We start from the raw sequence: 56,356 nt of genomic DNA, 5'->3' as shown, positions 1-56,356 counted from the left end.
CACTATTCTGCAAGTAAAGCGACGTCCTGCTTTAACTTGCCATCGGACCCGAAAACCAAAATGCGGTTGTCATGGGTGACAACGGCCACCCATCCTGCCCCGAAGGTTATGGCTTGCGGTTTGGCCCCATCGGGCAAATGAATGGTGTCGGGCAGGGTCGGCAGGGTCGTTTGTGTACTAAACCCGTGCTGCATACGGGTGACAAGCACCGCAACGACGGTTATGACCCCGATAATCATGGTGAGTGTCAGCACAATCACCAACCCTTTTAGAAACCTGAGGCTGGGCGGAAGCCCTTCCGGTGCCGGAGCCTGATCCATGGCCAATTCTTCCTTGCCGTTGTTGCATGTCACAATCGGCGACTACCCGCCTGACCGCCTTGATAAGGCGCTTGCCCGCGATGTGCCAGAAGAAGCGTCGCTCTCGCGCTCGCGTCTGATGAAAATGATCGCCGACGGGATGGTGAGCCTTGACGGCGTGTCTGTCACCAACCCCAAGGCCAAGGTTGAAGAAGGCCAAACCTATGCGCTGACGCTGGAACCCGCCGTCGATGTTGATACCGTGGCCGAGGATATCCCGCTGGAGGTCCTGTGGGAAGATGATGATCTGATCGTTGTCAACAAACCTGCGGGTATGGTGGTGCATCCTGCACCCGGCTCGTGGACGGGTACTTTGGTCAACGCGTTGCTGTATCATTTCGGCGGCAATCTGTCAGGGATTGGCGGCGAAAAGCGGCCCGGCATTGTGCACCGGATTGATAAGGAAACCAGCGGCTTGCTGGTCGTCGCGAAATCCGACCGCGCCCATCACGGATTGGCGGCGCAGTTTGAGGCGCATACCGTGCATCGCCGTTACCTCGCCATCGTCAACGGGGCGCCGGATGCCGCCGACCCGCGTCTGCGCGGGATCAATGGGGCCACCTTTGAGGCCAGCAATATCTTGCGTATCGCCACCAATCTGGCCCGCCACAAAACCGATCGCCAACGCCAAGCCGTTTTCTTTGAACGGGTCGGCCGCCACGCCGTAACCCGTGCGCGCACGCTGGAAACATTCGGCACGCCGCCTGTCGCGTCATTGGTTGAATGCTGGCTGGAAACGGGGCGCACCCACCAGATTCGCGTCCATATGGCGCATGCAGGCCACGGGCTGATCGGCGACCCCACCTATGGCGGCAAGCGCAAACTTAGCGAAAAGGCCGTAGGCGCCGCTGCCGTGGCCGCCGTTGCGGCCTTTCCACGCCAAGCCCTGCACGCCGCCACTTTGGGCTTTGAGCACCCCGTAACCGGCGAAATGTTGGAGTTTTCATCGCCCTTGCCCCAAGATATGGCCGATCTACTGGCCGCATTGGGCCCTGTCAGCTAACATATTTGTGATCTTTCTGACACATCTCTGGAAATTCGACAGAATAGAGCACATCTTACGTTTAACGCAGTAGATCGGGCGAAAAAGTTTGCCCGAAAATCTGATGAAAGCTGCCAATCCCGGGCACAGCAATGTCTGAAAACGGGACGGAGGACAAAAGATGAGTACCTATGCAAATCTGCCAGCACCAAGCCCGGAACAAGGGCTGAACCGCTATATGCAGGAAATCCGCAAGTTCCCGATGCTGGAGCCGGAAGAAGAATATATGTTGGCCAAGCGCTGGGTCGATCACCAAGACAGCCCAGCCGCCCATAAAATGGTCACCTCGCACCTGCGTTTGGCTGCGAAAATCGCCATGGGCTATCGCGGTTACGGCTTGCCGCAGGCCGAGGTGATTTCCGAGGCGAACGTGGGCCTGATGCAGGCCGTAAAACGCTTTGACCCCGAAAAAGGCTTTCGCCTTGCGACCTATGCGATGTGGTGGATCCGCGCCAGCATTCAGGAATACATCCTGCGCTCGTGGTCTTTGGTTAAACTTGGCACCACTGCCGCGCAGAAAAAGTTGTTCTTTAATCTGCGCAAAGCCAAGTCGAAACTTGGCGCGTTGGAAGAGGGCGATCTGCGCCCTGAAAACGTCGCTAAAATCGCGCGGGATTTGAACGTGACCGAGGATGAGGTCATCTCGATGAACCGCCGTTTGGCGGGCAGTGATGCGTCATTGAACGTGACCGTTGGCGCCGAGGGCGAAGGCACTGCCCAATGGCAGGATTGGTTAGAGGATGAAGACAGCGACCAAGCCGGCGATTATGCCGAAAAAGATGAGTTGGATATCCGCCGCGAAATGATGGTGCAGGCGATGACTGTGCTGAATGATCGTGAAAAAGACATCCTCGTGCAGCGCCGCCTGAACGATGTGCCTGTCACGCTTGAGGAGCTGTCCGAGACCTATAGCGTGTCGCGCGAGCGCATTCGCCAGATCGAGGTGCGGGCGTTTGAAAAGCTGCAAGAAAAAATGCGCGAGCTGGCCCGTGATAAGGGCATGGCAATGCCTGCATAAACCAAAAATGGCCCCGGTTCGGGGCCATTTTTTGCGTTTCAGGCTGCCAGCACTTCAGAGTTTATAGGTACCTTGGGGCGTTAACCTATACACTTTCGTTGCCAGCTTATTGTCCTGCATAAACCGTGCAATAGACCCAAAGGTTGCCGTTGCCACCATCGCACCATGATCCGAGGTTGTCAGCGCTTGGCTTGCAGCAGGGGCCAGTGCGCGCTTTAACCCCGAAATCGGAATGACTTGCGGCTTGAAATAGGCTGCCTCATTCGCTTTGATCTGCCCTATATCACGGGTGCCATAAAGCGCGGCCATCAGCACATCCAGCGTATGTTCGGTGCAGTTTTGAAACTGCACTGTGTTGGGGTTGGCCAGCACTGAATAGCGTGGGTTGTGCAGCTTGGCATAGGTCGGGCTGGTAATCACGGCCAGCAGCTTTTTTTGCAGCCGCTTATCGGGAATAATAATGCCTGCATCAAACTGGTAGGCACCAGCAAAGAAATCGGCAGGGCTGTCTTGGACAAGCTTGCTGCGTGTGCTGTTCTGCCCTTCTTGGTACAGGTTATAGACGCGGTAACCGGTGCCGGTTTTGCCGTTTGCCGTCTTTATCTGTGACAACACCCAAAAGCTGACATGCGTATAGTGGACCCCTTTGGGCAGCATGTTGGGGTTGCGGCCCATCCGCGCCACAATCGCCACATGTGCGCCACGGGCCGCCAAATCTAGCTGCACACGGTTTGAAAAGGCGGCCACCTCGGCTGCGGGTAGCGTAGGTTTCCCCGCATCCGAACTGCCGGCATGAAGGGGCAGGGCCATGCAAATGGCCAAAAATGCCAAGATAATCCAACGGTACATAATGCTCTCCTAATCTATGGGTTAATCGAGGCAGGTTAATCTAGGCGTGGGGCGCCATTGGGTTTCACGCGGTGCGTAGGTATGTCTGCGCCGCGTGCCAGCGCGCTGCCTGCGGCCAGTGAGCCTGTGCCAACCTCGGCGAGTGCCGCGCCAGAAATCGCGATGCTTGCGCCGAAAATCACCAGCGGTACGGCCACAACTGCGGCCCCGCCAGAGGCAATCGCCTGCGACGACTGGCTGGACGCTTGGCCCGAATGATACCCCGCCTGCGCCGTGTATTCCGAACTGCCGCCTGCATGGGCAGCGGCTGCAAGCAGGCCCATCCCGAGGGCTGCGCTAAGGGTTGTAAGGTGCTTTGACATGGTTGCCTCCAAGATATGAACGTTGTTCACTGAACATTGTTCATATCTTGCAGCAGGTCAATATAATTTATGAACATAGTTCACCTACCTAACGTCACAGGCAGGGCGAACGACGTCTTTCCCAATCGAACGGGGCAGGGTAGGCTGCTGACAAATGCAAATAGGGGGAAGCGATGACAAAACCGATCCGCTGGGGAATCTTGGGGGCTGCGAAATTCGCGCGGGAACATATGGCACCCGCCATTCATACCGCAAAAGGCGCCGAGCTGGCCGCGATTGCCAGCTCTTCACCTGATAAAGTGGCGGGGTTTGCGGCCTTTGCACCCGGTCTGAAAACCCATGCCAGCTACGACGCGCTGTTGGCCGATCCGACAATCGACGCGGTCTACATCCCGCTGCCAAACCACCTGCATGTGGACTGGACGCTAAAGGCGCTGGCCGCTGGTAAACATGTGCTGACCGAAAAGCCGATCTGCCTGCATGCGGATGAGATTGCCAAACTCATCGCCGCCCGTGATGCCAGCGGTCTGCTTGCAGCCGAGGCCTATATGATCGTCCATCACCCGCAATGGCACCGCGCCCGTGAGCTGGTGCAATCGGGGGCGATTGGTGCTTTGACCCATGTTGATGGCGTTTTTAGCTATGACAACCGCACAGACCCTGGCAACATCCGCAACAAAGCCGATACAGGCGGTGGCGGGATTTATGATATCGGCGTCTACACTTACGGCTCGACCCGCTTTGTCACAGGGGCCGAGCCTGAGGCCTTGACCTGCCAGATGCGGCAAGAAAACGGCGTGGATGTTTGGGCGCAGGTGACGGGGATTATGGCGGGGCCGACTGGCCGCTATACCTATTCCGCGATCACCTCGATGCGGCTACACAACCGTCAGGAAATGACCTTTCACGGCGACAAGGGCGTGATCCGAATGACGGCCCCGTTCAACCCCAACAGCTTTGGCGAGGCGCAGCTAGAGCTGCGGCAAGGCATGTCGGTGACCACCGAACGCTGGCCCGGCGTGAACCAATATGTGCTGCAAGTGCAGAACTTTGGCGACAGCATCCGCAATGGCACGCCTTATGGCTGCCCGCTGGAATTCACCCACGGCACCGCCGCCATGATCGACATGGCCTTCGCCAACGCCACGGTGATTTCGCTAACGTGAGCGGCTTTACTTTCCATCTTCCCGGCTCGGTCCTGCGGGACCGGGCCGAGATGAAGCCCTATTACATCAAACTGACCGAAGGGCTGGCGGCACGTGGCCACCGCGTTACCCTTGCGCTGCATGATCGTGTGACCCTGCTGTCCGAGGTTGCAAGCAGCGATGATTTTCACATCGTTGATCACGGCAGTCAGCGGCACGCGCGGGTGCTGAACACGGGCATCGCCTATATCTATCCGTTTTGGAACCTCGACCCTTGGGGCATTCGCGCGCTGTCGTCGATCGCGAAAAAATCTTTTGATCCCAAGGTAGTGGAGGCCGATCTTGCCACGCTTTTTACCAACCGTTTGCGCAAGCGGTGGGTTGCGGCCCGCAAGTCACGCTATGAACAACCGCAGAACCGCACGGATATTCCAGCGGGTTGCATCGCCGTCTTTCTGCAATCCGAAGGCCACCGCGATGTGATGGAGACCTGCCACCTTGATCTGCGCCAAATGGTTAAGGCCCTGATGGCCCGCGACGATCCGCGCCCGATTGTTATCAAACCCCACCCGCGCGACCATGACCCAACCACCCGCCGTTTTCTGAACCGGATTGCAGGGCGCGACCCGCGCATCCAGATACATGACGCCAATATCCACGATATTCTGGCGCAGGCGGCGGTCTGTGTGACGATCAATTCCGCCGTGGGGATTGAGGCGATGATGCAGGGCGTGCCGGTGGTTTTGTGTGGCCAAACCGATTTTCACCATTGTGCGGTGACGGTGAAAACTGCCGCCGATATGGATGCCGCGATCACGCAGGCGACGCAAACCGAATGGCCGCATGACGCGTTTCTGTATTGGTATTTCGGTATGAATTGCATGAACGCGGGCAAAGACACGCTGATTGATGATTTTCTGGCGCGGGTTGCCGCAACGGGGTACAGGCTAAGCCCTTAGTTCCGCCTGCTTTTTCTTGGTCAGCCCTGCGAAAACCATATCATAAGACGCAACCAAATGCTCGCGCAATGCCGCATCTGACAGCCCCTCTGGCCCGTAATTTTTTAGCCATTTCAGGCCTCGCGACGCCATATAAGGGGCAGGGCCAATGCCCGGCCCATCCAGCAAAATCTCAAACGCCATGTCAGACGCCTTGAACGTCACGCCATCGCCTCTGTTGATGGCAAACACCTTGCTGCCCACCTTCCACACATCGGCGCCGCCCCATTGCACCACATGGAGAGCCGCGCGAAGAGAGCCACAAAAGGTGTTGATCTCTTCGCGCGTCATGGTCAGTCTTCCATCGCTTCCAGCTCATCAATAAAGCCGGAAATCATGTCGAGGCCTTTATCCCAGAACGCAGGGTCGCTGGCATCAAGCCCGAACGGCGCCAGAAGTTCTTTGTGATGCTTGGACCCGCCCGCCTTTAGCATGTCAAAATACTTTTCTTCAAACCCCGGAAGGCCGTCGGCATAGGCGGCATAAAGCGCATTCACGAGGCCATCGCCAAAGGCATAGGCGTAAACGTAGAACGGCGAATGCACGAAATGCGGGATATAGGCCCAGAAGGTTTCATACCCGTCCATGAAATCAAACACGGGGCCAAGGCTTTGCGCCTGCACCGACATCCACAGCGCGTTGATATCATCGGGTGTCAGCTCTCCATCCGCGCGTGCGGCGTGGAGTTTGCATTCGAAATCATAAAACGCGATCTGGCGGACCACGGTGTTGATCATATCTTCAACTTTGCCCGCCAGCAGGGTCTTGCGTTCGGCCTTGGTTTTGGCCCCGTCCAGCAGCTTGCGGAAGGTCAGCATTTCACCAAACACGCTTGCCGTTTCGGCCAGGGTCAACGGGGTTGAGGACAGCAATTCGCCCTGATCGGCCGCCAGAACTTGATGCACGCCGTGCCCAAGTTCATGCGCCAAGGTCATGACATCACGGGGTTTTCCCATATAGTTCAACATAACATAGGGGTGCACTGTTGTGACCGTCGGGTGCGCAAATGCGCCCGGCGCTTTGCCCGGCTTTACGCCCGCATCAATCCAGCCTTTGGTGAAAAACGGCTCGGCAAGTTCGGCCATTTTCGGGGAAAACGCGGCATAAGCCTCGGTCACGGTTTTGCGGGCTTGGTCCCAATCGACCAGCTTTGGGGTTTCTTGCGGCAGGGGCGCGTTTCGGTCCCAGACCTGCAAGGTTTCCAGCCCCATCCACTTGGCTTTCAGCGCGTAATAGCGGTGCGACAGTTTCGGATATGCGGCCACAACGGCATTGCGCAGCGCCTCGACCACCTCAGGCTCTACATGGTTGGCCAAGTGGCGACCGGTCTGCGGGGTCGGCATTTTGCGCCAGCGATCTTCGACCTCTTTCTCTTTACACAGCGTATTATGAACACGCGCGAAGAGCTTGATATTCTTATCAAATAGCGCTGCAAGCGCGCGCGCCGCGGCCTCACGTTTTGCGCGGTCGGTATCGGTCAGCAGGTTCAGTGTGGCCTCAAGGTTCAGCGGTTCTTCTTCGCCAGCTACCTCAAACATTAGCCCTGCCATGGTCTCATCAAACAGACGGTTCCACGCGGCGGCACCGACGGTGGATTGGTCGTGCAAAAACTTTTCCATCTCATCCGACAGTTGGTGCGGGCGCATCGCGCGCATGCGGTCAAACACCGGCTTATACCGGGCAAGATCGGCATTGGCGGCCAACAGGCCGGTCAAATGCGCCTCATCCAGACGGTTGAATTCAAGGCTGTAAAACACCAAAGGCGTGGTGAAGGTGGTGATTTCATCCTGCGCATCGGCCATAAACTTGGCGCGCTCCGAATCCATCGTGTTTTGGTAATAGCGCAGGCCAGCATAGGACATCACGCGCCCCGCCGTCACGTCAATAGCCTCGTATTCGTGCACGCATGTCAGCATCGCGGCGGCATCTAAATCCGCCAGCTTGCCTTCATATTTGGCCGCGAAATCGGCGCAGGCCTTTTCCAGCCAGTCCATATCGCGGTCAAACTCGGGCGCGTCGGGGGCGGCATAGAGGTCGGTCAAATCCCAATCGGGCAGCTTGCCCAAACCACCCGAAGAACCAGTTGCATTGGCATCAAACACAGGGCGGTGGTCAAACAGCATTTTGGTAAACAGCGTCATGGGCAAACCTCATTTTCATTTGTACCTATCTAGGGTCGCCGCCCCGCCTTGTGCAACCCCGCCCGCCAAAATCCGCCCTCTGGGGTATTGCTTAAATTTTAGGCAAGCGCCTAGGTGTCGCAGTTAAAAACAGCGCATCACTCTTTCCTTTCCCCGCATCCCCTGTCTTACTAGGCAAAACGCAAGGCCCCAAATCGCCTGGCCTGACAGGGGGACATCACGAACATGACCAACTATTTCAATGAGATGTACGACGGCGGCCAAGTCCGTGCGCCCTATGCCCAGCTTGATGACTGGATGCGCAATATGCCCGCCGAGCTGCAACAGATGAAACAAGCCGAGGCCGAGGCGTTGTTTCGCCGCATCGGCATCACTTTTGCTGTGTATGGCGAAGGTGGCGACCCTGATCGGCTGATCCCGTTCGATATGTTTCCCCGCGTGTTTTCGGCCCATGAATGGGGTAAACTGGAACGCGGCGTCAAGCAACGCGCCCGTGCGCTGAACGCATTTCTGGCCGATGTATACGGGCGGGGCGAGATTGTGCGTGCAGGCCGCATTCCCGCCAATCTGGTCTATCAAAACGCGGCGTATGAAAAATCGGTCGTCGGATTTTTGCCGCCCAAAGGCGTCTACTCGCATATCGTTGGCGTTGATCTGGTACGCACCGGCCCCGAAGACTTTTTCGTGCTAGAGGACAATTGCCGCACCCCATCGGGCGTGTCTTATATGCTGGAAAACCGCGAGATTATGATGCGGATGTTCCCCGCGCTGTTCCGCGAAAACCGCATTGAGCCTGTCGATGTGTACCCCGACCTGCTGCGCCGCACTTTGGCCTCGGTAGCCCCGTCAAAATGCAAGGGCGAGCCGGTGATTGTTATTCTCACCCCCGGCCATTTCAACTCGGCCTACTATGAGCACAGCTTCCTTGCCGATCTGATGGGGGTCGAGCTGGTCGAAGGGCAGGATTTGTTCGTTGAGGGCGAGTTTGTGTATATGCGCACGACCGAAGGCCCGCGCCGCGTTGATGTGATTTACCGCCGGATTGACGATGATTTCATCGACCCGCTGTGTTTCCGCCCCGACTCGATGTTGGGCGTGCCGGGATTGATGGATGTGTACCGGTCGGGCGGGGTGTCAATTTGCTCGGCGCCCGGCGCTGGCGTGGCAGATGATAAGGCTGTCTATACCTTTGTGCCCGAAATGATCCGCTTTTATCTGGGCGAGGAACCTATCCTGAACAACGTGCCGACGTGGCAATGCGCCAAGGCGGATGATTGCAAATATGTGCTGGAAAACCTTGGGGAACTGGTCGTCAAAGAGGTGCATGGATCGGGTGGTTATGGCATGCTGGTCGGCCCCAAATCCACCAAGGCCGAGATCGAAGATTTCGCCAAACGCATCAAGGCGCGGCCCCATAATTACATCGCGCAGCCCACGCTGGCGCTATCGACCACGCCGACATTTGTCGACCAAGGCATCGCGCCGCGCCATGTTGATTTGCGGCCCTATTGCCTTGTCGGTGAACGGGCGGAACTGGTGCCGGGGGGGCTAACACGTGTGGCCCTGACCGAAGGGTCGCTGGTTGTGAATTCGTCACAAGGTGGCGGTGTAAAAGACACTTGGGTATTGGCGGGGTAATGACATGCTAAGTAGAACCGCTGACAATCTGTTCTGGATCGCGCGCTATATGGAACGCGCCGAAACCGCCGCCCGTTTGATGGAAGTGGGGGCGCGCAACTCGCTTATCCCGTCGTCGCAGGGCCATCGCAGTGAGTGGGACAGCCTGCTGCATGCCAACGGCACTGCCGCTGCGTTCAAGGCCAAATACGGCGAACCGGTGCAGCGCAACATCGAAAGCCACTTGTTTTTCGATCGCGACAACCCGTCCTCGGTGGCGTCTTGCATCACCGGTGCGCGTGAAAACGCCCGTATCGTGCGCACGGCGCTGACGAGCCAAGTCTGGGATGCCATCAACGCCGCGTTTCAAGAGCTGCGGCAAATGGAACGCCAGCCAAGGTCTGAGCTGAGCCTAAGCCAGTTGACCGAATGGACCATGCGCCAAACCGCCATGATGCGCGGCTCGATTGAGGCGACGCAGCTGCGCGGCGATGGCTATGATTTTATGAACCTTGGCTATTATCTGGAACGGGCCGATAGCACGGCCCGTCTGCTGGATGTGAAATATTATGTCCTGTTGCCGCGCGTCGATTTTGTTGGCTCGGGGTTGGATAACTATCAGTGGACCACGCTTTTGCGCGCCATGTCGTCGCACCGCGCCTTTCATTGGGCCTATGGCGGGGATGTAACTGCCCGCAAAATCGGCCATTTCCTGATTTTGAATCCGCAATGCCCGCGCTCTTTGTTGACCTGCGTTGACGGGATGGTCACGCATTTGGAACGGCTTGACCGTGGCTACCGGCGCCAAGGCTCGGCCCGTACGCAAGCGCGGTCTTTGCTGTCCGAACTGGCCGAGGCGAAGGTCGAAGACATCTTTGACGAAGGCCTGCACGAGTTCCTCTCGCGTTTCATCCAGCAAACCGGCAAGCTGGCGCATGAAATCCATGAAAGCTATCTGAACGGGGATATTCGTTGATGCTGCTGACTGTCGATCACGTCACTCTTTACCGCTACAGCCAACCCGTGCGCGGGGTGGTGCAAAGCCACCGCCTGACGCCGTCTAAATTTGATGGACAACGCACCCTGAAATGGGAGGTGAGCGTCAGCGATGGCCTGCGCGGTGGCAGCTTTATCGATGGGGCGGGCGATCAAATTCACGCGTGGTCCATTCGGGGGCCGGTGTCGGAAATCACGGTGACTGTGCGTGGCACAGTGGAAACCAGCGATCTGATAGGCGTGTTGCGCGGCCATAAGGAAAAGGTGCCACCGCAGTGCTACCTTGCCTCGACCACGGCCACGACGGCCGATCTGGCGCTGGCCGATCTGTCGGATTCGGTTGAAACTTCGGGTAATGGTTTGGCTATTGCGCATGACCTGTCGGCGCTGGTGTCGGACAGCATCCTCTATTGCACGGGCACAACCCATGCGATGACAACCGCCGCCGAGGCGCTGGCCCAAGGCCAAGGCGTTTGCCAAGATCAGACCCACGCGCTTTTGGCGCTGGCGCGGCGCAAGAATATCCCCGCGCGCTATATCTCTGGCTATCTACATTCGACCCAAGACGGGGCTTCGCATGAGGCGGCCCATGCATGGGCCGAGCTGTGGTTGCCCGATTTGGGCTGGGTTGGCTTTGACCCCGCGAATCGATGCTCGCCAGATGAGAATTATATCCGCCTTGGGTCGGGCCTTGATGCGATGGATGCGGCCCCGATTAAGGGCACTGCGCGCGGCCAAGGCGCCGAGTCGCTTGATGTAAGGCTTGAAGTTCAGCAAAGCGAGCAGTAGCACTAACGCTTAGCGTCTTTGCGTGGAGCTTTTATGACCTATTGTGTTGGCCTTTTGCTGGATGCAGGTATCGTGTTGTTGTCTGATACGCGTACCAACGCGGGGTTGGATAACATTGCCACCTATCGCAAGATGTTCGTGTTCGAAGAACCGGGCGACCGGGTTATCACGATCTTGACTGCGGGCAGCCTGTCGGTGACGCAAACCACCATGGCCCGCCTGCGCGAAATCGCCGATGATCCTGATTCCACACCGGAAACGTCGATTATGAAGGCCGAGACCATGCTAAAGGTGGCCGATATCGTTGGCGCCAAGCTGGCCGAGGTGCGCAAAGATGTCGGGCAAAAGCTGTCGATGCTGCAAGGGGCCTCGGCCTCGATGATCGTAGCGGGGCAGCGCAAAGGCGGGGCGATGCGGATGTTTCTGGTCTATCCCGAAGGCAATTATATCGAGGCGACCGAAGACACCCCGTTCTTGCAAATTGGCGAACACAAATACGGCAAACCGATTCTTGACCGTGTTGTGAATTCTGCAACCAGCCTGAAAGACGCCCAAAAAGCGGTGCTGCTGTCGATGGATTCGACTCTGCGGTCAAACCTTTCGGTCGGTATGCCGCTGGATCTGGCAATCATCGAACGCGATGCGTGCCAAGTGACCAAACGCCGCCGGATTGAGGCAGGCGACGAGGCGTTTCGGGCCATGTCTGATGCGTGGTCAAATGCGCTGCGGGACGGCTTTTCGCAGATTGAACTTTGATGGGCCGGCGGGTTTTTGTCACAGAACCCATCCATCCCGATGCGCTGGCGCTGCTGCGTGAACATGACTTTCAGGTCATAGGCCCTGACGCCGCTTTGCGACCTGCCGATGCCTTGCTGGTGCGGACCCGCGCAATTTCTGGGCAAGATGTGCAGCACTATGCCATGATTTCGAAACATGGGGTTGGTGTTGATAATATCGCGTTGGATGCGGCGGCGACTGCTGGGGTGGCCGTGATGAATACCCCCGGTGCCAATGCAAGCGCCGTTGCCGAACAAACCATCCTGTTTATGCTGGCCCTTGCGCGCAATTTTGATGCCCAACGCGCGGCTGTTCCCGGCCAACCCGTCCCGAAAGTGATGGGGCTGGAGGGGCGACGCCTTTTGATTATCGGCTTTGGTGCCACTGGAAAACGCGTGGCGGCGCTGGCCAAGGCGCTGGGGATGAATGTGACCATCCATTCCCGTGATCTAAAAGAGGCGCGGCATCTGGGCTATCCGGTCGCCCCCGATCTGGCCAAGGCGCTGGCCCATGCCGATGTTGTCAGCTTGCATTGCCCGCTGACCGCGCAAACCCAAAACATTTTGGGGGCCGAGGCTTTTGCCCAAATGCCCGCGGGTGCATTGCTTGTGAACTGCGCGCGCGGTGGGTTGGTCGATGAGGCCGCCTTGTGTAATGCGCTGAATTCCGGCCATTTGGGCGGGGCAGGGTTGGACGTCACTGTGGTAGAGCCTTTGCCGCAGGATGACCCTTTGCGTAAGGTTGCCAACGTCATTATTACACCGCACGCGGCCACGCTGTCGGATGGCGCGTTTCGGCGGATGGGAATGATGGCGGCCCAGAACATTCTGGACTATTTCGCGGGGCGCGCCAAAACGGACTACACGATTTTGCCCAAGGACTAAGGTGCTGCTTTAATGCGGTGTCGTCGTTGAACGTTAGGCGGCTATCGCCGTTTCGGCTGGCGGTAATGGGGGCGCTCGCGCCCCCCTTCGCCTTGAGGCGAATTTCCCCCCGAGGATATTTGGGCCGAAAAGAAAGCCGTTAGGTGTTTTCCTGAAACAAGCGGGTTGCCATATCGTAGAACCGCTGCCGTGTCTCGGGCACCTCCATCATAACTTCATGCTCGGCGAGGGGGACAATATCTAAGGTCCCTTTGGGCCAGCGCGCCATGCGCGCATGGATGGGGGCGGGATCAACCACCTTTTCCTCGGCCCCTAAGAAACATAGGCAGGCCAGATCGGGCGAGGGCAGTGCTGCAAGTTCGCTGCATTCGCGCATCGCTTCATCCAGCCAATGCAATCCGGGGCCGCCTAAGGCCAGTTCTGGCTGCTGCAACAGTTGGTTTTTCATCCAAGCATAGGTTTCGGCATCCCGTGTCAGCACGTTGCCAGTAAAGGGATAGGTCTTGACGTAGCTGTCGCCGTTTGTGCCGGGTGCATAGCGAAGTCCTTGGCCAATGGTGCGTGCCGTGCGCGTCACTATCCGTGCCACGGGGGCTAGCCCTGAGGCTAGTCGGATGCCCCACATCGGTGCTGAAAAGACCGCAGCCTTGACGTTTAGCCCGTTCACCAAAGACCGCAAGCCGATGCAGCCCCCCATCGAATGGGCTACCAAGTAGAGCGGGCCAGTTTGTTTAAGGTCATTCAGTTTGGCAAGAACGGCCTGTAAGTCCATCTGATATTTGGAAAAATCTTCAACATGACCGACCATCGGATCGGGTTTTGGCCGGTCCGACAGCCCTTGGCCACGCCAATCGATCACCACGCAGCCGTAGCCCCGCGACGCAAATTCCGCCGCCGTCCGGCCGTATTTTTCAATATATTCCGTTCGCCCCGGAAACAGCAAAACGGTCCCCCTATCGCCGCCCGGCCAATAGGCCATGCGTACACGCGTGCCATCGCTGGCGGTGACCCAATAGGCGCAGCCCCCTGCGGGGCCTTGCGCGAGATCGTTATAGAGCGGGGCGTTCATTGTCTATCCCAGCGCCGAGGCCAGCTTCATCGCCATCCCCATCGAGCCATCAACCGAGAGCTTGCCGGTCATAAACGCCGATGTCGGGTTTATCTCGCCTGCCAGAATCGCTTGGAAAACCTCGGTATCGGCGGTCAGCGTCACGTCTGCGTCGTCATCGCCGGCGCGCACGCCGTTTTCGTCGATCATAATGGCACCTTCGCCATTCAGCACAAATTTCGCAACACCGTCAAAGCTTTGCACCTTTTCGGCCAGCTTTGCTACCGCAGTCTCAATCACAGCGCTCATCGTAATTCCTTTTCGTTATCATCTGAAAGTGAGCATTGGGATATGGCAATTCCCGCAACGCACGCTACAGTTTCGACTATGAAACCACACGCATCATTAAACAATCGTATCGTTGCGGCACTTTTCCCGATTCTTCTGGGGTTTAGCAGCTTGCAGGCATCGGCGCAGGCATTGACGGCTGGGCTGGATGATCTGTTTGCGCAGCTTAAAACCGCCACCCCGATTGAGACTAACCGGCTTGAGCGTCAGATTTGGCGGGAATGGTCGAAATCGGGTTCGGCGTCGATGGATTTGCTGCTGCAACGCGGCCGTGAGGCCCTGGATAATGGTGATAGTGCTGCCGCAATTGAGCATCTGACCGCGCTGGTTGACCATGCTCCTGATTTTGCCGAAGGCTGGAACACCCGCGCCACGGCTTATTTTCAGGCTGGTCTCTATGGTCCCTCGGTTGCGGATATCCAACATGTGCTGGCCTTAAACCCGCGGCATTTTGGGGCCATGACGGGTTTTGCCCGCATGCTAGAGGATACAAACCAGCCAGATCGGGCCTTGGTCTTGTATCGTGCCGCGATTGCTATACATCCCAATCTTGACGGGGTAAAAGAGGCCATCGACCGGTTGGAAGCCAAATCCGCCGGGCAAGAAATGTAATCAAGGCAAGGCCCTATGCGCAGCACCGCGCGGGTAACGGCGGTTCTGGGACCGACCAATACCGGCAAAACCCATTATGCAATCGAACGGATGCTGACCCACCGCACGGGGGTTATCGGCCTGCCGCTGCGTCTGCTTGCGCGTGAGGTCTATGACCGGATCGTGGCGCAGCGTGGGCCAAATGTTGTTGCGCTGGTCACTGGCGAGGAACGCATCGTGCCTGATCGCACCCAGTATTGGGTGTGTACCGTTGAGGCGATGCCGCTGGAAATCGGTGCCGATTTTATCGCGATTGATGAGATTCAGCTCTGCGCCGATGACGAGCGCGGCCATGTGTTCACCGACCGTTTGCTGCGGGCGAGGGGCCTGCATGAAACGCTGTTTCTGGGTGCCGATACCATGCGCCCTGCGATTGCGGCGCTTGTGCCGGGGGTGCAGTTCATGGCGCGGCCTCGGCTGTCCGAGCTGAGCTATTCGGGGTCGAAAAAGATAGCTAGAATGCCGGAACGCAGCGCAATCGTTGGGTTTTCGGTTGAAAATGTCTATGCAATTGCGGAACTGATCCGCCGCACCAAGGGTGGCTGTGCCGTTGTCATGGGGGCGCTGAGCCCCCGCACACGCAACGCCCAAGTCGCTCTCTATCAAAACGGCGATGTGGATTATCTGGTCGCCACTGATGCTATTGGCATGGGGTTGAACCTTGATATCAACCACGTTGCGTTCTCATCCACCGCCAAGTTTGATGGTCGACGGATGCGTGCGCTTTACCCGCAAGAGCTTGCGCAAATCGCGGGCCGTGCGGGCCGCCATACAGCACCCGGAACCTTTGGTGTGACGGGCGAGGCGCGGCCGCTGAATGATGAGGTGGTCGAGGCGATTGAGGAACACCGCTTTCAGCCCGTGCGCAAACTGTCATGGCGCAATGAGCAGCTGGAATTTGGCACCGTTCCCCGCCTGATAAGCGCTTTAGAACGTCACACCGATAACGACTGGCTGTCGCGCGCGCGGGACGCCGATGATGTGACCGCGCTGAAAACCCTGTCGGCTATCCCTGAAATTAGTGACCGCGTCAAAAGCCCGCAGGATGTGCGCCTGCTGTGGGATGTATGTCGCATCCCCGATTTCCGTGGTATTTCCACCACCGAACACGCGGCTTTGCTGCATTCGATCTTTGATTACCTGCGCCAAGGGCCGATTCCCGCCGATTGGCTGGCGCGACACATAAAATTCATTGACCGAACCGAGGGTGATATTGACACATTATCCAGACGTTTGGCCTTTATCCGGACTTGGACTTATGTCACCCAACGCAAAAATTGGGTTGCAGACGAATTACATTGGCGCGAAGAGACTCGCGCTGTAGAAGACCGCTTGTCAGATGCGCTTCATGCGCGGCTGACCCAACGATTTATTGACCGGCGCACTTCTGTGCTCATGCGCCGGTTGAAGCAAAAGGAGAGCCTTGTGGCCGAGGTTAATGACAAAGGCGAAGTGACTGTTGAAGGTGAATTTGTCGGGAAACTGGAAGGTTTCCGGTTCCGGCAAGATGCCAGCGCGTCACCCGATGAAGCGCGCACGCTGCGCATGGCAGCCGTTCAGGCGCTAAAGCCCGAATTCCACCTGCGGTCGGACAAGTTCTATAATGCCCCCGACACCGAGCTGGATTTCACCGAGCAGGGGGGCCTTATGTGGGGCAACTCGGCTGTGGGCAAGCTGGTGGCGGGCGCCGATGCGCTGCGCCCTATGGTTGAGGCATTCGTCGATGAAGACGCAGGCCCCGACATCGTCGAAAAGGTAAAGCGCCGCTTGCAGCACTTTATCGACCGCAAAGTCGCGACCCTGTTCGAGCCGCTTTTGGCGATGAGCCGGGACGAGACGCTGACCGGTATGGCCCGTGGTTTCGCCTTTCAAATGGTCGAGGCTCTCGGCATCATCCCCCGCGACGCCGTAGCGGATGAGGTAAAGGCGCTGGATCAAGAGGCCCGCGGCCAGTTGCGCAAGCACGGCATCCGCTTTGGCCAGTACACGATCTTTCAGCAACTGTTGCTAAAGCCCGCGCCAACCCGTTTGCGTTTGGTTTTGTGGTCTTTGGCCAATGGCTTGCAGGAATTTCCAGAAAGCCCACCACCCGGTTTGGTCACAATTCCAAACATCGCGGATGTGCCAAAGCAGCACTATACTTTGGCAGGCTATTGCCCCGCAGGCAGCCGCGCGATCCGCATCGATATGCTGGAACGCTTGGCCGATTTGCTGCGCGGCGAAGACAGCCGTGGCGGGTTTGAAGCCAAGCCTGACATGCTGTCGATCACCGGCATGACGCTGGATCAGTTCGCTGATCTAATGGGCGGCATGGGGTATAAAGGCGAAAAAGGCGAACGTCCAAAGGCCAAACCCGCAGCCCCCAAAGAGCTGACGGCTGAGGCTATTGCCGAGGCTGCCGCTTCTGCCGCTGCCGCCAGCAAAATCATCGTTGCAGATGATGCGGACGCCGCACCTGAGGCCGAGGCAGCACCCGCGCCAGAGGCCGCAGCCATTGAGATGGAAAGCTTTTACACCTTCACATGGGCTCCACGTCCGCGTGCAGATCGTCGCCCACCGCGCCGTGATGCAAAAGCCGAGGGTGCAGCCACCCCGAGCGATGAAAAGCGTGAAGGTGGCAAACGTGACGGCGGAAAACGCGATGGCGGCAAGCCACGCGGTGACCGCCCCGCAGGCGGCGGTCAAGGCCAAGGCAAACGGCCCGAGGGGGGCTTTAAAGGCAAAAAAGGTGGCAAACCGCCACAAAATAGCCCGCAAAAGTTCGAATCGCGCCCAGCTCGGCCAGAGAAAAAGATCGACCCTGACAATCCTTTCGCAGCCCTCGCGGCGCTTAAGGGTAAGATCTGACCCTTGGCGGGGCGCAAAGATAAAGCGGAGGGCGGTCGTGCCGCCCCCGCAGACCCCACTCCAGACAAGGTGCGCCTTGATAAATGGCTGTTCTACGCGCGGTTTTTTAAAACCCGCGCTTTGGCCTCCACCGTTATCACCAAAGGCCGTGTGCGCCTGAATGGTCAACGCCAATCCAAACCCGGTCACGCCATCGCAGCGGGCGATACCCTGACCTTTCCGATGGGCGACGAAAAGCGCAGCATCCGTGTGCTGGCGACCGGCACGCGCCGTGGCCCCGCATCCGAGGCGCAAACGCTGTATCACGATCTTGAGGACACCGCATCAAACGGCGCATCCCCGCTTGAATGATCTGCGCAGGTGATTTAACCAAAGACGCAACCGCTACCCGCCTGTAAAAAAGATGAGGCCACCATGACCTATGTCGTGATCGACAACTGCATTGCCTGCAAATACACCGACTGTGTCGAGGTTTGTCCCGTCGACTGTTTCTATGACGGCGAAAATATGCTGGTTATTCACCCCGATGAATGTATCGATTGTGGCGTCTGCGAACCCGAGTGCCCCGCCGATGCCATCCGCCCCGATACCGAGCCGGACATGGAAAAATGGGTCGAGTTCAACCGCAAGTATTCCGAGAAATGGCCTGTCATCGTGTCGAAAAAAGACCCGTTGCCGGGGTATGAGGACCGCGACGGCGAGAAAGACAAACTGACCAAATACTTTTCTGAGGCGCCGGGCGAGGGCGGCTAAGCCGCGAATCGGTTTACCCTGCGTTAATCGGCGTAGTCTAGCCTAACGCCTTGATTTGCAGGCACCGTCCGCGCATCTGCCCGATTCTTAGCCTGTTGGAATCGGGGTGATTCTGTGTTATACAATTGTTACAGATAACCAAGGACGGCCACCCAAACCCAGTCCCTATGCCAGTGCTGCCAGCCTGCGGGGAGTTTAAAAATGCCAGATTAGCGCCGTCGTAGCCCATCAGCTATGAGCGTCTTTTTTTGCGTGTTACATTCGGGTGCGCCTCCAAGCAAGGAAGTGACTGTATGACAAAGACTAAAAAGCCTGAGTTTCGTCCGGATGAATTTGTTGTGTACCCTGCCCATGGGGTTGGCCGTATTGTTTCCATCGAAGAACAGGAAATCGCCGGCCTCCATATGGAACTCTTTGTTATTTCCTTTGAAAAAGACAAAATGACCCTGCGGGTGCCGACACATAAAGCCACCGAAATCGGTATGCGCTCGCTGTCGTCGCCTGACCTTATCATCAAAGCACTTGATACGCTGAAGGGCAAAGCCCGCGTGAAACGTGCGATGTGGTCACGCCGTGCGCAGGAATATGAGCAAAAGATCAACTCGGGCGACTTGCTGTCGATTGCCGAAGTGGTGCGCGACCTGCACCGCAGCGATGACCAGCGTGAGCAAAGCTATTCCGAGCGTCAGCTGTATGAGGCTGCTTTGGAGCGTCTGACCCGCGAAGTCGCGGCTGTTTCGGGCGTTGATGAAAAAGGCGCGCAAAAAACGGTTGGCGACGTGCTGACCGCCCGCGCGGCCTAAGGCTTTCTAAATGCTAGTAAAACGGCGGTCCTGATGGGCCGCCGTTTTGCGTTACAGGCATGCCGCCAAAATCGCCAAGCCCGTCGCCTCGGCCAATTGCTGGCTTGCGCCCAAAATATCGCCGGTTTGCCCGCCGATTTTGGCCCATGCCACCAGCGCCAGTGCTACAACCACTGCGGCCACCGCCACAACCACCCAAAGCCCTACCCAGCCAAGGCCCGCCGTCGCAGCCAGCCCAATCAGCACCGCCATGCACGCAGCAGCCTTTGGCACTTGCCCCACCGATTGCGCCAGCCCTTTGCCCCGCGCATTGGGCATCACCGCCATCAGCACCGCCATCGGCGCGCGCGACAGCATGGCCACCGCGATCAGCCCCCACCACATGCCACCCGTCAGCAGCGCCGCAATCGCGCTCCACCGTACCAAGCCTACAACCAGCAGCGCCATCACGCCGTAAGTGCCGATATGGCTGTCTTTCATAATCTCTAGCCGCCGCGCGGGCTCCCACCCGCCCCAAAGGCCATCGGCGGTATCGGCCAGCCCGTCTTCGTGCATAGCGCCCGTCATCATCGCCTGCGCGCCCAGCACCAAGGCCGCGGCAACACCCGCCCCCAAGGGCAAGGCGATAAGGCCCAGCAGCGCCGCAAGCCCGCCTATGACCGCGCCAGCAATCGGCCAAGCCCAAGCTGCCCTTGGCCCCGAAATCCTATCCGACGCAGGCATCGGCAGCCGCGTCAGCAACCGCAACGCGCCCGAAATATCGCCAATCAGGCCTGTGTCGTTTTGCTTCACTGTTTCGTCCCTTTCGGTACTGGTCAAACGCTTGCAGCTTAGGTACCCAAGCTGACAGCAAACGACAAGGAGACCAGCCCTATGACCCCAACTTTCGCTGATTTGACCGCATTTCGGGCCATTGTGGCGGATGCGCCCGGCCTTGACGCCGCAGCCGCGCAAGGGGCCAGGGATCGCAACAGCCAGCTGACCAAGCCGCCGGGGGCGTTGGGGCGGCTTGAGGATCTGGCGATTTGGTATGCTGCGTGGCGCGCCGACCCGCGCCCGCACATCACCAACCCTCAAGTCATTATTTTTGCGGGGAATCATGGCGTTGCTGCGCAGGGGGTGTCGGCCTTTCCACCTGAAGTGACGGTGCAAATGGTTGCGAATTTTCGGGCAGGTGGGGCTGCGATTAACCAGCTGTCACGGGCTTTTGGCGCACAAATGTCGGTGCATGCGCTTGAGCTGGACCGCCCTACGGTTGACTTTACCACATCACCCGCGATGACCGAGGCCGAGCTGCTAACGGCCCTGCAAACCGGCTGGAACGCTGTTGATCCCACCGCCGACCTGCTTGTCACTGGAGAGATGGGCATTGGCAACACCACCCCTGCGGCGGCCATCGCCTGCGCATTGTATGGCGGTACGGTCGCGGATTGGGTTGGGCGCGGCACGGGCGTTGATGATGCAGGCCTCGCGCGGAAAGCCGAAGTCGTGACCAAGGGCCTTGCACTGCATCCCTCTCGCGACCCGCTGGATGTGCTGGCCTGCCTAGGGGGGCGTGAAATTGCCGCCATGACTGGCGCGATTGCCCGCGCCCGTGCCGAGCGTATTCCGGTTATCCTTGACGGTTTTATCTGCGGCGCTGCGGCCGCCGTTCTGGCCAAACTGGAGGCTGGGGCACTTGACCATTGTGTAGCAGGCCATGTCAGTGCCGAAGGCGCGCACCCCGCGCTGCTGCATCATCTGGGGAAAGAACCGCTTTTGAACCTTGGCCTGCGGCTTGGCGAAGGGTCGGGGGCGGCTTTGGCGATTGGCGTGCTGAAGGGGGCTGTGGCCTGCCATTCGGGCATGGCGACCTTTGCCGAGGCAGGTGTGGCGGCGGGTTAAAGGGGGAGGGGGCGCTCGCGCCCCCTCTTTTCCCGACGGAAAATTCACCCCCTGAGGATATTTGAACCGAACAGAAAGCGGGTTTGGTCTATTGGGTTTTGACTATTCTGCGGCATCCAGATTGGCGCGGGTTTCATCCAGATCACGGCTCATGGCATCGGCCAGATCGCGTTCCAGTTGGACGGCACGCGCAACATAGGCATCGTTCAGATGGACTGGCTGACCCGGAACCCACAGCTCGGCCAAATCGCGCAGTGCTGCACGTTCGACCTTGAAATAGGTTTGCGTCATCTTGGCGGCCTCATAATCGGTAAAGCCGATATTTTCCAACACATAGCGCCCTGCGCGGACCGAGCTGTCATAGGTTTCGCGCACAATGTCATTTGCCCCGGCCTTATAAAGCGCAAACACATGCGGGCGGTCATAGGCCCGCGCGATGATGTGCAAATCGGGGCGCTGTTTACGGGCATGGGCGACAATCTTTAGCGCGTTTTCTTGGTTATCGACAGCCACGACCAGCACGGTCGCCTCGGACAAGCCCGCCGCCTCTAACAGCTCGGGGCGTGTCGGGTCGCCAAAAAATCCCTTGGCGCCAAAGCGTCGCATCTGTTCAATCGCGCCCATATCGCTGTCTAGCACGACCGTAGATCCACCGCTCATCCGCACCAAACGGTTAACGGTTTGGCCAAACCTGCCAACGCCTGCAATGATAACGCGGCCTTGCTCATCAATTAGATCTGCCGGATCTTCCTTTTCACGGCTTTTCATCCGCTTGGCCAGCGCTTCATAGCCGATAAACAGGGCAGGCGTCAGCAGCATCGACAAGCTGATGATAAGCAGAACAATTTCGGCAATCGACGACGGCAGGATAGATTGCTTGCGCGCAAAGCTGACCAGCAAGAACCCAAACTCACCCGCCTGCGCCAGCCCCAAGGCAAAGAGCCAACGGTTATGGCCGCGGACCTTAAATATCACCGATAGCAGCAGCAAAACCGCAACCTTCAGCGCAATAACTGCAAGCGTCAGCGCGACCACTAAGAACGGGTTTGCCAGCAGCACGTCAAAGTTGATGCCGACCCCGACTGTGATGAAAAACAGGCCCATCAGGATGCCCTTGAAGGGCTGAATATCCGCCTCTAGCTGATGCCTAAACTCGGAGTTGGCCAAAACGACACCGGCCATGAACGTGCCCAAAGCAGGTGACAATCCGACCAGCATCATCAAAAACGCAATGCCCAACACCATCAGCAAAGAAATAAACGTGCTCATTTCGGGGAGGCGTGAGGCATGCACAAAGCGAAACACTGGCCGCGTTAGAAAATGCCCTACCAGCATAATGCCAACAACGATTCCCAAGGTCATCAAGGTCACGGCCCAACCGGGCAAGGATTGCACGAGCGTCAACAACGGCTCGGCAGCACCTGTGGCGGCATGTGCATCGGGCGCCGGATGGCCGTTGTTGATGCCAAATGTGGCTGCGGTTATGCCTTCGGGCATGCCTGTGCCACTGATCGCCAAAAGCGGGATAATCGCCAAAATTGGGACAACCGCGATATCTTGGGTAAGCAGCACCGCGAATGTTGCCCGCCCGCCGCCCGTGCGCATCAGGTTCTTTTCTGATAATGTTTGCAATACGATAGCGGTCGAGGAGAGCGAGAATAGCATCCCCAGCGTCAGCCCGATTTGCCAGCTGAACCCCAGCCAGTTGGCAACCGCTGCAATCGCCCCAGTGGTTAGCACGACCTGCAAACCGCCCAATCCGATCAGCTTGTGCCGCATATCCCACAGCGCGCGAGGCTCCAGCTCTAGCCCGATCAGAAACAGCATCATCACCACGCCAAACTCGGCGAAATGCTGTAAATCGGCGGTTTCGGTGCCGGCAAGGCCCATGATTGGCCCGACCAAAATTCCTGCCGCTAAATAGCCTAGAACCGACCCCAGCCCAAGCCGCACCGCCAAGGGCACGATCAACACAGCCGCGCCAAGATAGATTGAAGCCTGAAGCAGAAAACTTTCCATTTTTATCCTTTGGGTCGCTTAATTGGGGCCGAGGGGGGGACGTCGGGCCCTTATGTGGGCAGGGCTGCATCGGGTTTGAATTGGTCCATTACAATCTGGCTTTGCGCGCGCGAAACCGAAGGGTGGGGCAGTAAAACCTGATGAATCAACCTGTTAAGTGCAGCTAAATCAGCGCACCACACCCGCAGCAGGTAATCCGCCTCACCCGTCAAGGTCCAGGCGCTGATAATTTCGGGGCGCGCGGAAATAAGGTTGGCAAAACTGTGCGCACCATCGGTCGCATGCGTCGCCATTTGAATTTGCACAAAAGCTTGCACCGTCAGGCCTACGCGATCGGGGGCGAGACGTGCCGTATAGCCGGTAATATAACCCTCTGCCTCCAACCTTTGGCGCCGCCGCCCCGCTTGCGATGCGGACAAATGCAGCCGTTCGCCCAGCTCTTGGGCCGTTAGCATGGCGTCTTTTTGAACTTCGCTTAAAAGCCGGGCATCAAGATCATCCAGCAATGCGCAAACCCCGCAGAAAAAGTTTAATAAATGCGCAGTTCACGCGCAACTTACCCTAAGCCTACAGAATTATACGCAGAAATGCGAGTATAATTGCTATAAACTTTTGTAACGAGGCTGTAGGATTTCACTGGCCATTCCTTCATTCGGCAGTTCGGAATCGCATTTTGACGAAAAACCTTGCACGGCCTATGGGTTCGAATGCGCCTAGCCAAACCGTAGCCCGCGCGCAAATTGGTTGACATCCCTATCCATGAAGCGCGGACGAGGCGGGCCAACGCAGTGCCATGGATGGATTAAGGCGTGGCCCGAAATTTGATCTCCATGCCCAAACAGCCACCGCAAAATAAGTGCATTTCAAAACCGGCATCTGTGTTGGCGTTTTTCTAAAAACGTAATCAGCCTGAACGTTATAAATGTATTCAATTTAACCCGGCGTTCAGCACCCATTTGTAAGGCACCTTGAGGCAAAGCCTAAGCGCTCTAACCGTTCGGCATCGAAAGCGAGAGCATGCGGCTGCCCTTCTTATAGCGCACTTCAGTGTTTGTAATCGCCGCAACCGTTCCGCCATCCAAGCGGTCACCGACCTTAACTTTCGAATACCGCCCCGAAGCGCTACGGATCAGTGCATAGCGATTGCTCTTTGCGCCATAAACCCCGATCAGGTTGGTCTTTGACAGGTTGATCGCATTCTTGAACGTCGCTTGTTGGGCGACATTGGCATGGGTCGGAATGCGTGGTGCGGCAGCGACTTTAACCTCGGGCTCATCGGCCTCTTCCGGCTCTGGCACAGCTTGGGGCGCTACGACTTGGCGGGTAGAATCGCGTGAGGCTGCGGCGATCGCGGCCTCAACAGCGCCTGAAAAATCACGTGGTCGGGCAGCGGGGCGCGGAGACAGTGCAACCGTCATCACGCTATCTTGCCCAATCTGTTCTTGCGCGGTCTTTTCATCTGCTGCGGCTGCGGCTGCGGCTGCGGCTTTGGCGGCCAAAGAAGCGGCTTCAACCGCTTGGCGGGCCTCTTCAGCGGCTGCCAAAACCGTTTTTGGCCGTGCAATCGGGCGCAGGCTGGTCAAGCGAACCACGGCTTGATCTTCTGTTGCCAAGGCCGCATCGTCATCGGGGACCGCCAGCGCAGGCACCGTCGATCTGCCTTTCGGGCGCCGGTTCGTAACCGTTGCGTCCGTCGCAAAAGCAGAAGAAGGGCCCATGCCCTCCGTCCTCAAAATCCCTGCTGTGCTTGCATTCGCAGCGTCACCCGCTGTGTCGGATGTGGCATTGGGCGGCGCTGCACTCACAGGGTCAGAAATCGCGGCCGGACGGGCAGGGGGAAGCACTGGCGGTTTGGCTGCGATCAGCCAAAATCCGTCTGGCATGATAACACCTTTTTCGGTCGCTTTGATGGTTCCGTCAGGCTCAAACTCATATTGCGTGCCAAAGGGCGGGGGCGCTGTGGCAGGTGTGGGGGCCGTGTCGGGCCGAGAGATCGGGCGTGGCAAAGCAACTGCGTCGAAGCTTGGCTGCGCCTGATCTGTTGTCGCCAGAACAATCTCGTCTTGCTGGCCAAGGCCCGACCCTTCGGCCGACGCATTGCCCTCGGCCCCAGCAAGGGCCGCGCCAGTTTCGGCAAGGTCTGCCCCTGCAATCATTTCGGCAGCCGGTGGTTGTGTGTCGGGCTGAACGGTTGCGGCAACCTCATCGGCTGGTGGCAACTCGGCCTCGGCTTCAGCTTGGGCTTCGGCAGGTGTAACGACATCTGCCGCAGGTCCGTCTGCTGCAACGTCGCCGGACAATGGGCCGTCAGCGGGCGCCGCCGTTGCATCGGCCTGCTGTACGGTTTCTGGCGCGTCCGTATCACGCGACAGGTAAAGCGAAGACCATGCCGCGATGCCTGCAAGTGCGGCCAGCAAAATAAGTGTCAAAATAAGGCCAAGGAAGCGGGGCTTACCCCGTCGCGGCGCCGTTTTGGCAGCAAGCGCGCCCACACTTTTGTCAAAAGCGGTATTTGTCTCAGCTGATTTGGCCCCAATCGACTTGGCGCCGATCGGTTTGGTCCCAGTTGGCTTGGCGAATGCCGCTTGTCTTTTGGCTTGTCCCGCCGCCGTTGTAACGCTTTTTTGTGCCTTTGACTTGAAACGGGCCAACGCGGCACCAGCCCCGGGGATGCGCGCAGCTGTTACCTTTGCAGCCGCGATGGCATCTATTGCAGGCTTTGGCATTTCGGCTTTTGCGCCAGTCGCAAAAGCGGCTGTTCCGTTAAGTGGCTTTGTTGATGCCGGTCTTGCGGATGTTGCGGCAGATTGCGGGGGCGTTAGTGCAGGGGCCCGAGCAGGCGTTACCGCAGGTTTCGCCGCCGCAACAGATGTCACCATTGGCGCAGCGAGGGCGTCGGGCTTTCTCGCTGTCAGGCCGGGATTCACATTATTAGACTGCGATGCATTGGACTTAGATGCGGCGGTCAGCTCTTTGGCGAGGTTCGCGACAGCAGCCGGGCCAAGCGATGGCGCCGCAGATGCGGCTTCAGCACGCCGACTTGCAAACGCAGCCATTCCAAGTGCTCTTGTGGCTTCTTGCTCGGTTTCTTCGGCCAGGCGGCCTGTCCCATCGCCAATATTTTGGTCGATCACGCCGGTAAACGGATCGAAACTCGTGGTAGAGGATTCGGCGGCCACGCGCTCTAAGTCGGTGCGCTTGCGTTCCGCTTCAATCAACGCAGCTTTGGCTTTTTCACGGGCAAGCTGGTCGGCTTTGGCCTTTTCCGCGTCCACGACCATGCGTTTGGCTTCGGCCTGCGCAAGCTCTTGTGCCCGACGCTCCAACTCGGCCTTTGCAGCCTCGGTTTTGCGGATCGACTCGGCCTCGGCTATGGCAGCCGCTTCGGCTGCGGCGCGTTTTTCGGCGTCGTCTTTGGCTTTTTGCGCGGCTTCGGCCATTTCGGCGGCTGCGCGGTCTTGTTCTGCTTTTAATGCATCGGCCGCTTGTTTTTCAGCGGCTCTTTTTTCGGCAGCCTGTTCTTCTGCGGCCTGTTTTTGGGCGGCGAGGGCTTTTACCTTTGCGTCTTCAATGTCCTTAGCCATTGCTTTCGCTTTTGCGTCGGCCGAGGATTTTGCTGTTGCTTCGGCCTTGGCTGTGGCTTGCGCCGCCGCGTCCTCTGCGGTTTTTTCCGCATCTTCGTTGGTTATTTTGTCATCTACTTTGCCATCAGCAGCTGGAGCTTGCTCGTCAGCCGCTTGAGGTGCAGAAACCTCGGCCTTTGGTATGTCGCGCGCAACCACCTTTACGGGGTCTTGGTCGCGTGTCACCTTTTCACCCTCAGGCAAAATTGAGGTGGAGAGTTTGGTGACGCCAAACCAAGGCTCGCCCGCAAACTGCCCTTCGGCAGGGGTCGTCACAAATGAGACGGGGTTGAACCGATGGGTCTCGGCAAAGGCTTCGGCCTCTTCCAAAGTTTCGCGCGCAACAACGGCAACCTTGATATTGGGGCCAGCGCCCCACCAATCAAATACCAAATCGTCAACCGCATAGGGGGTGCGGTCTTGCAGTGCCGCACGGATCTGCGTTTCCCGCGCCGCTTTGTCGGGGCCAGCGGCCTCGACTTCGACATAGAGAATCTGGCTTGGCGGCAAGATCAGCTTTGTCGTGATTCCATGCGGCGACAACCCCAACGCCGAGGAGCGTAGGTATCCTAGCGCCTCATCCAGGTCGGGGGCATCAAAGTTTGCCGATCCAATCTCTAGCCAACCGCGCGGCGTGCGGTGCAAAAGGCTTATTGCGGAATCGGTGATATTCAGGGCGAAGTTAGGTTTCATTGCACGGATCTAGCACAAAAGGAAAAGGTGCGGAAAGCTCCGCCCTAGGTTAATATTGTCCTACAGCAGGTTTTTGCCGAATGAAAGAAAAAGCCCCCATTTTTCCGAGGCGATCGGCCCGTTTCCGCCAAGACTCTGCTTTTTGCCCGCGCCATACCCTTGAAGACAGACGCAAAACCTAGGAGAAACCACCATGCGTGCCTACAATAGCCTGATTTTGCCGCTTTTTATGGCCTTTGCTGCCCCAAGTGCTGCACAAACCCCGCCCGCCCAGATTACCATCACCGGCATCGGCGAAATTGCCGCCGCCCCTGATATGGCGACAGTCACGTTGGGGGTCACCACAACCGCCAAAACCGCGCGCGCCGCGATGGCAGATAACGCCAGCCAACTGATCGAAGTTTTGACCACCCTTAAATCTGCCGGAGTGGCGCCGCGTGATCTGCAAACCTCGGGCCTGTCGTTGCAACCCAATTGGACCAACAACCCTAACGGTGACGCAAATAGCATTGATGGCTATACGGCGGTTAACCAGCTTTCGGTACGGGTCCGTGATCTTGCAGCACTTGGGGCCACTTTGGATGCCGCTATCGGTGAAGGGGCAAACACCCTGAACGGAATAGAATTCGGCATGAGCGCCCCTGCGCCTCTGCTTGACAGCGCGCGCAAAGCCGCTGTTTTTGATGCCCGCCACCGCGCAGAAATTCTTGCCATTGCGGCGGGTGTCACTCTGGGGCCTGTCCTTTTGATTTCCGAGGCTTCGGGCTATGATCCGCAACCGAAATTCGTCCGCGCCGCAATGGCCAGCGTACCCGTTGAAGGGGGCGAGATATCGGTGTCGGCCTCGGTCACGATCACATGGCAGTTGCTTGCGCCCAACTGACGCGCTGCAACGAATGCTGGCCTTACGTCAGCCTTATTGACTTACCCCGAAATCCGCGCCACTCCTTCCCCGAACCATTTCGGGGAAGGATCAGCAGATGAATTGGGACCATGTTTTCGCCAGCCGGACCAGCCGCATGAAGGCGTCCGAAATCCGCGAGTTGCTGAAACTGCTCGACCAGCCCGATATCATTTCCTTTGCGGGCGGCATCCCCGATCCCGCGTTCTTTCCTGCCGCCGAATTTCAAACCGCAATCAGCGACATCCTTAGCGGCCCACGGGCCGAGGCGGCGCTGCAATACTCGGTGTCTGAAGGTTATAAACCCCTGCGCGACTGGATCGCGGGGCAAATGGCGCGTATCGGGGTGCCCTGTGATGCGGATAACATCATCATCACGTCGGGGTCACAACAAGCCCTTGATTATTTGGGTAAACTTATGCTTTCGCCGAAAGATACGGCGCTGGTTGGCTGGCCGACCTATCTTGGCGCGCTGGGGGCGTTCAATGCGTATGAGCCGGAATATGACCGTCTTGATCCGCGCGGCAACCGGTCTGCCAGTGACTATGCGCAAACCGCCGAAGCCAAGGGTGGCCGCGTAAAATTTGCCTATATGTCGGTTGATTTTGCCAACCCAACGGGCGAGACGCTGGACCATTCCACCCGCGAGTCCATGCTGAAACTGGCCGAAGAGCTTGATATCGCGATCATCGAGGATGCCGCCTATCAATCCCTGCGCTTTGATGGTGAGGCGGTGCCACCGATCCTCGCGCTGGAAATCGCGCAAAAGGGCAGTATCGAGGCGTGCCGCACATTGTATTGCGGTTCGTTTTCCAAAACGCTTGCGCCCGGTCTGCGCGTGGGCTGGATTTGCGGTGCAAAAGAGGTCATCAGCCGTATCGTGCTAATGAAACAAGCCGCCGATCTGCATTCCTCGACGCTGAACCAAATGGCGATTGCTGATGTGGCGGGCAAAATCTTTGACGCCCATGTCGCCAAGATCAAAACCGCCTATCGTGCGCGGCGCGATGCGATGCTGGCCGCTTTGGCCACGCATATGCCATCGGGCGTGGAATGGACGCGCCCCGAAGGCGGGATGTTCATCTGGATCACCCTGCCAAAAGGCATGGATGGGGCCGAGTTACTGGCAAAATCATTGCAAACCCAGCGCGTGGCTTTTGTTCCCGGCTCGGCCTTTTATGCCGATGGGTCGGGGCGCAATACCATCCGCTTGTCGTTTTCCCGCGCGGATGAGGCGACGATTGCCACAGGGATTGAGCGGCTGGGCAACCTGCTGCGCGCTGGATAAGCGACACGCCTTTTGCTGTACCAGCAGCGCTTAGAAAATGCGCCCCGCCCGTAGGTTTTGCACCCACGGGCGGGGTTTTGCGTTAGCCCTTGGCCAAAGCCTGTTCCAGATCGGCGATAATATCGGCCGGATCTTCAATCCCGATCGACAGCCGCAGCGTGTTTGGCGCAGCCCCTGCTGCCACTTGCTGCGCCTCGGAAAGTTGGCGGTGGGTGGTTGAGGCGGGGTGAATAACAAGGCTGCGGGTATCGCCCAAGTTCGCCACATGGCTGAATAGTTTCAGATCTGACACCAGCTTTACGCAGGCCTCATACCCGCCTTTCAGCGACACTGTAAACAGCCCACCGGCGCCCTTGGGGCAAACCGTGGGTATGCGCTTTTTATAGGGTGAGCTGTCCAGCCCTGCATAGGTGACCTTTTCCACGGCTGGGTGCGTTTCCAGCCATTCCGCGACTTTTTGCGCATTTTCCACATGCCGCGCCATTCGCAAAGACAGGGTCTCAATCCCCATCAGCGTGTAATGCGCGCCTTGCGGGTTCATTGTCATGCCCAGATCGCGCAGCCCGATTGCGATAGAGTGGAAGGTGAACGCCATGCCGCCCAGCGCCTCATGGAACTTGATGCCGTGATAGGCGGGTTCCGGTTCGGACAGGCTGGGGAACTTGCCGCTGGCCGACCAATCAAACGTGCCGCTATCGACGACGCAACCACCCGTGACGGTGCCGTTTCCGGTTAGATATTTTGTGGTGGAGTGAACAACAAGCGTCGCCCCCAGCTTGATCGGCTGGCACAGATAGGGCGTGCCGGTTGTGTTATCGACGATCAGCGGCAGGCCAACCTTATCGGCCACCTTGGCCACGGCCGGAATGTCGGTGATATAGCCGCCGGGGTTGGCGATGCTTTCACAGAAAATCGCGCGGGTGTTGTCGTCAACTGCCGCTTCCAATGCCTCTAGATCATCAAAATCGACAAACTTGGCCGACCAGCCAAACTTGCGGATTGTGTTGGTGAACTGCTGGATGGTGCCGCCATACAGCCGGGTCGAGGCGACCACATTGCAGCCCGGCTGCATCAGCGGAAACAGCGCCATCAACTGCGCCGCGTGACCGGATGAGCAGCAAACCGCGCCTACGCCGCCCTCAAGCGCTGCAATCCGTTCGGCAAGGGCTGCCACAGTCGGGTTGGTCAGGCGCGAATAAATATAGCCCACTTCGGCAAGGTTGAACAATGCGGCGGCGTGATCGGCATCGCGAAACACATAGGCCGTGGTTTGGTAAATCGGGATTTGCCGCGCCCCCGTTGCCGGATCGGGGTGTGCGCCCGCGTGTATCTGCAACGTATCAAAACCGTATTGGGCCGTATCTGACATCTGTCTTCCCCCTGAATTGCTATGCAAAAGTGCCTTGTCTCGCGTGACGTTAAGGCAAAGCCGCAGGCAGTTCAATTGTCTGCATCAGGCTAAGGGATGTTCGGCAAGGGCCGTTTTTCCAGCTTTGATGGTGTTCGCCAAAACGATGTTCCGGCCAGCCCATAGGCGGAAAAAAGCCATCTTATAAATCCAGCATTTGCCAGAAAACCCTTGTTTAGTTAATGAGTCGGCGTTGACGTAGGGAGAATTCAATGTTTGCAATCACGCGCCGCACGGCCCTGTTTGGGGCGATTGCCTTGGTATCTGCCTGCACTGGCCCAAGGGCCGAAGGTCACAATCGCTATGGAAACCAAGTATTTGACCCGCCATTGCACGCGAATGAAACCCCTGAATTGCGCGGGCTGATCAACACATACGCCGATCATTATCAGGTCCCGCGTTCGCTTGTGCATCGCATTGTTCTGCGGGAAAGCCACCACCGCCCCGAAGCCCGCAATGGCCCGTATTTCGGCTTGATGCAGATGTTGCCGGACACTGCGCGCGGTATGGGCTATCGCGGCGACCCAAGCGGGCTGTTGGATGCCGAAACCAATTTGAAATATGGGGTAAAGTATCTGCGCGGGGCTTGGCTGCTGTCACATGGCAGTCAGGATACGGCGGAGAGTTGGTACGCAAAAGGCTATTACTATGAGGCCAAGCGCCGCGGCATGTTGGTTGAAACCGGTTTGCGCCGTAAAGGGTAGTGGAGTTACTTGCGAGTGATTCTCAACTTCATTGACTTTGCGAGTCGTTCGCAATACATGTGAGGTATGAAAACACATGCGCATCTCTCTCGTCGGGCGCTCTTTGCCGCCCCCATCCTTCTTGCCATGCCCAAATTGGCCTTTGCTGCGGATGCCCCGCAGATTGTGGCCACGACGGGCATGATCGCAGATGCGGCCCGCCGGATCAGCGCAGGTACGGTTACGGCTTTGATGGGGCCGGGGGTTGATCCGCACAGCTACCGTCAAACCCGCAGCGATATTGCCGCAATGGTTCGCGCCGATCTGGTGCTGTGGCATGGGCTGCGGCTTGAAGCGCAGCTGGTTGATTTTATGGCCGATATCGCACGGCGGGTGACAGTGGTGCCAGTGGCCGAGGCGATCGCCAAAGATAGGCTGCTGTCGTGGGAAGGCTATGCCGACCATCACGACCCGCATGTCTGGATGGACCCGATCTTGTGGCTAGATGCGGTCGCGCAGGTGCAGTCTGCCGTGTCGCAACTGGCCCCGCATGACGCAGAACTGCACGCCGCGAATGCCGCAGCCTATAGCGCCGAGATACGTGCCTTGGATGCCTATGCCCATGAGGTGCTGGCGCAAGTACCGCCCGAGGCACGGGTTTTGGTCACCGCCCATGATGCGTTTTCCTATTTTGGCCGCGCTTACGGGTTTGAGGTCGAAGGCCTGCAAGGCATCTCGACCGAGAGCGAGGCTGGTCTCGCGCGGATCGGGGCTTTGGTCGATATGCTGGTCGCGCGCAAGATCAAGGCGGTGTTTGTCGAAAGCTCGGTTCCGGCGCGGGCGATGCGGGCGCTGGTCGAAGGGGCGGCGGCGCAGGGGCATCAGGTTGTGATTGGCGGCGAGCTGTTTTCCGACGCGATGGGGGCAGATGGCACCTATGAGGGCACATATCCGGGGATGATGGACCATAATATCACGGTGATAGCCCGTGCCTTGGGGGCGGCGGCACCTGACCGTGGGCTGGTTGGTAAACTGGTGGCGCGCGCATGATAGCCCTGACATTTGACAAGCTGTCGGTGCGCTACGGCGCGGTGATGGCGGTTGATCAGGCCAGCGCCGAAATTCCGGCAGGCGCGATGACGGCGATTGTCGGGCCGAATGGGGCGGGCAAATCAAGCCTGCTTAAGGCCGCCTTGGGGGTGGTGCCCAAAGCGGGCGGTGAGGCGCTGTTTTTTGGCGAACCTTTGGCACAGGTACGCGCCAAGGTCGCCTATATGCCGCAGCGGGCCTCGGTCGATTGGGATTTTCCGGTGCGGGTGATTGATGTCGTGTTGATGGGGATGCAGCGCGAGCTTGGCCTGCTGCGCCCTGTGCGTGGCGCCGATCGGGCTTGGGCGATGGACTGCCTTGCGCGGGTTGGCCTGACGGAATTTGCCAAGCGGCAAATCGGCGCCTTATCGGGCGGGCAGCAGCAGCGGGTGTTTTTGGCGCGGGCCTTGGCACAGCGGGCCAGCCTGTATTTGCTGGACGAGCCCTTTGCTGGTGTGGATGCCAAGACCGAAGCCGCGATTGTGACGGTGTTACACGCCCTGCGCGACGAAGGTGCGGCGGTGGTGGCGGTGCACCACGATTTGGCCTCGGTGCCTGTGTGGTTTGACCGCGTGTTGCTGCTGAACCGGCATGTGGTTGCCGCAGGGACGATAAGCGAGGCGTTTACCCCCGAGGCCCTGCGCGAGACATATGGCGGGGCATTGCCACATATGATGGCGGTTTAAGGCGGTTTTCACCCAAGGCCCCATGCGATGACCTGCTTTATTTTTAAGCATTTCGCCTGCAATATGTGCGGTGGTTGGCTTGGTGTTGTTTTGTAGGGGGCCGCAGCGCAGGCCATGCTGTTATTGCGCGCGCGCAGTTGTACCAAGTCAGTTATGCCTAATCCATTGCGTATTCTTGTTCTAGAACCGGATCATAACCGCGCCACAGCCATCAAGGATGCGCTGACCGAAGGCGGCTGGTCTGATGTAACGATACTGCCCGAAATGCTGGGCCTTGCGCGCCGCCTGACCGAAATCAATCCCGATATCGTCTTGATTGATCTAACCAACCCCAGCCGTGATGTGCTGGAACAGGTCAGTGCTGCGTCTGATGCAAAGGGCAGGCCGGTTGCGATGTTTGTCGATCAATCGGATGATAACATGACCAGTGCTGCGGTGGCGGCAGGGCTAAGCGCCTATGTGGTTGGTGATCTGGTGCCCGACCGGATTAAGCCGGTTTTGAAAACCGCCATTGCGCGGTTTCAGATGATGAGCCAGTTGCGGCTGGAACTGGATGCCGCCAAAAAGGCGCTGGCAGATCGCAAAGTTATTGATCGCGCAAAAGGGTTGTTGATGCGCGCCAAAGGTATTTCCGAGGAACAGGCCTATGCGTTGCTGCGCAGCACCGCAATGGACCAAAAGCGCAAGGTGATTGACGTGGCCGATGCCCTGATCACTGCGACGGATTTGTTGAAATGAACCGCCGTTTACTGAATTGCGGATATGTGTCCTTGGTCGACAGCGCCCCGTTGATCATCGCGCAAACGCTGGGTTTTGCGGATGAGGAGGGGATTGCGCTCAACCTGCTGCGTCAGCCGTCTTGGGCAGCGTTGCGTGACCTTTTGGCGATGGGCCATCTGGATACCGCGCATATGCTGGCCCCGATGCCGATTGCCATGACGCTGGGGTTAAGCGGGCAGCAGGTGCAAACCGATGCGTTGATGGTGCTGTCCATAAGTGGCACAGTGATAGGGGCATCTACAGCGCTGGCTGCCAAAATGCGCAGGGCAGGGTGGAACGGTGGGTTTTTAGACCCGATTGGCACCCGCCGCGCCCTGATTTCGGCCTCGATTTTGACCCCTGACCGGCCGGTGCGGGTTGGTGTTCCGTTTCCCTATTCCATGCACCGTTTGCTATTTTCCTATTGGATGGGCGATGCCGCCGCGCGGTTTACGCTGGTCACAACGCCGCCGCATCTGATGGCCGATGCCGTTGCCGCAGGCGATCTGGATTTGTTTTGCGTGGGCGAACCTTGGGGGGCCGTCGCGGTAAACAGCGGGGCCGCCGAGCTGATTTTGCCCGGTGCAAGCATCTGGAAATTTGCCCCTGAAAAGGTTTTGGGGGTGCGGCGCAATTGGGCTGATGAGCATCCCGAAACCACTGGCGCGCTTATGCGGGCCATTTACCGCGCTGCCGAATGGTTGGACCGCCCTGAAAACCACGCGCTGGCCGCCGAAATTTTGGCGCGGTCGGAACACCTTGATCTACCGGATGAGGCGATTGATCGGGCGCTGTCAGGGGAAATATTGCCCGAGCTGGGCGCAGAACCTGTTAAAGTGCCTAATTTTTTGCGCTTCTCTATCGGCGGCGCGAATTTTCCGTGGCGCAGTCAGGCGGGCTGGATTGGCACGCAGATTGCGGCATTGCATTGGTTAGACCAAGCCGGAACGGCGCGTGCGGCGGCGGCATGCTTTCGGCCTGACCTGTTTCGCAAATATATTGCGCCTCTTGGCGCCGACCTTCCTATGGTATCCGCAAAACCAGAGGGCACCATGGCCTGTCGGACAAGTATTGCGTCGATGCGGGGGCAACTGATTCTTGAACCTGATGCCTTTTTTGATGGCAAGACCTATGCGTTACCCCCGGATTAACGCATATTTTTTACGCACTTTCTGCATTGCGGCATAATTGGGGTCATATCGACGCGTTTTATTTGCACTGCAGCATCGAAGCCAGCATCCTAAGGTTAAGGAAGCATTGAAGCTTCTACAGGCTTTCAACGAAGAGAGCCGCATAGACAAGCAACGCCGCTTGATTGACCTGATGTGGACCTCCTCCCCTTCATCGGATCATCAAGCGGCTTTTTCATTTTTCCGAACCGAAGGGACATATCCATGAAGTATAAACTTGCCCATATTGCGCTGCTGTCTGCCTTGGCGACCACGCCGGCGATGGCCGAAATGCTGAAGCTGGAAAAAGACGAACTGAAATTCGGTTTTATTAAACTGACAGATATGGCCCCGCTCGCCGTGGCCTATGAGCAGCATTATTTTGAAGATGAAGGCCTTTATGTCACGCTGGAAGCCCAAGCAAACTGGAAGGTTTTGCTGGACGGTGTGATCGACGGGCAGCTTGACGGCGCGCATATGTTGGCAGGCCAGCCGCTGGCCGCAACCATTGGTTACGGTACCAAAGCGCATATCATCACGCCGTTTTCGATGGATCTGAACGGCAACGCGATTACCGTTTCCAACGATATTTGGGAGCAGATGAAGCCAAACGTGCCGATGGGTGCCGATGGCAAGCCACAGCACCCGATCAGCGCCAGCGCCCTTGCACCGGTGGTGAAATCTTACAAAGGCCAAGGCAAGCCGTTCAACATGGGCATGGTTTTCCCAGTTTCCACCCATAACTACGAGCTGCGCTATTGGTTGGCCGCAGGTGGTTTGCAGCCCGGTTATTACTCGCCCGAGGATGTTTCGGGCAAAATCGGCGCGGATGTGTTGCTGTCGGTAACGCCGCCCCCACAAATGCCTGCAACGATGGAAGCGGGCACGATTTTTGGCTACTCGGTGGGTGAGCCATGGAACCAGCAGGCTGTGTTCAAAGGTATCGGCGTTCCGGTTATCACCGATTATGAGCTGTGGAAAAACAACCCTGAAAAGGTCTTTGGTATCAGCGCCGAGTTTGCCGAGGCAAACCCGAACACGACAATTGCCATCACCAAAGCCCTGATCCGCGCCGCGATCTGGCTGGATGAAAACGACAACGCCAACCGCGCCGAGGCTGTCGATATTTTGGCACGCCCCGAATATGTGGGCGCCGACCGTGAGGTTATCGCAAACTCGATGACCGGCACCTTTGAGTATGAAAAGGGTGACAAGCGCGACGTGCCCGACTTTAACGTCTTCTTCCGCCACTTTGCGACCTATCCCTTTTATTCCGATGCGATTTGGTACCTGAGCCAGATGCGCCGTTGGGGCCAGATTGCCGAGCCGCAAACCGACGAATGGTTCATCGAGCAGGCAAAATCTGTTTACCGCCCAGACATCTACCTGCAAGCGGCCCGGATGTTGGTTGATGAAGGCTTGGCGTCCGAGGCTGACTTTCCTTGGGATAGTGACGGCTTCAAAGCGCCAACCCCTGCGGCCGATATCATCGACGCCATTCCCTACAATGGCCACACCCCCAACGCCTATATCGACAGCTTGCCGATTGGCCTGAAGGGCAACCAAACCGTCGTTGGCAATAAAATCCAAGGCTAAGCCGATATCTGCCCCGCCCATCTGTGGTGGGGCAGGTCCCCAGACGCCCATCTGACATGCAGGACCAAAACATGACCGCAATTGACCCTGATACCCTTGGTAATACTATGACCAAAGAGGCCCGCCGCGCCCGCCTTTTTGCCCGTATCAACAAAGCCGATGTTTGGCTAAGCGCGCTTGGCTTTGCATGGCTGACCCCAATTCTAAAGGCCGCCGCAGGTGACAACCCCAAGGCGCAAATGGGTGAGGTGTGGCGTTTGCTCTGCGTGCCGTTGCTGGCGATTTTGGTGTTTATGATGGCATGGGCAGCACTTGCGCCCAAGGTTCAAACCTCGCTGGGCGCGATTCCAGGCCCGGGGCAGGTGTGGGAACAAGCGCTGAACTTGCATGATGAGGCCTTGCGCGAATATGCCAAGGAAGACGCCTTTAATGAGCGCCAAGATGCGCGCAACGCCGAATTGGTGGCTGCTGGCCGCGCCGATGATGTGAAAATCCGGCCTTACACGGGCCGCGCCACCTATTACGCGCAAATCTGGACCTCAATCAAAACCGTGTTTTTCGGCTTTCTGATCGCCTCGGCCATTGCCATTCCTTTGGGGATTGCGGCGGGCCTGTCGCCTACTGCCAATGCCGCGATTAACCCGTTGATCCAGATCTTTAAACCGGTGTCGCCGCTGGCGTGGTTGCCGATTGTAACGATGATCGTTTCGGCCACCTATGCCAGTGACGGGTTCTTTGCCAAATCGTTTTTGGTGTCGGCCATCACTGTGACCTTGTGTTCGCTGTGGCCCACGTTGATCAACACCGCGCTGGGTGTGGCAAGCATCGACAAAGACCTTGTCAGCGTGTCCAAGGTGTTGAAAATGAACACCTATACCAAGATCACCAAATTGGTTTTGCCCTCGGCCTTACCACTTATTTTTACCGGCTTGCGGCTCAGCCTTGGTGTGGGCTGGATGGTGCTGATCGCTGCTGAAATGCTGGCGCAGAACCCCGGTCTTGGCAAATTCGTCTGGGATGAGTTCCAGAACGGTTCCAGCCAGTCGCTTGCCAAAATTATGGTGGCGGTGCTGACCATCGGGATCATCGGCTTCTTGCTGGACCGTGTGATGTATGCCCTGCAATCCGCCTTTACCTTCACAGCAAATCGGTGATCGGTATGAGCATTCTAAGCATCCAAAACATGTCCAAAGGTTACGGCCAATCGGGCAACCGCGCCGAGGTTCTAAAAAACATCTCGCTTGAGGTGGCCGAGGGCGAATTTGTAGCGATCCTTGGGTTTTCCGGCACCGGTAAATCCACCTTGATGAACCTGATTGCGGGTTTGGAAATGCCCGATAGCGGTAGCTTGACGTTCAAAGGCAAGCCGATCACAGGGCCGGGGCCAGATCGGGGTTTGGTGTTTCAAAGCTATTCCTTGATGCCGTGGCTGACGGTTGCAGGTAATATCGGGCTGGCCGTGGATGCGGTGTTTCCGAAACTGTCCAAGGCGGAACGTAACGCCAAGATTGACCATTACATCCAGATGGTTGGCCTTGGTCACGCCACGCACCGCCGCCCTGCCGAGCTGTCGGGTGGGATGCGCCAACGGGTATCTGTGGCCCGCGCTTTGGCGATGGACCCCGAAATGCTGTTGTTGGATGAACCCCTTTCGGCGCTGGACGCGCTGACCCGTGCCAATTTGGCGGATGAGATTTTGGATATTTGGGAGCAGGACAAAAAGACCTGCATCCTGATCACCAATGACGTGGATGAGGCGATCTTGCTGGCCGACCGCATCATCTTGCTGAACCCGGATGGCACGCTGGCCGACCCGATTACGGTTGGCATCGGTCGCCCGCGTGACCGCAGCACCATGAACCATGACGCGCAGTTCAAGGCCCTGCGCGGCAAGGTTACACAGCATTTGATGGATGTCGGCATCGCCGCAAAAACCACCGAGACGCGCAGCCTGCCAAAGGTCACGCCAATCCATTCGGTACCTAAAGTCGTGGCCGAGGCCCAAGCGGGCGGGATTGAGGAACGCTATCTGAATTTCTCGCAGCTGCATAAAATCTATCCCACCCCCAAAGGGCCGCTGACGGTGGTCGAAAACTTTGACCTGAAAATCAATAAGGGTGAGTTTATCAGCCTGATCGGCCATTCCGGCTGTGGCAAATCCACGGTTTTGACCATGGCGGCGGGGCTAAACTCTATTTCCAAAGGCGCGATCCGCCTTGATGGTTGGAACGTCGAAGGGGCCGACCCCGAGCGCGCGGTGGTGTTCCAATCGCCCAACCTGTTCCCGTGGTTGACCGCCAAGGAAAACGTGGCGATCGGGGTGGATAAGGTTTATCCCCGCGCGTCCCAAGCCGAGCGTCAGGATGTGGTTGAATATTATCTAGAGCGCGTGGGCCTTGCCGATGCGATGGATCGCGGTGCCGCCAGCATGTCAAACGGCATGAAACAAAGGGTGGGCATCGCCCGCGCCTTTGCGCTTTCCCCCAAATTGCTGCTGCTGGATGAACCCTTTGGTATGCTCGACAGCTTGACCCGGTGGGAGCTGCAAGAGGTGCTGATGGAGGTGTGGTCGCGCACCAAAGTCACCGCGATTTGCGTGACGCATGACGTGGATGAGGCGATTTTGCTGGCCGACCGCGTGGTGATGATGACCAACGGCCCGCAGGCAACCATCGGTAAAATTACCGATGTAAACCTGCCGCGCCCGCGCACCCGCAAGGCACTGCTCGCTCACCCCGACTACTATACGTACCGCCAAGAAGTGCTCGATTTCCTAGAGGAATATGAGCATGGCGCCAAACCGAAACCCAAAGCAATCGCAGCGGAGTAATGGATATGACACAAAAACTCATTATCATTGGCGCAGGTATGGCCACGGGCCGCGCGCTTGAACTGCTGCTCGAGCAGGATGCTGCGGCCTATGACGTGACCCTGTTTAACGCAGAGCCCCGCGGCAACTATAACCGCATCATGCTGTCGCCGGTTTTGGCCGGTGACAAAACTTACGCCGAAATCGTCACCCATGATGACGCTTGGTATGCTGACAACGGCGTGACCTGCCGTTTTGGCGAGCGCATTGCCAGCATTGATGCCGAGGCCAAAACGGTCACGGCTGAAAACGGCGATGTTCTGCCCTATGACAAGCTGTTGTTCGGCACAGGCTCGAACCCGTTTATCATCCCTATGTCCGGCCATGATCTGGACGGCGTGATCGCCTACCGCGATTTGGAAGACACCGAGCTGATGATGTCGATGGGGCCTGACAACAAGGTTGTTGTCATCGGCGGCGGGCTTTTGGGCCTAGAGGCGGCGGCAGGCATGGCGGCGCGTGGCGTTGATGTGACCGTGGTGCATATCATGGGCCATTTGATGGAGCGTCAGCTGGATGAGGCAGCGGGCTATCTGCTACGCAAGGCATTGGTGGAAAAAGGCATTACCGTGCGCTGCCAAGCCAATTCCAAAGAGATTTTGGGCGAAAACGGCAAGGTCCGCGCGCTTTTGCTCGCCGATGGCACCGAGCTGCCGTGTGATTTGCTGGTGATGGCCGTGGGCATTCGCCCGAACGTGGCTTTGGCCAAGGAAACCGGGCTTGCGGTTGGCAAAGGCATCCATGTTGATGACCAAATGGTCACCTCAAATGCCGATATCTTGGCGATTGGCGAATGCGTCGAACATAATGGCGCGATTTTCGGCCTTGTTGCGCCGCTCTATGATCAGGCCAAGGTGGCAGCACTTACCTTGTTGGGTCAGCCTGCGACCTTTGTCTCCAAAGAGATTTCGACCAAGCTGAAAGTGACAGGGTGTGATTTGTTCAGTGCCGGTGATTTTGCCGATGGTGAAGGGCGTGAGGATATCGTGTTCCGCGATCCTGGCCGTGGTGTGTACCGTCGGCTGGTTATTCAGGCCGACCGCGTCATCGGCGCGGTGATGTATGGTGATACGGCCGATAGCAATTGGTTCTTTGGCCTGATCCGCGACAAAACCGATATTTCGGATATGCGCGATACCCTGATCTTTGGCCCCGCCTATCAGGGAGGGACCCCCCTGGACCCGTTAGCGGCCGTTGCAGCCTTACCGCGTGATGCGGAAATCTGTGGCTGCAACGGCATTTGCAAAGGGACTATTGTCGATGCGATCAACGCCGGTGCGACCGATTTGGGCGCTGTGCGGGCGGTGACCAAGGCCTCAGGCTCGTGCGGGACCTGCACAGGTTTGGTCGAGCAGGTCTTGGCCGTGACATTGGGCGATGCGTTCGTGCTGCCCACCAGTCAGCCGATGTGCAAATGTACCGACATGACGCATGAAGACGTGCGCCGCATGATCAAAAGCCAAGAGCTGAAATCCATGCCCGCCGTTTGGCAGGCGTGTAACTGGAACACGCCAGATGGCTGCCCCAGCTGCCGCCCCGCGCTGAACTTTTACCTGCTGGCCGATTGGCCGTTGGAATACGCTGATGACCCGCAAAGCCGGTTTATCAACGAGCGCAAGCACGCCAACATTCAAAAAGACGGCACGTTCAGCGTGGTGCCGCGCATGTGGGGCGGGATTACGACCCCCAATGAATTGCGTGCGATTGCCGATGCTGCCGACAAATACATGGTGCCGACGGTTAAGGTAACAGGCGGCCAACGTATCGATTTGCTGGGCGTAAAGGGTGAGGATTTGCCCGCAATCTGGGCCGATCTGAACGCGGCTGGCATGGTGTCGGGCCACGCTTATTCCAAAGGCTTGCGCACGGTGAAAACCTGCGTTGGCACCGATCATTGCCGCTTTGGCACCCAAGACAGCACCGGCCTTGGTATCAAGCTGGAAAAAACGCTTTGGGGGTCGTGGACGCCTCATAAGCTGAAACTGGGGGTGTCGGGCTGCCCGCGCAACTGTGCCGAGGCGACGTGCAAAGATATCGGCATCGTCTGCGTCGACAGTGGCTATCAGATCAGCATCGGCGGGGCGGCGGGCATGGATGTGCGCGAAACCGAGTTGATGATTCAAGTTTCGACCGAGGAAGAGGCGATTGCCGCGATCAAAGCTGTGACGCAGCTTTACCGCGAAAATGCCAAATATCTGGACCGGATTTATAAGTGGATGGCCAAGGTCGGCCTTGACTGGATCACCGAACAGGTCAGCAACCTTGAAACCCGCGCCGCATTGGTCGACCGGTTTGAGCTGTCGCAATCCATCTATCGCAAAGACCCGTGGGCCGATCACATCGCCAAAAAGGCAGAAAGTTATCAACCCTTGGCAGACCTGACTTTGGAGGCCGCAGAATGAGTGACTGGATCGATATCGCCGCCCTTGATGACATCGCCCTGCGCGGGGCGCGTGTGGTGAAAACCCCGCTGGGCTGTGTGGCCGTGTTTCGCACCGCCACGGATGAGGTGTTCGCGATTGACGACACCTGCCCGCATAAAAAGGGCCCGCTGTCCGAGGGCATCGTGCATGGCAATTCGGTGACGTGCCCGCTGCACAACTGGGTCATCAGTTTGGAAACGGGCATGGTGCAAGGCCTAGATACAGGCTCGGTTGCAACCTTTCCAACGCGGGTCGAGGGCGGACGGATTTTGTTGGACGCCACAACCTTGCGGGCGCGGGCGGCAGCATGACGATAAAGACCACTTGCCCCTATTGCGGTGTCGGTTGCGGTGTTCTTGCCGCTGCGGATGGTACGATAAAAGGCGACCCCGATCACCCCGCCAATTTCGGGCGGTTGTGTTCCAAAGGGTCGGCCTTGGGCGAAACCATTGATCTTGAGGGGCGGCTTTTGACCCCTCAGATCAACGGGCAGGTGGCCGAATGGGATACGGCGCTTGATCTGGTGGCAAGCCGTTTTGCGGCCGCCATCCGCGATCATGGCCCCGATAGCGTGGCGTTTTATGTCTCGGGGCAATTGTTGACCGAGGATTACTATGTCGCCAACAAGCTGATGAAAGGCTACATGGGTTCGGCCAATATTGACACGAATTCTAGGCTTTGTATGGCGTCCAGCGTGGCGGGTCATAAACGCGCCTTTGGTACAGATACCGTTCCGGGTACCTATGAGGATTTGGAACAGGCCGATTTGGTCGTGCTTGTGGGGTCCAACCTTGCGTGGTGTCATCCTGTGCTGTTCCAGCGCATTGTTGCCGCGAAATCGGCACGGCCAAACATGCGCGTGGTCAATATCGACCCGCGCAAAACCGCCACCAGCGGGCTGGCCGATCTGCATTTATCCGTGGCGCCGGATGGGGACATCGCCTTGTTCAACGGGCTGTTGTGCCACCTTGCCGATACGGGGGCTGTCGACGGTGCCTATGTCGCAGAGCATGTGAACGGGTTTGGCGCGGCCCTAACCGCTGCCCGCGCCAGTAACCCCAAAACGACCGGCCTTAGCGATGCCGAGCTTGCTGCGTTTTACCAGCTTTGGGCAGGCACGCAAAAGGTGGTCACGGTTTACTCGCAAGGGGTCAATCAGTCGGCCTGCGGCACCGATAAGGTCAACGCGATTATCAACTGCCACCTTGCCACCGGTCGCATCGGGCAGGCGGGAATGGGGCCTTTCTCAGTCACCGGCCAACCCAACGCGATGGGCGGGCGTGAGGTGGGCGGGCTTGCGAATATGCTGGCCAACCATTTGGATATTGAGAATGCCGCCCACCGTGAGGCTGTGCAAAATTTCTGGAACAGCCCTACGATCTGTACAAAACCGGGCCTGAAAGCGGTTGATCTGTTTGACGCCTGCGCCAGCGGCCAGATCAAGGCGCTGTGGATCATGTCGACCAATCCGGCCGTTAGCCTGCCGGATGCCAACCGTGTGGCGGCGGCGATTGCGGCGGTGCCGTTTACCGTGGTGTCCGATATCATGGCGCGCACAGATACAGGTGATTTGGCCGATGTGTTGCTGCCTGCCACCGGATGGGGTGAAAAATCGGGCACAGTCACCAACTCGGAACGGATGATTTCGCGCCAGCGGCCGTTCTTGCCCGCGCCCGGCGCCGCGCGCCCTGATTGGCAAATTCTGGCCCAAGTGGCGGCACGCATGGGGTGGGCCGATGCCTTTGACTATACTGGTCCAGATCAGATTTTCCGCGAATATGCGGGCTTGAGTGAAACCGCGATCACCTTTGCGCGTGACCTCGATCTGACCGGCCTTGCCGATATAAATGCGGCTGCCTATGACGACTTGGCCCCCGTGCAATGGCCCGTGTCGAAGCTAGGTCCTACTGGCGGGCGCTTCTTTGCCAAAGGCCGGTTTTACCACCCTGACGGTCGTGCGCGGATGTTGCCCATTGCCGCGCCTGAAATAACGCAGGGTCTGCGTCTCAATACGGGCCGCGTGCGTGACCAATGGCACACCATGACCCGCACGGGAAAATCCCCACGTTTGGGCGCGCATCTGGCCGAGCCTTTTGTCGAAATTCACCCCGAGGATGCCCGAATCCACGGCATTGCGCCTGCCACGCTGGTGGCAGTGTCCAGCCCCCAAGGCCACAGCATTTTCCGCGCATTGATAACCGACCGTGTACAAAAGGGCCAAGTATTTGCCCCTATGCATTGGACCCGGCAAAACAGCGCACACAGCGGGGCCAACAGCTTGGTCGCGGCTGTGGTTGACCCCGTGTCAGGCCAACCCGCCTTGAAGGGCAGTATGGTCGCGATGCAGCCGTTTGCCGCCGCATGGTATGGTTTTGTGGCCAGCCAAACCCAGATCACGCCCGCAGCAGATTATTGCGCTGTTGCGCGCAGCAACACGGGCTGGACGGCCGAACTGGCTGGCATGGAAACGCCGAACGATTGGGCCGGTTTTCTGGCAGAGCTGACAGGGCAGCGCGGCGGCGAGGTCAGTTCCTACCTTGATGCAAAAACCGGACAAACTCGCATCGCAATGACGCAGGATGGGGCGATTACAGCGTTGCTTTTTGTCGGGGCTGCGCCGGTCGCATTGCAGCGCCGCAACGCCACCCAGATTATAGGGCAGTCGCAACCGGCCCTTGCTGCATTGGCTGGGCGCCCAGCCGGGAATACCCCCGATGAAGGCGCGATTTTGTGCTCGTGCTTCTCGATTGGCGTTAATGCGATTCAGCGAGCGATTGCTGACGGTGCGAATAGCCTTGCCGAAATCGGCGCGCGCACCTGTGCTGGCACCAACTGCGGATCTTGCCGGCCCGAGATTACGGCCCTTTTGACGGTGCAAAAACCGGCATTAGCCGCCGAGTGATCTTGCCGAGTGATCTTGATGGGTGCAATCTAGGTCATGCTGCGCCAGTCATAGACCAGCACAGTTGGGCTAGGCCCCAATCGGTTGCCTTGCGTTGCCGTTCCCCATCGGTAATAGTGGCTGTGCCTGAATGAGCGTATAATGCGGCATGACTGCGTATGCTGTCGTGTTGAAAAATACCTTTATTGCAAGCGTTTGATGTTTTTGCATTTACCGCCATGGCGTGGAAATTTAAGAATAGATGATGGGCAAGGAGTGGGATGATACAGGCGCTTTTGCTGCAATCTGGGTATAATGCCACCTTGGTGACGCTTGGCGCGATGGCGCTGGGTATGGCGATGGGGGCTGTGGGCGCGTTTTTGTTTTTGCGCCGCAGGTCGCTTGTGCCCGACGCCATGGCGCATGCTACATTGCCGGGGGTTGGGATTGCATTTTTGGTGATGGTTGCCTTTGGCGGCGAGGGGCGGTTTTTGCCGGGGCTTTTGCTGGGGGCTGGACTGTCGGCGCTGCTGGGGCTTTGGGTGTTGCAAGGCCTCGTGCGCGGCACGCGTTTGCCCGAGGATGCGGCGATTGGCATTGTGCTGTCTACCTTTTACGGCGCGGGGATTGTGCTGCTGACCTATATACAAGGCTTGGGGGCAGGGCGGCAGGCGGGGCTGGAGGGGTTTTTGCTAGGCTCGACCGCGGGGATGCTGCGTGAGGATGTGCTGCTGATTGCAGGCGGCGGTGCGCTGGTGCTGCTGGCGCTGATGGCGTTGCGGCGGCTGTTGGTGATGGTGGCGTTTGATCCTGGCTATGCGCAGGTCATGGGGGTACGGCCTGCGTGGGTGGATGCGGCCTTGATGATATTGGTTCTGGCTGTGGTGTTGTTGGGCATCCGCGTGGTGGGGGCAATACTGGTCGTGGCTTTGCTGATCACACCTGCGGTGGCGGCGCGGATGTGGACTGACCGTGTTGGCGTGATGGCAGTGATTGCGGCAGGGATTGGTGGCGCTGCGGGCTATGGCGGTGCTGTGCTGTCTGCGGCTTTGCCGGGGGTGCCTACGGGGCCGATGATTGTGATGCTGGCCTTTGCGGGGTTTGTGGGGTCGGCCATCTTGGCACCACGACGCGGGTTGATTGGCCGATTGCGGTTGGGGGTGGCGTGATGGGCGAAGAGTTCTTGATCCTGTCCTTTGCGCCCTTGCTGATCGGGGTGTTGGCGGCGGTTGCCTGTGCCTTGCCCGGTAACTTTATGCTGCTGCGCAAGCAGGCGATGATGGGCGATATGATGGCGCATTCGGTCTTGCCCGGTTTGATTGCCGCATTTTTGCTAACAGGCCAAGTGTCGGGCTGGGTGATGTTTGCGGGTGCGGGGGCTGCTGCACTGCTGGCGGCTGTGCTGGTTGAGGCGGTGACCAAACTGGCGCGCGTTGATCCGGGGGCCGCCATGGGCATGAGCTTTACCACTATGTTTGCCGCTGGCGTTTTGTTGTTGGAACTGACGGGTGCCTCGGGCGTGCATCTGGATGTGGAACACGCGCTGTATGGCAATTTGGAAAGCCTGATCTGGCTGGACGCGCAAGGCTGGCCGTCTGTGCTGGACCCTGTGGCGCTGGCCGGATTGCCGCCCGAACTGCCGCAGTTGGCGCTGGTGGTGGCGGTGCTGTCATTGCTGCTGTGGGTGTTTTGGCGGGTGCTGGTGATGGCGTCCTTTGATGCGGGGCATGCAAAGGTTTTGGGGCTGCCGGTGGGGCTGATCTCACTGGGCTTGGTGGCGGCGACAGCGATGGCGGCGGTTGCGGCCTTTACCGCTGTTGGCTCTATCCTGACCATCGCCATGCTGATTTGCCCACCTGCAACCGCGCGGCTGCTGACCAACCGGTTGGGCGTGCAGGTGTGGCTTAGCCTTATCATTGCCGCTGCTTCGGCGGTGCTGGGCTATCTGCTGGCCGGGCAGGGGCCTGTTTGGCTGGGGCTGCCGGGGGCGGTTTCGGCTGCGGGGATGATCGCGGTGACCTCGGGCATCATGCTGGCGCTGGCCGCGCTGTTCGGCCCGCATCGCAAAGCGGGCTAACCCCTTTCCAACCCGTCCTGTGCCGCCTATAACCCACGCAGAGCCACAAAACCGGAGCCCGCCATGCGCAAGGCCAGCCTTACCCGCAATACCAATGAAACCAAAATCTTTGTCGCGATCAATCTGGATGGCACCGGCCAATCCGCGATTGAAACCGGCGTAGGTTTCTTTGACCATATGGTGGACCAGCTGGCGCGCCACTCGTTGATTGATATCGAGGTCAAAGCCTCGGGCGATTTGCACATTGATGATCACCACACGGTCGAGGATGTCGGGATCGCGCTAGGCCAAGCCCTTGCGCAGGCTTTGGGCGATAAGCGGGGCATCCGCCGCTATGGCAACTTTCACCTTGCAATGGATGACGCGCAAATCCGCTGCGCGCTTGATCTGTCGGCGCGGCCCTTTCTGGTGTGGAACATGCCATTCCCCACTGCCAAAATCGGCACATTTGATACCGAGCTGGTGCGCGAGTTTTTCCAAGCGCTTGCCACGCATGGCGGCATCACGCTGCATGTTGATATGATCCACGGCTTTAACAGCCACCACATCGCCGAGGCCGCGTTCAAAGCGGTGGCCCGTGCCCTGCGCGAGGCGGTCGAGCCCGACCCCCGCCGCGCCGATGCTATTCCATCGACCAAAGGTAGCCTCTGAATGCTGACAGTTCTGGTGGATTACGACTCTGGCAACCTGCACTCGGCCGAAAAGGCGTTTCAGCGCATGGCGGTAGAGGTCGGGGCAGGCGAGGTTCTTGTATCGTCAAAGCCCGAAGATGTGGCCCGCGCCGACCGTATCGTTTTGCCGGGTGATGGTGCCTTTCCGGCCTGCCGCCGCGCATTGGGCAGCTATGGCGGGCTGTTTGAGGCGATTGAAGACGGCGTGACCCGCCGCGCTGTGCCGTTCCTTGGCATTTGCGTGGGGATGCAGATGATGGCCACTTGGGGGCGTGAATATTCCGATACCCAAGGCTTTGACTGGATCGGCGGCGAGGTCGTGCATATTACCCCTGCCGATACAACACTAAAAGTGCCGCATATGGGCTGGAATGATTTGGTTATTGACCCGCAAGGTGTGGGGCATCCTGTGCTTGATGGGTTGAAAACCGGCGATCACGCCTATTTCGTTCACTCCTACCATTTCCGCGTGGATCATCCTGCCGAACGGCTGGCGCATGTGGATTATGCCGGTGATATCACGGCAATCATCGGGCGTGACAATATGGTCGGCATGCAGTTCCACCCCGAAAAAAGCCAAGCCAACGGGCTGCGGATGATCGGTAATTTCCTGCGTTGGGCACCCTAAACGGGCCCGAATTAAGTAGGTCGGAATTTTCGGGCCAACCGCCCGTCGATCACCGCCAACCCCAGCGCAATCAGCGCCATGCCCACCAAGTGCCGCAGCGCGAGGCTTTCGCCCAGCACCAGCACCGCCAAGGCAATTGCGCTAACGGGGATGAGAAACGTGACCAGCGCAAGGTTAACCGCCCCCGCGCTGGCCAACAGCCGGAAATACAGCAAATAGGCCAGCGCGGTTGATAGCAAGGCGAGGCCCAAAATCGCGACCATCGGCACCATGCCGGGCAAGGCCAGTTGCCAAGGCCGGTCCACCACCAAAACCATCGGCAGCATGATCACGCTAGAGGATGCCAACATGCCAAAAGCTGTGGCCAGTGGCGGCACACCCATTGCCTTAAACTTACGGCCCCAGACGGATGCAAAAGCATAACACACGGCCGCCCCCAAACAGGCCGCTTGCGCCAGCACAGTCGCACTGCCACCCAGCAGCGCCGCCCCGCCCATCATGACCACAACGCCGCCAAACCCCAAGATCAACCCCAAGAGCTTGGTGCCATTCAGCCGCTCATCCGACGTGGCGACATGCGCCACCAGCAGGGTGAACAGCGGTGTTGTCGCATTCAAAATCGCCGCCAGCGCGCTGCCAATCTCACCCTGTGCCAGCACAAAAAAGCTGAACGGCAAAGCGTTGTTTAAGCAGCCCATAACCAGCAAGGCCCGCCACACGGGCCAGCCTTTGGGAAAACCAAGCCCGCGCACAATCAGCACCAACCCCAGTGCCAAAGCCGCCAGCGACACCCGCAAAAACACAATCGTAAACGCAGGCAAATGCCCCACCGCAAGCTGCACAAAGAAAAAAGACCCGCCCCAAAGAAGGGACAGGGCCGCCAATAGCGACCAATCCGCGCCGCTCATCTTCAGATTTTGTGGCATGGGCATGGCTCCTGCACTGTGATCCGCCTTGTCTATCCCCAAACCGGCCCCACGGGCGACCCGAATCCTGCGCCTATTTCATGCGGTTCAAGTTTGTTTTTCGCAAATAATCCACCAGAATTCGGAAACGCTTAATGTATGCCGACATATACGCGTCTTTATCATGGAACGTCTGCGCAATCGTGCCGCAAATATTAGGGCCGCAGCCTGCGCCATGCCTGCCGTCAAAACCAATGTAATGAAAGGCAAGCCCGATCAAATGTGATGTGGGGGCGAACGGGCGCGTCCCAGATATTGGCATTTCCCCGCGCCTGTGCCAAAGACAGGGCAAGCAAATAACTTCGGAGACCGCCATGATCCTTTACCCCGCAATCGACCTGAAAGACGGGCAATGCGTGCGCTTGCTGCGCGGCGAGATGGACGCGGCCACTGTCTTCGGCGATGACCCTGCAGCCCAAGCACTGGCCTTTGAGGATGCCGGCTGCGAATGGGTGCATCTTGTCGATCTGAATGGGGCCTTCGCAGGCCAACCGGTCAATGGTGCTGCGGTCGAGGTGATCTTAAAACGTGTCAAAGTACCATGCCAGTTGGGCGGCGGTATCCGCGATATGGCCACAATAGAGGGCTGGCTGGACAAAGGCCTCGCCCGCGTGATCCTCGGCACCGTGGCTGTCGAAAACCCCGCGCTGGTACGTGAGGCCGCCCGCGCATTCCCCGGCAAAGTTGCCGTTGGCATTGATGCCCGCAATGGCCGCGTCGCCACCAAAGGCTGGGCCAATGAAACCGATGTGATGGTCACCGACCTCGCCCGCAGCTTTGAGGATGCAGGTGTGGCCGCGATCATCTACACCGACATCGACCGTGACGGCGCAATGCAAGGCCCCAATATCAAAGCAACCGAAGCCTTGGCCCGCGCGGTATCCATCCCCGTCATCGCATCTGGCGGCGTCTCTTCCATGGCCGATCTGACCGCTTTACGCGATACAAATGTGATAGCAGGTGCAATTTCGGGCCGCGCCCTTTATGATGGCGCAATAGACCTTTCCACAGCGTTAAAAGCTCTAAAACACTAACCTCTTTCTGTTCGGCCCAAATATCCTGGGGGGAATTGGCCCCAAGGCCAAGGGGGGCAACGCCCCCGCCACCTGACCTTAAGGCGAAACCCATGCTGAAAACCCGAATTATCCCCTGCCTAGATGTCGCCGATGGCCGCGTGGTCAAAGGTGTAAATTTTGTCGGCCTACGTGATGCCGGCGATCCAGTAGAGGCCGCGCGCGCCTATGACGCCGCTGGCGCGGATGAGCTGTGTTTCCTAGACATCCACGCCACGCATGAAAACCGTGGCACGATGTTTGATCTCGTCACCCGCACTGCCGAGCAATGCTTTATGCCGCTGACAGTGGGCGGCGGCGTGCGCACACATGAGGATGTGCGCGCCCTTTTGCTGGCCGGCGCGGATAAGGTCAGCTTTAACTCTGCCGCCGTTGCCAACCCCGATGTCGTGGCCGAGGCCGCCGACCGTTTCGGCTCGCAATGTATTGTCGTGGCGATTGATGCCAAAACCGTCTCGCCGGGCAAATGGGAAATCTTTACCCATGGCGGGCGCAAAGCCACCGGCATTGATGCGGTTGAATTTGCCCGCACTGTCGCGGCCAAAGGCGCGGGTGAGATTCTGCTGACTTCGATGGACCGTGATGGCACGCGCGCAGGCTTTAACCTGCCGCTGACCCGCGCGATATCGGATGCGGTGTCGGTGCCGGTCATCGCCTCGGGCGGCGTGGGCAATCTGGATCACCTTGTCGAAGGGGTTACCCTTGGCGGGGCTTCGGCTGTGCTGGCCGCGTCGATTTTCCACTTTGGCGATTATACGATTGAACAGGCCAAGGCCCATATGGCCGCCGCCGGCATCCCGATGAGGCTGACATGACCGCACTGCACCGCCTGTCTGAAACCATCGCTGCCCGCAAAGGCGCTGACCCTGAATCTAGCTGGACCGCAAAACTGCTGGCCAAAGGCCCCGAAAAATGCGCTGAGAAATTTGGCGAAGAGGCGATCGAGGCGATTATCGAGGCCGTCAAAGGCGACCGCTCCAAGCTGACATCCGAGGCGGCAGATGTGCTCTATCACCTATTGGTCATGCTCGCCGCCCGTGATGTCACGCTGGATGATGTGCAAGCCGAACTGGCACGTCGCGAAGGCACCTCGGGTATCGCGGAAAAGGCCGCGAGGGTGTAGCGGGGGCGGGGCCTAAAGCCCCAACCGCGCGTACTCAATCTTTGGGCAGCGATTTTGTACCCATGCTACATCTTGCGCCTCCGCCAGCGCGGCCCCTGCGGCGCTTTCCACCCCAAGCTGCAACCAGATCACCCGCAAATTCGGCAAATCGGCGAGCGCCTGCTGGACAATCGGCAAAACCGCGTCCGAGTTGCGAAACACATCCACCAAATCCACGCCCAGATCGCGCGGGATATCCTTGAGGGTGGCATAAACCGTCTCGCCCAGCAGGCTTTGCCCCGCAAGCCCGGGGTTCACCGGAATCACGCGTTTTCCGCGCGCTTGCAAAAACTTCATCACCCCAAAGCTCGGGCGTGATGGGTTGGATGAGGCCCCAACCAGCGCAATTACCTCGGTCTCTTGTAGAATTTGGCGTATCTCGGTGTCAGTGGAGGTGTCGGTGGCAGTCATAAAGTCTCCGTATTCATAAAAAAGCGCCCGTGCCTATAAGGCCGGGCGCAAGTGTGGAACGAGGGACAGTAAAGGGACAACGGGGGTTCCGATCCCGACGCCATACATAAGATATGGGAATCTTATGCGCCGATTGAAACCCCGCTCTCGCAACTGTGATATCCCCGTCAAATTACCCCCGTGTCGCCGCCGCATAAAGAGCGATCGCCGCAGCATTCGACACGTTCAACGAGCCAAATCCACCCGCCGCCGGAATACGCGCCAGTATATCGCAGGTCTCACGCGTTTTTTCACGCAGGCCCGGCCCCTCGGCCCCCAGAACCAGTGCTACCGGACGGCTGCCCGCCTCAACCAGCGCATCCGATAGGTCGGTCTCGGTCTCACCCGCAAGGCCGATCAAGACGTAGCCCATAGCGCGCAATTCCTCCATCGCGTCCGACAGGTTGCCCACGCGCAAATAGGGCTGGCGTTCCAGCGCGCCGCTGGCGGTTTTGGCCAAAGCACCGGTTTCGGGCGCGGAATGGCGATGCGGCGCAATGACCGCACGCGCACCAAACACCTCGGCCGACCGAAGCACCGCGCCAACGTTATGCGGGTCTGTCACACGGTCAAGCAGCACCACCAAAGCCGCACCCTTGCCGGAGATCGCGACCTCATCCAGCTTGCCCCAGTTCAGTGGCTTTGCCTGCAGCGCCGCGCCCTGATGCACCGAGCCTTCATCAATTGGCACGTCAAATTTGCGCGGATCGACGATCTCGGCCTCCATCCCGCTGGCCTCAATCGCTTCGCCCAGCTTATCGGCGGCATTTTTAGTCAGGACCAGCCGCAGCTTTTCACGAGCTGGATTCATCAACGCGTCGCGCACGGCATGCAGACCAAACAGCCAAACCGTTTCATTCGCTGCCTGCCGTTTGGCACGTTCTTTGTCGATAACCCAGCTGGGTTTTTGGTTCGTCATATTTTTTGCCCCTAAGCGGCTGCCGCTACGCGATTGAATAGCGCCAAGAATGGGCATTGACGGGCAGGGGTGCAAGGGCAAAACCGAATTCATTGACTAAAGCAGCTTTTGGTTCAAAAATTCGTCGCTTTGCGCTTGACGCCCCCCATGCCCCGCATTATTCACCCCGATAAGTGGGCGATAGGCCGCAAGGTGTGGCAGGGGACTGTAACTCCCTCGAGGCGACTCACGCCTGGTTCGATTCCAGGATCGCCCACCATAAGTCCCATGTTGTTGAAAAACATACGGGTTTCTGCTAGTCAGGAACCCGTATGGGACCAAATTCGGTACCCAGCATGACTCAACCAAAGATTCCGCACCTGCTACTCGAGCGTGGCAGATACTATTATCAGCGCAAGGTTCCCCTCGATTTTCATGATGTAATCGGCAAGAAGAAATGGCGTGAGGCCTTAGGGCCAGATCACCTCCCGGCTGTTGATCGTGTCCGAGCTTTGACCAAGGAACATGACGCACTTCTTGCCCGTCTTGAAAATCCCGACGAACGGCGTGACCATAGAGCAATTTCACGGCGGGCGCGCGAAGCTCAACGGGAAGTTGAGGGCCGCGCAGCAGACTTGGGTTATCGTAGATGGCTATCAGAGCGCGACTTGCATGACCCTGCTTTTTTTGATGAGGACGAGAAGTCGGTTGCACTTGTTGCAGAAATGCGGGCACGCCCATGGAAGAGTGCTACAAGTTTAGTCTCTGCACTTGAGGCCGAGCGTAGAGTCGAAGCAGATATGCCGATGCTGCGAGCACTGACGGATCATTTTGGTGCGGGGGAGGGTGCCGAGGGGCAGGCTGTGCTGCCTCCTTTACCGGCTTACCACGGTGCCATTGCCGCAGCGCCGGACCGTGTCAAAGCAGCGATCAAGTTTTTACCACGAATTCCGGCGGCAATGGATGATGACAAATTTCATGATCGCCTAGTTGAAATATTCAACGCTCATTTCGGTCCATCGGTCCATCGGTCGAGCTTCCCGCTGATCCCGAGGATCGTGACGAATTCGATTTCGCCAAGCAAAAATTGGAACGGAAAATTGCACGGGTTGCGCGAAACCCAGACACTATCACCAAGGTGGCCAAGCGCTACTACAGGTTCGCCCAAATTCGGAAGCGGACCGAAGACAAGTATCGGCGTTCCATCAATCGCCTTACAGCAGATGTCGGTGACCTTCCGATCCAGCACTTGACCCCCGCCTTGTTGCGCACATATCGGGATAAACTGACTCTCAGAGGTAGTCTTCCTGCTACGATACGTACTGATTTTACGCCCATCATTGGATTGTTGGGATATGCCGTGGATGAGGGGCTGCTGGACCTTTCGCCAATGGCTGGGGTGAAGCTACCAAAAGAAAAACGTGCTATCGAAGAAATGAAATGGCTTCCCTTTGATCCAAAGGAAATGGTGCGAATATTTGAAGCTGTTGATGACGTATGGGGTAAGCCGACACAGGGTATAAGTGATGAGCGCCGTCAGGCTCTGCAGATGGTTATTAGGGTGTTGTCCTACACATCTATGCGCCCCGCCGAGGTAATGGCACTGCGCCCAGACCAAGTAGATGATCGCTGCATACGCGTTGAGGGCGGCAAGACTAAATCAGCATGGCGTGTTATCCCTCTGCATCCTCGTATTTCGGATTTTCCTGCTTGGGTAAAAGCAGGCGGTTTAGCTGTTTTTGTCAATGGTGAGACGGGCGCTGTTCAGTCTGACCCAGTGACCCCCATTCGGCACAACTTCACACGCCTGATACGTAACAAGATGGTTAGTCCGATAGACCACCCTAGAAAGGCCCTGTATAGCTTACGCAGCACCTTTCAGAACGCTCTACGCCGAGCGGGAGCGCCTGATGCAGTACGTCGCGCTATATTGGGGCATGTTGAGAGTGGTGCGATCCGACATTACAACGATGGGCCTGAATTCGAAGAGCTGCGTAAGTGGATTGAAAGGGCTGATCCAACAGCGGATTACGACCCGTCCAACATGTGATATTTTATATATTGACATTTTAACTGAATCGTGGGTCTTTTTGCTTTCCGATCGTTTTTCTGCTATACAGGATGACAAGGGGCAGATGTGAATTCTGCCCCGCGATCTCCTATTATAGCCGAAAGGAGGCAGCTTTTGAAGGACCTCTACACCATCCCAATGCCCGAAATTCGCCGCACGCTGGGTGTAAGCACCCGTTCAACAAACGTATGGCTCACAGCCCACGCAGATGGGCAGCTTGGGCGCGTTCAGCGCCGCCAGTGCCACTACTTTCGCCTGACAGACATGGTCACTCGCCTGCGTCGCCCCGGCGCACGTTTTCGTGGCCTTACGCTGGAAAATGGACTTGATGACATTGTCGCCCTCGACGCCGCAGCGCTGCCGGTAGTGAATGCTGACGTCCCGTTGGGCACCGAAGCTCTTGAACGTGCGATTTCATTTTGCTCAGTCCTGAATAGCGATGAAATCGACCGCCTCACACTGGTTAGGTCAAAGCTCACATTTGCACTGGTGTATGCGCTGTGGCATCGCGCGGTATTCACCGATCTTGAACTTCTGCGCGATCTCATCGTCCTGCACCCCATGATCGCGCGCTTCAACCAATCTCCCCATTACTGGGGCAAATAAGGATTGGGATGTCTAGCGTCCGAATTTTCTCAACATTATCAGGGATAGCTGTCAATGATTGAAGTCGGCGCTCTGGGAAATTTGAAGCCAAAATCGGCGAAGGCGGACTTTAGCAGCATGAACGATAGTCATCGTAAAAATCTGTAAGCAGACGGCCCTAACCGCCCTTTCTGAAGGGCGGCGATTCCGGCCGATGCTGTTGAAAAACTCTTTGCTTGATCGGAGCACAGGCATCTGATTCTATTGGATTATGGAGATCTGGAGGGTTTGCGATGCTTGGAACGCAGGAAGTTCATGCCCGACTATTCTACGAGTTTGATCTCGAGACGCACATCCCTGCCGATCATCTTTTGCGTG

General features: G+C 58.0%; 53 protein-coding genes and 1 tRNA gene. 39 read left to right on the top strand and 15 right to left on the bottom strand.

The features are described 5' to 3' along the window. Positions 1 to 2: 2 nt before the first annotated feature. Complete coding sequence (locus ACEN2J_RS01760; protein ID WP_442102779.1) at positions 3 to 320, bottom strand: DUF6476 family protein; 318 nt, start codon at positions 318 to 320, stop codon at positions 3 to 5. On the opposite strand from ACEN2J_RS01760, the gene ACEN2J_RS01755 reads away from it, so the two are divergent. Together ACEN2J_RS01755 and rpoH are read left to right on the top strand one after the other, a co-directional pair. Next, complete coding sequence (locus tag ACEN2J_RS01755) at positions 319 to 1,362, top strand: RluA family pseudouridine synthase (RefSeq protein WP_442102778.1); 1,044 nt, start codon at positions 319 to 321, stop codon at positions 1,360 to 1,362. The genes ACEN2J_RS01760 and ACEN2J_RS01755 overlap by 2 nt on opposite strands. A gap of 160 nt (positions 1,363 to 1,522) precedes the next feature. Then, positions 1,523 to 2,419: an RNA polymerase sigma factor RpoH gene (rpoH, locus tag ACEN2J_RS01750; protein WP_442102776.1), complete on the top strand. Its 897-nt coding sequence runs from the start codon at positions 1,523 to 1,525 to the stop codon at positions 2,417 to 2,419. A 54-nt stretch (positions 2,420 to 2,473) separates the two neighbouring features. On the opposite strand, the gene ACEN2J_RS01745 is transcribed toward rpoH, so the two are convergent. After that, entirely contained in the window at positions 2,474 to 3,268 is a 795-nt protein-coding gene (locus tag ACEN2J_RS01745) for a DUF2145 domain-containing protein (protein WP_442102775.1), read from the bottom strand. Positions 3,269 to 3,303: 35 nt separating this feature from the next. Next, on the bottom strand, positions 3,304 to 3,630 hold the full coding sequence (locus ACEN2J_RS01740; RefSeq protein ID WP_442102773.1) for a hypothetical protein: 327 nt from the start codon (positions 3,628 to 3,630) through the stop codon (positions 3,304 to 3,306). Between the two features lie 173 nt (positions 3,631 to 3,803). On the opposite strand from ACEN2J_RS01740, the gene ACEN2J_RS01735 reads away from it, so the two are divergent. Both ACEN2J_RS01735 and ACEN2J_RS01730 read left to right on the top strand, forming a co-directional pair. Further along, entirely contained in the window at positions 3,804 to 4,796 is a 993-nt protein-coding gene (locus ACEN2J_RS01735; protein ID WP_442102772.1) for a Gfo/Idh/MocA family protein, read from the top strand. After that, positions 4,793 to 5,734: a capsular polysaccharide export protein, LipB/KpsS family gene (locus ACEN2J_RS01730; protein WP_442102770.1), complete on the top strand. Its 942-nt coding sequence runs from the start codon at positions 4,793 to 4,795 to the stop codon at positions 5,732 to 5,734. The genes ACEN2J_RS01735 and ACEN2J_RS01730 overlap by 4 nt, the downstream gene beginning before the upstream one ends. On the opposite strand, the gene ACEN2J_RS01725 is transcribed toward ACEN2J_RS01730, so the two are convergent. Both ACEN2J_RS01725 and ACEN2J_RS01720 read right to left on the bottom strand, forming a co-directional pair. Next, positions 5,723 to 6,064, bottom strand: a complete 342-nt coding sequence (locus tag ACEN2J_RS01725) for an MmcQ/YjbR family DNA-binding protein (protein ID WP_442102769.1) — start codon at positions 6,062 to 6,064, stop codon at positions 5,723 to 5,725. The two genes, ACEN2J_RS01730 and ACEN2J_RS01725, sit on opposite strands and share 12 nt — an antisense overlap. A 2-nt stretch (positions 6,065 to 6,066) precedes the next feature. Continuing rightward, positions 6,067 to 7,914 (bottom strand): M3 family oligoendopeptidase, encoded by a 1,848-nt coding sequence (locus tag ACEN2J_RS01720; protein WP_442102767.1) that lies wholly within the window; start codon positions 7,912 to 7,914, stop codon positions 6,067 to 6,069. Positions 7,915 to 8,139: 225 nt separating this feature from the next. Between ACEN2J_RS01720 and ACEN2J_RS01715 the strand changes: the two genes are divergently transcribed. Genes ACEN2J_RS01715 through ACEN2J_RS01695 form a run of 5 tightly spaced genes read left to right on the top strand, consistent with a single transcriptional unit; the run spans position 8,140 to position 12,977 of the window. Then, entirely contained in the window at positions 8,140 to 9,552 is a 1,413-nt protein-coding gene (locus ACEN2J_RS01715; protein WP_442102765.1) for a circularly permuted type 2 ATP-grasp protein, read from the top strand. 4 nt (positions 9,553 to 9,556) lie between these two features. Next, a complete protein-coding gene (locus ACEN2J_RS01710) occupies positions 9,557 to 10,507 on the top strand; it encodes an alpha-E domain-containing protein (RefSeq protein ID WP_442102764.1) in 951 nt (316 codons plus the stop codon). After that, positions 10,507 to 11,316 carry a transglutaminase family protein gene (locus ACEN2J_RS01705; protein ID WP_442102763.1) on the top strand — a complete coding sequence of 270 codons (810 nt, stop codon included), beginning with the start codon at positions 10,507 to 10,509 and terminating at the stop codon, positions 11,314 to 11,316. The genes ACEN2J_RS01710 and ACEN2J_RS01705 overlap by 1 nt, the downstream gene beginning before the upstream one ends. Before the next feature lie 33 nt (positions 11,317 to 11,349). Further along, positions 11,350 to 12,072 carry a peptidase gene (locus ACEN2J_RS01700; protein WP_442102762.1) on the top strand — a complete coding sequence of 241 codons (723 nt, stop codon included), beginning with the start codon at positions 11,350 to 11,352 and terminating at the stop codon, positions 12,070 to 12,072. Beyond that, complete coding sequence (locus ACEN2J_RS01695) at positions 12,072 to 12,977, top strand: NAD(P)-dependent oxidoreductase (RefSeq protein ID WP_442102761.1); 906 nt, start codon at positions 12,072 to 12,074, stop codon at positions 12,975 to 12,977. Before ACEN2J_RS01700 ends, ACEN2J_RS01695 begins: the two co-directional genes overlap by 1 nt. Positions 12,978 to 13,116: 139 nt before the next feature. On the opposite strand, the gene ACEN2J_RS01690 is transcribed toward ACEN2J_RS01695, so the two are convergent. Next, the gene (locus tag ACEN2J_RS01690) at positions 13,117 to 14,046 is read right to left on the bottom strand and encodes an alpha/beta hydrolase (protein ID WP_442102759.1); all 930 of its coding nucleotides are present in this window, start codon (positions 14,044 to 14,046) and stop codon (positions 13,117 to 13,119) included. Between the two features lie 3 nt (positions 14,047 to 14,049). Next, positions 14,050 to 14,334, bottom strand: coding sequence for an SCP2 sterol-binding domain-containing protein (locus ACEN2J_RS01685; RefSeq protein ID WP_442102757.1), 285 nt, complete (start codon positions 14,332 to 14,334; stop codon positions 14,050 to 14,052). A 78-nt stretch (positions 14,335 to 14,412) separates the two neighbouring features. On the opposite strand from ACEN2J_RS01685, the gene ACEN2J_RS01680 reads away from it, so the two are divergent. From ACEN2J_RS01680 to ACEN2J_RS01660, 5 genes are all read left to right on the top strand, one after another. Next, positions 14,413 to 14,985 (top strand): tetratricopeptide repeat protein, encoded by a 573-nt coding sequence (locus ACEN2J_RS01680; protein ID WP_442102755.1) that lies wholly within the window; start codon positions 14,413 to 14,415, stop codon positions 14,983 to 14,985. Positions 14,986 to 15,000: 15 nt separating this feature from the next. Then, positions 15,001 to 17,871 (top strand): helicase-related protein, encoded by a 2,871-nt coding sequence (locus ACEN2J_RS01675; protein WP_442102753.1) that lies wholly within the window; start codon positions 15,001 to 15,003, stop codon positions 17,869 to 17,871. 3 nt (positions 17,872 to 17,874) lie between these two features. After that, on the top strand, positions 17,875 to 18,222 hold the full coding sequence (locus ACEN2J_RS01670) for an RNA-binding S4 domain-containing protein (RefSeq protein WP_442102752.1): 348 nt from the start codon (positions 17,875 to 17,877) through the stop codon (positions 18,220 to 18,222). Positions 18,223 to 18,285: 63 nt separating this feature from the next. Continuing rightward, complete coding sequence (fdxA, locus tag ACEN2J_RS01665; protein ID WP_442102751.1) at positions 18,286 to 18,624, top strand: ferredoxin FdxA; 339 nt, start codon at positions 18,286 to 18,288, stop codon at positions 18,622 to 18,624. Between the two features lie 293 nt (positions 18,625 to 18,917). Further along, positions 18,918 to 19,427 (top strand): CarD family transcriptional regulator, encoded by a 510-nt coding sequence (locus ACEN2J_RS01660; RefSeq protein WP_442102750.1) that lies wholly within the window; start codon positions 18,918 to 18,920, stop codon positions 19,425 to 19,427. Positions 19,428 to 19,478: 51 nt separating this feature from the next. On the opposite strand, the gene cobS is transcribed toward ACEN2J_RS01660, so the two are convergent. Continuing rightward, on the bottom strand, positions 19,479 to 20,219 hold the full coding sequence (gene cobS / locus ACEN2J_RS01655; protein WP_442102748.1) for an adenosylcobinamide-GDP ribazoletransferase: 741 nt from the start codon (positions 20,217 to 20,219) through the stop codon (positions 19,479 to 19,481). 81 nt (positions 20,220 to 20,300) lie between these two features. Here cobS and cobT point away from each other — a divergent pair, with 81 nt between their 5' ends. Continuing rightward, positions 20,301 to 21,311 carry a nicotinate-nucleotide--dimethylbenzimidazole phosphoribosyltransferase gene (cobT, locus tag ACEN2J_RS01650; RefSeq protein WP_442102746.1) on the top strand — a complete coding sequence of 337 codons (1,011 nt, stop codon included), beginning with the start codon at positions 20,301 to 20,303 and terminating at the stop codon, positions 21,309 to 21,311. A 102-nt stretch (positions 21,312 to 21,413) separates the two neighbouring features. Here cobT and ACEN2J_RS01645 read toward each other — a convergent pair whose 3' ends face one another. From ACEN2J_RS01645 to ACEN2J_RS01635, 3 genes are all read right to left on the bottom strand, one after another. After that, positions 21,414 to 23,330 carry a cation:proton antiporter domain-containing protein gene (locus tag ACEN2J_RS01645; RefSeq protein WP_442102745.1) on the bottom strand — a complete coding sequence of 639 codons (1,917 nt, stop codon included), beginning with the start codon at positions 23,328 to 23,330 and terminating at the stop codon, positions 21,414 to 21,416. 50 nt (positions 23,331 to 23,380) lie between these two features. Continuing rightward, complete coding sequence (locus ACEN2J_RS01640) at positions 23,381 to 23,836, bottom strand: Lrp/AsnC family transcriptional regulator (protein ID WP_442102743.1); 456 nt, start codon at positions 23,834 to 23,836, stop codon at positions 23,381 to 23,383. 483 nt (positions 23,837 to 24,319) lie between these two features. Beyond that, positions 24,320 to 27,646: a hypothetical protein gene (locus tag ACEN2J_RS01635; protein WP_442102742.1), complete on the bottom strand. Its 3,327-nt coding sequence runs from the start codon at positions 27,644 to 27,646 to the stop codon at positions 24,320 to 24,322. Positions 27,647 to 27,839: 193 nt separating this feature from the next. Here ACEN2J_RS01635 and ACEN2J_RS01630 point away from each other — a divergent pair, with 193 nt between their 5' ends. Both ACEN2J_RS01630 and ACEN2J_RS01625 read left to right on the top strand, forming a co-directional pair. Then, positions 27,840 to 28,529, top strand: coding sequence for an SIMPL domain-containing protein (locus ACEN2J_RS01630; RefSeq protein ID WP_442102740.1), 690 nt, complete (start codon positions 27,840 to 27,842; stop codon positions 28,527 to 28,529). Positions 28,530 to 28,626: 97 nt separating this feature from the next. Next, positions 28,627 to 29,835: an aminotransferase-like domain-containing protein gene (locus tag ACEN2J_RS01625; RefSeq protein WP_442102738.1), complete on the top strand. Its 1,209-nt coding sequence runs from the start codon at positions 28,627 to 28,629 to the stop codon at positions 29,833 to 29,835. An 82-nt stretch (positions 29,836 to 29,917) separates the two neighbouring features. On the opposite strand, the gene ACEN2J_RS01620 is transcribed toward ACEN2J_RS01625, so the two are convergent. After that, the gene (locus ACEN2J_RS01620) at positions 29,918 to 31,204 is read right to left on the bottom strand and encodes an O-acetylhomoserine aminocarboxypropyltransferase/cysteine synthase family protein (RefSeq protein ID WP_442102736.1); all 1,287 of its coding nucleotides are present in this window, start codon (positions 31,202 to 31,204) and stop codon (positions 29,918 to 29,920) included. Between the two features lie 251 nt (positions 31,205 to 31,455). Between ACEN2J_RS01620 and ACEN2J_RS01615 the strand changes: the two genes are divergently transcribed. The 15 genes from ACEN2J_RS01615 to hisH all read left to right on the top strand — a co-directional run bounded on the left by ACEN2J_RS01615 (position 31,456) and on the right by hisH (position 48,774). Then, positions 31,456 to 31,947: a transglycosylase SLT domain-containing protein gene (locus ACEN2J_RS01615; protein ID WP_442102734.1), complete on the top strand. Its 492-nt coding sequence runs from the start codon at positions 31,456 to 31,458 to the stop codon at positions 31,945 to 31,947. 66 nt (positions 31,948 to 32,013) lie between these two features. Beyond that, positions 32,014 to 32,976 (top strand): metal ABC transporter solute-binding protein, Zn/Mn family, encoded by a 963-nt coding sequence (locus ACEN2J_RS01610; RefSeq protein WP_442102732.1) that lies wholly within the window; start codon positions 32,014 to 32,016, stop codon positions 32,974 to 32,976. Further along, entirely contained in the window at positions 32,973 to 33,701 is a 729-nt protein-coding gene (locus ACEN2J_RS01605) for a metal ABC transporter ATP-binding protein (RefSeq protein WP_442102730.1), read from the top strand. The genes ACEN2J_RS01610 and ACEN2J_RS01605 overlap by 4 nt, the downstream gene beginning before the upstream one ends. A 153-nt stretch (positions 33,702 to 33,854) precedes the next feature. Then, on the top strand, positions 33,855 to 34,439 hold the full coding sequence (locus tag ACEN2J_RS01600; protein ID WP_442102729.1) for an ANTAR domain-containing response regulator: 585 nt from the start codon (positions 33,855 to 33,857) through the stop codon (positions 34,437 to 34,439). Further along, complete coding sequence (locus tag ACEN2J_RS01595) at positions 34,436 to 35,611, top strand: CmpA/NrtA family ABC transporter substrate-binding protein (protein WP_442102727.1); 1,176 nt, start codon at positions 34,436 to 34,438, stop codon at positions 35,609 to 35,611. The genes ACEN2J_RS01600 and ACEN2J_RS01595 overlap by 4 nt, the downstream gene beginning before the upstream one ends. Before the next feature lie 243 nt (positions 35,612 to 35,854). Next, a complete protein-coding gene (locus ACEN2J_RS01590) occupies positions 35,855 to 37,225 on the top strand; it encodes a CmpA/NrtA family ABC transporter substrate-binding protein (protein WP_442102726.1) in 1,371 nt (456 codons plus the stop codon). 71 nt (positions 37,226 to 37,296) lie between these two features. Next, positions 37,297 to 38,379, top strand: a complete 1,083-nt coding sequence (locus ACEN2J_RS01585; RefSeq protein WP_442102725.1) for an ABC transporter permease — start codon at positions 37,297 to 37,299, stop codon at positions 38,377 to 38,379. Positions 38,380 to 38,384: 5 nt separating this feature from the next. Further along, the gene (locus ACEN2J_RS01580; RefSeq protein ID WP_442102723.1) at positions 38,385 to 40,055 is read left to right on the top strand and encodes an ABC transporter ATP-binding protein; all 1,671 of its coding nucleotides are present in this window, start codon (positions 38,385 to 38,387) and stop codon (positions 40,053 to 40,055) included. A gap of 5 nt (positions 40,056 to 40,060) precedes the next feature. Further along, positions 40,061 to 42,496, top strand: a complete 2,436-nt coding sequence (nirB, locus tag ACEN2J_RS01575; protein ID WP_442102721.1) for a nitrite reductase large subunit NirB — start codon at positions 40,061 to 40,063, stop codon at positions 42,494 to 42,496. Continuing rightward, entirely contained in the window at positions 42,493 to 42,828 is a 336-nt protein-coding gene (gene nirD / locus ACEN2J_RS01570) for a nitrite reductase small subunit NirD (RefSeq protein ID WP_442102719.1), read from the top strand. Before nirB ends, nirD begins: the two co-directional genes overlap by 4 nt. Next, positions 42,825 to 45,419 (top strand): nitrate reductase, encoded by a 2,595-nt coding sequence (locus tag ACEN2J_RS01565; RefSeq protein WP_442102717.1) that lies wholly within the window; start codon positions 42,825 to 42,827, stop codon positions 45,417 to 45,419. The genes nirD and ACEN2J_RS01565 overlap by 4 nt, the downstream gene beginning before the upstream one ends. A gap of 260 nt (positions 45,420 to 45,679) precedes the next feature. Next, a complete protein-coding gene (locus tag ACEN2J_RS01560; RefSeq protein ID WP_442102715.1) occupies positions 45,680 to 46,567 on the top strand; it encodes a metal ABC transporter permease in 888 nt (295 codons plus the stop codon). Beyond that, complete coding sequence (locus ACEN2J_RS01555; protein ID WP_442102713.1) at positions 46,567 to 47,475, top strand: metal ABC transporter permease; 909 nt, start codon at positions 46,567 to 46,569, stop codon at positions 47,473 to 47,475. The genes ACEN2J_RS01560 and ACEN2J_RS01555 overlap by 1 nt, the downstream gene beginning before the upstream one ends. A gap of 63 nt (positions 47,476 to 47,538) precedes the next feature. Next, positions 47,539 to 48,126 (top strand): imidazoleglycerol-phosphate dehydratase HisB, encoded by a 588-nt coding sequence (hisB, locus tag ACEN2J_RS01550; protein ID WP_442102712.1) that lies wholly within the window; start codon positions 47,539 to 47,541, stop codon positions 48,124 to 48,126. Further along, complete coding sequence (gene hisH, locus ACEN2J_RS01545) at positions 48,127 to 48,774, top strand: imidazole glycerol phosphate synthase subunit HisH (RefSeq protein ID WP_442102710.1); 648 nt, start codon at positions 48,127 to 48,129, stop codon at positions 48,772 to 48,774. 11 nt (positions 48,775 to 48,785) lie between these two features. Here the strand turns inward: hisH and ACEN2J_RS01540 are convergent, their stop codons facing one another. Then, complete coding sequence (locus tag ACEN2J_RS01540; protein WP_442102708.1) at positions 48,786 to 49,700, bottom strand: DMT family transporter; 915 nt, start codon at positions 49,698 to 49,700, stop codon at positions 48,786 to 48,788. Positions 49,701 to 50,053: 353 nt separating this feature from the next. On the opposite strand from ACEN2J_RS01540, the gene hisA reads away from it, so the two are divergent. The 3 genes from hisA (at position 50,054) to ACEN2J_RS01525 (ending at position 51,935) form a co-directional block, all read left to right on the top strand. Beyond that, positions 50,054 to 50,773: a 1-(5-phosphoribosyl)-5-[(5-phosphoribosylamino)methylideneamino]imidazole-4-carboxamide isomerase gene (gene hisA / locus ACEN2J_RS01535; protein WP_442102706.1), complete on the top strand. Its 720-nt coding sequence runs from the start codon at positions 50,054 to 50,056 to the stop codon at positions 50,771 to 50,773. A gap of 92 nt (positions 50,774 to 50,865) precedes the next feature. After that, positions 50,866 to 51,627 carry an imidazole glycerol phosphate synthase subunit HisF gene (gene hisF / locus ACEN2J_RS01530; RefSeq protein WP_442102704.1) on the top strand — a complete coding sequence of 254 codons (762 nt, stop codon included), beginning with the start codon at positions 50,866 to 50,868 and terminating at the stop codon, positions 51,625 to 51,627. Beyond that, the gene (locus ACEN2J_RS01525; protein ID WP_442102702.1) at positions 51,624 to 51,935 is read left to right on the top strand and encodes a phosphoribosyl-ATP diphosphatase; all 312 of its coding nucleotides are present in this window, start codon (positions 51,624 to 51,626) and stop codon (positions 51,933 to 51,935) included. Before hisF ends, ACEN2J_RS01525 begins: the two co-directional genes overlap by 4 nt. 12 nt (positions 51,936 to 51,947) lie before the next feature. Here the strand turns inward: ACEN2J_RS01525 and ACEN2J_RS01520 are convergent, their stop codons facing one another. Together ACEN2J_RS01520 and rlmB are read right to left on the bottom strand one after the other, a co-directional pair. After that, on the bottom strand, positions 51,948 to 52,385 hold the full coding sequence (locus ACEN2J_RS01520; RefSeq protein ID WP_442102701.1) for a CoA-binding protein: 438 nt from the start codon (positions 52,383 to 52,385) through the stop codon (positions 51,948 to 51,950). Positions 52,386 to 52,557: 172 nt separating this feature from the next. Beyond that, complete coding sequence (gene rlmB / locus ACEN2J_RS01515; RefSeq protein ID WP_442102699.1) at positions 52,558 to 53,343, bottom strand: 23S rRNA (guanosine(2251)-2'-O)-methyltransferase RlmB; 786 nt, start codon at positions 53,341 to 53,343, stop codon at positions 52,558 to 52,560. A gap of 175 nt (positions 53,344 to 53,518) precedes the next feature. Here rlmB and ACEN2J_RS01510 point away from each other — a divergent pair. The 4 genes from ACEN2J_RS01510 to ACEN2J_RS01495 all read left to right on the top strand — a co-directional run bounded on the left by ACEN2J_RS01510 (position 53,519) and on the right by ACEN2J_RS01495 (position 55,999). Next, positions 53,519 to 53,602: transfer RNA gene (locus tag ACEN2J_RS01510), tRNA-Tyr, on the top strand. Positions 53,603 to 53,678: 76 nt separating this feature from the next. Beyond that, positions 53,679 to 54,575 (top strand): DUF6538 domain-containing protein, encoded by an 897-nt coding sequence (locus ACEN2J_RS01505; RefSeq protein ID WP_442102697.1) that lies wholly within the window; start codon positions 53,679 to 53,681, stop codon positions 54,573 to 54,575. A 107-nt stretch (positions 54,576 to 54,682) separates the two neighbouring features. Beyond that, the gene (locus ACEN2J_RS01500; protein WP_442102696.1) at positions 54,683 to 55,372 is read left to right on the top strand and encodes a tyrosine-type recombinase/integrase; all 690 of its coding nucleotides are present in this window, start codon (positions 54,683 to 54,685) and stop codon (positions 55,370 to 55,372) included. Between the two features lie 135 nt (positions 55,373 to 55,507). Then, positions 55,508 to 55,999: a hypothetical protein gene (locus tag ACEN2J_RS01495; RefSeq protein WP_442102694.1), complete on the top strand. Its 492-nt coding sequence runs from the start codon at positions 55,508 to 55,510 to the stop codon at positions 55,997 to 55,999. Positions 56,000 to 56,356 lie beyond the last annotated feature (357 nt).

The sequence above is a fragment of the Pseudorhodobacter sp. W20_MBD10_FR17 genome (assembly GCF_052119765.1).
Lineage (GTDB): Bacteria > Pseudomonadota > Alphaproteobacteria > Rhodobacterales > Rhodobacteraceae > Pseudorhodobacter.
Note: the sequence above shows the minus strand (reverse complement) of the source record. Positions and strands in the feature narration are given on the sequence as shown.

Bases quoted from the DNA above. Each gene is read 5' to 3' on its own strand.
- ACEN2J_RS01755 (WP_442102778.1), top strand. From the start codon at position 319: ATGGCCAATTCTTCCTTGCCGTTGTTGCATGTCACAATCGGCGACTAC.
- ACEN2J_RS01760 (WP_442102779.1), bottom strand. From the start codon at position 320: ATGGATCAGGCTCCGGCACCGGAAGGGCTTCCGCCCAGCCTCAGGTTT.
- rpoH (WP_442102776.1), top strand. From the start codon at position 1,523: ATGAGTACCTATGCAAATCTGCCAGCACCAAGCCCGGAACAAGGGCTG.
- ACEN2J_RS01745 (WP_442102775.1), bottom strand. From the start codon at position 3,268: ATGTACCGTTGGATTATCTTGGCATTTTTGGCCATTTGCATGGCCCTG.
- ACEN2J_RS01740 (WP_442102773.1), bottom strand. From the start codon at position 3,630: ATGTCAAAGCACCTTACAACCCTTAGCGCAGCCCTCGGGATGGGCCTG.
- ACEN2J_RS01735 (WP_442102772.1), top strand. From the start codon at position 3,804: ATGACAAAACCGATCCGCTGGGGAATCTTGGGGGCTGCGAAATTCGCG.
- ACEN2J_RS01725 (WP_442102769.1), bottom strand. From the start codon at position 6,064: ATGACGCGCGAAGAGATCAACACCTTTTGTGGCTCTCTTCGCGCGGCT.
- ACEN2J_RS01720 (WP_442102767.1), bottom strand. From the start codon at position 7,914: ATGACGCTGTTTACCAAAATGCTGTTTGACCACCGCCCTGTGTTTGAT.
- ACEN2J_RS01715 (WP_442102765.1), top strand. From the start codon at position 8,140: ATGACCAACTATTTCAATGAGATGTACGACGGCGGCCAAGTCCGTGCG.
- ACEN2J_RS01710 (WP_442102764.1), top strand. From the start codon at position 9,557: ATGCTAAGTAGAACCGCTGACAATCTGTTCTGGATCGCGCGCTATATG.
- ACEN2J_RS01705 (WP_442102763.1), top strand. From the start codon at position 10,507: ATGCTGCTGACTGTCGATCACGTCACTCTTTACCGCTACAGCCAACCC.
- ACEN2J_RS01700 (WP_442102762.1), top strand. From the start codon at position 11,350: ATGACCTATTGTGTTGGCCTTTTGCTGGATGCAGGTATCGTGTTGTTG.
- ACEN2J_RS01695 (WP_442102761.1), top strand. From the start codon at position 12,072: ATGGGCCGGCGGGTTTTTGTCACAGAACCCATCCATCCCGATGCGCTG.
- ACEN2J_RS01690 (WP_442102759.1), bottom strand. From the start codon at position 14,046: ATGAACGCCCCGCTCTATAACGATCTCGCGCAAGGCCCCGCAGGGGGC.
- ACEN2J_RS01685 (WP_442102757.1), bottom strand. From the start codon at position 14,334: ATGAGCGCTGTGATTGAGACTGCGGTAGCAAAGCTGGCCGAAAAGGTG.
- ACEN2J_RS01680 (WP_442102755.1), top strand. From the start codon at position 14,413: ATGAAACCACACGCATCATTAAACAATCGTATCGTTGCGGCACTTTTC.
- ACEN2J_RS01675 (WP_442102753.1), top strand. From the start codon at position 15,001: ATGCGCAGCACCGCGCGGGTAACGGCGGTTCTGGGACCGACCAATACC.
- fdxA (WP_442102751.1), top strand. From the start codon at position 18,286: ATGACCTATGTCGTGATCGACAACTGCATTGCCTGCAAATACACCGAC.
- ACEN2J_RS01660 (WP_442102750.1), top strand. From the start codon at position 18,918: ATGACAAAGACTAAAAAGCCTGAGTTTCGTCCGGATGAATTTGTTGTG.
- cobT (WP_442102746.1), top strand. From the start codon at position 20,301: ATGACCCCAACTTTCGCTGATTTGACCGCATTTCGGGCCATTGTGGCG.
- ACEN2J_RS01645 (WP_442102745.1), bottom strand. From the start codon at position 23,330: ATGGAAAGTTTTCTGCTTCAGGCTTCAATCTATCTTGGCGCGGCTGTG.
- ACEN2J_RS01635 (WP_442102742.1), bottom strand. From the start codon at position 27,646: ATGAAACCTAACTTCGCCCTGAATATCACCGATTCCGCAATAAGCCTT.
- ACEN2J_RS01630 (WP_442102740.1), top strand. From the start codon at position 27,840: ATGCGTGCCTACAATAGCCTGATTTTGCCGCTTTTTATGGCCTTTGCT.
- ACEN2J_RS01625 (WP_442102738.1), top strand. From the start codon at position 28,627: ATGAATTGGGACCATGTTTTCGCCAGCCGGACCAGCCGCATGAAGGCG.
- ACEN2J_RS01620 (WP_442102736.1), bottom strand. From the start codon at position 31,204: ATGTCAGATACGGCCCAATACGGTTTTGATACGTTGCAGATACACGCG.
- ACEN2J_RS01615 (WP_442102734.1), top strand. From the start codon at position 31,456: ATGTTTGCAATCACGCGCCGCACGGCCCTGTTTGGGGCGATTGCCTTG.
- ACEN2J_RS01610 (WP_442102732.1), top strand. From the start codon at position 32,014: ATGAAAACACATGCGCATCTCTCTCGTCGGGCGCTCTTTGCCGCCCCC.
- ACEN2J_RS01605 (WP_442102730.1), top strand. From the start codon at position 32,973: ATGATAGCCCTGACATTTGACAAGCTGTCGGTGCGCTACGGCGCGGTG.
- ACEN2J_RS01600 (WP_442102729.1), top strand. From the start codon at position 33,855: ATGCCTAATCCATTGCGTATTCTTGTTCTAGAACCGGATCATAACCGC.
- ACEN2J_RS01595 (WP_442102727.1), top strand. From the start codon at position 34,436: ATGAACCGCCGTTTACTGAATTGCGGATATGTGTCCTTGGTCGACAGC.
- ACEN2J_RS01590 (WP_442102726.1), top strand. From the start codon at position 35,855: ATGAAGTATAAACTTGCCCATATTGCGCTGCTGTCTGCCTTGGCGACC.
- ACEN2J_RS01585 (WP_442102725.1), top strand. From the start codon at position 37,297: ATGACCGCAATTGACCCTGATACCCTTGGTAATACTATGACCAAAGAG.
- ACEN2J_RS01580 (WP_442102723.1), top strand. From the start codon at position 38,385: ATGAGCATTCTAAGCATCCAAAACATGTCCAAAGGTTACGGCCAATCG.
- nirB (WP_442102721.1), top strand. From the start codon at position 40,061: ATGACACAAAAACTCATTATCATTGGCGCAGGTATGGCCACGGGCCGC.
- nirD (WP_442102719.1), top strand. From the start codon at position 42,493: ATGAGTGACTGGATCGATATCGCCGCCCTTGATGACATCGCCCTGCGC.
- ACEN2J_RS01565 (WP_442102717.1), top strand. From the start codon at position 42,825: ATGACGATAAAGACCACTTGCCCCTATTGCGGTGTCGGTTGCGGTGTT.
- ACEN2J_RS01560 (WP_442102715.1), top strand. From the start codon at position 45,680: ATGATACAGGCGCTTTTGCTGCAATCTGGGTATAATGCCACCTTGGTG.
- ACEN2J_RS01555 (WP_442102713.1), top strand. From the start codon at position 46,567: ATGGGCGAAGAGTTCTTGATCCTGTCCTTTGCGCCCTTGCTGATCGGG.
- hisB (WP_442102712.1), top strand. From the start codon at position 47,539: ATGCGCAAGGCCAGCCTTACCCGCAATACCAATGAAACCAAAATCTTT.
- hisH (WP_442102710.1), top strand. From the start codon at position 48,127: ATGCTGACAGTTCTGGTGGATTACGACTCTGGCAACCTGCACTCGGCC.
- ACEN2J_RS01540 (WP_442102708.1), bottom strand. From the start codon at position 49,700: ATGCCACAAAATCTGAAGATGAGCGGCGCGGATTGGTCGCTATTGGCG.
- hisA (WP_442102706.1), top strand. From the start codon at position 50,054: ATGATCCTTTACCCCGCAATCGACCTGAAAGACGGGCAATGCGTGCGC.
- hisF (WP_442102704.1), top strand. From the start codon at position 50,866: ATGCTGAAAACCCGAATTATCCCCTGCCTAGATGTCGCCGATGGCCGC.
- ACEN2J_RS01525 (WP_442102702.1), top strand. From the start codon at position 51,624: ATGACCGCACTGCACCGCCTGTCTGAAACCATCGCTGCCCGCAAAGGC.
- ACEN2J_RS01520 (WP_442102701.1), bottom strand. From the start codon at position 52,385: ATGACTGCCACCGACACCTCCACTGACACCGAGATACGCCAAATTCTA.
- rlmB (WP_442102699.1), bottom strand. From the start codon at position 53,343: ATGACGAACCAAAAACCCAGCTGGGTTATCGACAAAGAACGTGCCAAA.
- ACEN2J_RS01505 (WP_442102697.1), top strand. From the start codon at position 53,679: ATGACTCAACCAAAGATTCCGCACCTGCTACTCGAGCGTGGCAGATAC.